Annotated in this window: 48 protein-coding genes; 22 read left to right on the top strand and 26 right to left on the bottom strand. The window is 33.1% G+C overall.

Annotated elements, in window-relative coordinates; translation table 11 throughout:
- From N4A31_06450 to lpxD, 3 genes are all read right to left on the bottom strand, one after another.
- On the bottom strand, positions 1-464 hold a 464-nt coding region (locus tag N4A31_06450), incomplete at its 3' end, for an acyl-[acyl-carrier-protein]--UDP-N-acetylglucosamine O-acyltransferase (protein ID MCT4635858.1).
- Between the two features lies 1 nt (position 465).
- The gene (fabZ, locus tag N4A31_06455; protein MCT4635859.1) at positions 466-918 is read right to left on the bottom strand and encodes a 3-hydroxyacyl-ACP dehydratase FabZ; all 453 of its coding nucleotides are present in this window, start codon (positions 916-918) and stop codon (positions 466-468) included.
- Positions 918-1,940, bottom strand: coding sequence for a UDP-3-O-(3-hydroxymyristoyl)glucosamine N-acyltransferase (gene lpxD / locus N4A31_06460; GenBank protein ID MCT4635860.1), 1,023 nt, complete (start codon positions 1,938-1,940; stop codon positions 918-920). The genes fabZ and lpxD overlap by 1 nt, the downstream gene beginning before the upstream one ends.
- A gap of 204 nt (positions 1,941-2,144) precedes the next feature.
- Between lpxD and N4A31_06465 the strand changes: the two genes are divergently transcribed.
- Positions 2,145-3,461 carry a hypothetical protein gene (locus tag N4A31_06465; GenBank protein ID MCT4635861.1) on the top strand — a complete coding sequence of 439 codons (1,317 nt, stop codon included), beginning with the start codon at positions 2,145-2,147 and terminating at the stop codon, positions 3,459-3,461.
- A gap of 4 nt (positions 3,462-3,465) precedes the next feature.
- Here the strand turns inward: N4A31_06465 and typA are convergent, their stop codons facing one another.
- Positions 3,466-5,286 (bottom strand): translational GTPase TypA, encoded by a 1,821-nt coding sequence (gene typA / locus N4A31_06470; protein MCT4635862.1) that lies wholly within the window; start codon positions 5,284-5,286, stop codon positions 3,466-3,468.
- Between the two features lie 78 nt (positions 5,287-5,364).
- Positions 5,365-7,884, bottom strand: coding sequence for a S8 family serine peptidase (locus N4A31_06475; protein MCT4635863.1), 2,520 nt, complete (start codon positions 7,882-7,884; stop codon positions 5,365-5,367).
- A 128-nt stretch (positions 7,885-8,012) separates the two neighbouring features.
- Between N4A31_06475 and N4A31_06480 the strand changes: the two genes are divergently transcribed.
- Positions 8,013-8,546 (top strand): NUDIX hydrolase, encoded by a 534-nt coding sequence (locus N4A31_06480; GenBank protein ID MCT4635864.1) that lies wholly within the window; start codon positions 8,013-8,015, stop codon positions 8,544-8,546.
- A gap of 138 nt (positions 8,547-8,684) precedes the next feature.
- Positions 8,685-9,107: a helix-turn-helix domain-containing protein gene (locus N4A31_06485; GenBank protein ID MCT4635865.1), complete on the top strand. Its 423-nt coding sequence runs from the start codon at positions 8,685-8,687 to the stop codon at positions 9,105-9,107.
- 31 nt (positions 9,108-9,138) lie between these two features.
- Here N4A31_06485 and gmk read toward each other — a convergent pair whose 3' ends face one another.
- Complete coding sequence (gene gmk, locus N4A31_06490; protein ID MCT4635866.1) at positions 9,139-9,750, bottom strand: guanylate kinase; 612 nt, start codon at positions 9,748-9,750, stop codon at positions 9,139-9,141.
- Between the two features lie 55 nt (positions 9,751-9,805).
- On the opposite strand from gmk, the gene mutM reads away from it, so the two are divergent.
- From mutM to N4A31_06505, 3 genes are all read left to right on the top strand, one after another.
- The gene (mutM, locus tag N4A31_06495) at positions 9,806-10,627 is read left to right on the top strand and encodes a bifunctional DNA-formamidopyrimidine glycosylase/DNA-(apurinic or apyrimidinic site) lyase (protein ID MCT4635867.1); all 822 of its coding nucleotides are present in this window, start codon (positions 9,806-9,808) and stop codon (positions 10,625-10,627) included.
- Positions 10,628-10,695: 68 nt separating this feature from the next.
- Positions 10,696-11,139, top strand: coding sequence for a hypothetical protein (locus N4A31_06500; protein MCT4635868.1), 444 nt, complete (start codon positions 10,696-10,698; stop codon positions 11,137-11,139).
- A 2-nt stretch (positions 11,140-11,141) separates the two neighbouring features.
- Positions 11,142-12,140, top strand: coding sequence for a hypothetical protein (locus N4A31_06505; GenBank protein MCT4635869.1), 999 nt, complete (start codon positions 11,142-11,144; stop codon positions 12,138-12,140).
- Here N4A31_06505 and N4A31_06510 read toward each other — a convergent pair whose 3' ends face one another.
- Positions 12,141-12,671 (bottom strand): GNAT family N-acetyltransferase, encoded by a 531-nt coding sequence (locus tag N4A31_06510; GenBank protein MCT4635870.1) that lies wholly within the window; start codon positions 12,669-12,671, stop codon positions 12,141-12,143. It abuts the gene before it with no gap.
- 171 nt (positions 12,672-12,842) lie between these two features.
- Between N4A31_06510 and mgtE the strand changes: the two genes are divergently transcribed.
- From mgtE to N4A31_06525, 3 genes are read left to right on the top strand one after another with little or no spacing between them, the layout of a single operon-like run.
- Positions 12,843-14,273, top strand: a complete 1,431-nt coding sequence (gene mgtE / locus N4A31_06515) for a magnesium transporter (GenBank protein MCT4635871.1) — start codon at positions 12,843-12,845, stop codon at positions 14,271-14,273.
- A gap of 12 nt (positions 14,274-14,285) precedes the next feature.
- Positions 14,286-14,708 (top strand): hypothetical protein, encoded by a 423-nt coding sequence (locus tag N4A31_06520; GenBank protein ID MCT4635872.1) that lies wholly within the window; start codon positions 14,286-14,288, stop codon positions 14,706-14,708.
- Between the two features lie 6 nt (positions 14,709-14,714).
- Positions 14,715-16,367: an aminopeptidase P family protein gene (locus N4A31_06525; GenBank protein ID MCT4635873.1), complete on the top strand. Its 1,653-nt coding sequence runs from the start codon at positions 14,715-14,717 to the stop codon at positions 16,365-16,367.
- Positions 16,368-16,418: 51 nt separating this feature from the next.
- Here the strand turns inward: N4A31_06525 and N4A31_06530 are convergent, their stop codons facing one another.
- Both N4A31_06530 and N4A31_06535 read right to left on the bottom strand, forming a co-directional pair.
- Positions 16,419-16,766, bottom strand: a complete 348-nt coding sequence (locus N4A31_06530; GenBank protein MCT4635874.1) for a zinc ribbon domain-containing protein YjdM — start codon at positions 16,764-16,766, stop codon at positions 16,419-16,421.
- Positions 16,767-16,858: 92 nt separating this feature from the next.
- Complete coding sequence (locus N4A31_06535) at positions 16,859-17,041, bottom strand: hypothetical protein (protein MCT4635875.1); 183 nt, start codon at positions 17,039-17,041, stop codon at positions 16,859-16,861.
- A 209-nt stretch (positions 17,042-17,250) separates the two neighbouring features.
- Between N4A31_06535 and N4A31_06540 the strand changes: the two genes are divergently transcribed.
- Positions 17,251-18,033, top strand: coding sequence for a hypothetical protein (locus N4A31_06540; GenBank protein ID MCT4635876.1), 783 nt, complete (start codon positions 17,251-17,253; stop codon positions 18,031-18,033).
- 96 nt (positions 18,034-18,129) lie between these two features.
- Here N4A31_06540 and parE read toward each other — a convergent pair whose 3' ends face one another.
- The 4 genes from parE to nagZ form a co-directional block, all read right to left on the bottom strand.
- Positions 18,130-20,097 (bottom strand): DNA topoisomerase IV subunit B, encoded by a 1,968-nt coding sequence (parE, locus tag N4A31_06545; GenBank protein ID MCT4635877.1) that lies wholly within the window; start codon positions 20,095-20,097, stop codon positions 18,130-18,132.
- Positions 20,098-20,170: 73 nt separating this feature from the next.
- On the bottom strand, positions 20,171-20,347 hold the full coding sequence (locus N4A31_06550) for a hypothetical protein (GenBank protein MCT4635878.1): 177 nt from the start codon (positions 20,345-20,347) through the stop codon (positions 20,171-20,173).
- A gap of 83 nt (positions 20,348-20,430) precedes the next feature.
- Complete coding sequence (locus N4A31_06555) at positions 20,431-21,348, bottom strand: hypothetical protein (GenBank protein ID MCT4635879.1); 918 nt, start codon at positions 21,346-21,348, stop codon at positions 20,431-20,433.
- Positions 21,349-21,433: 85 nt separating this feature from the next.
- Positions 21,434-22,288 carry a beta-N-acetylhexosaminidase gene (gene nagZ / locus N4A31_06560; GenBank protein ID MCT4635880.1) on the bottom strand — a complete coding sequence of 285 codons (855 nt, stop codon included), beginning with the start codon at positions 22,286-22,288 and terminating at the stop codon, positions 21,434-21,436.
- A gap of 364 nt (positions 22,289-22,652) precedes the next feature.
- Between nagZ and N4A31_06565 the strand changes: the two genes are divergently transcribed.
- Entirely contained in the window at positions 22,653-23,912 is a 1,260-nt protein-coding gene (locus N4A31_06565) for an MFS transporter (GenBank protein MCT4635881.1), read from the top strand.
- A gap of 11 nt (positions 23,913-23,923) precedes the next feature.
- On the opposite strand, the gene N4A31_06570 is transcribed toward N4A31_06565, so the two are convergent.
- Positions 23,924-25,381, bottom strand: a complete 1,458-nt coding sequence (locus N4A31_06570; protein MCT4635882.1) for an ankyrin repeat domain-containing protein — start codon at positions 25,379-25,381, stop codon at positions 23,924-23,926.
- A gap of 251 nt (positions 25,382-25,632) precedes the next feature.
- Here N4A31_06570 and N4A31_06575 point away from each other — a divergent pair, with 251 nt between their 5' ends.
- From N4A31_06575 to N4A31_06585, 3 genes are read left to right on the top strand one after another with little or no spacing between them, the layout of a single operon-like run.
- Positions 25,633-26,421: an ABC transporter permease gene (locus N4A31_06575; protein MCT4635883.1), complete on the top strand. Its 789-nt coding sequence runs from the start codon at positions 25,633-25,635 to the stop codon at positions 26,419-26,421.
- Positions 26,422-27,192 carry an ATP-binding cassette domain-containing protein gene (locus tag N4A31_06580; GenBank protein MCT4635884.1) on the top strand — a complete coding sequence of 257 codons (771 nt, stop codon included), beginning with the start codon at positions 26,422-26,424 and terminating at the stop codon, positions 27,190-27,192.
- A 14-nt stretch (positions 27,193-27,206) separates the two neighbouring features.
- On the top strand, positions 27,207-28,439 hold the full coding sequence (locus N4A31_06585; GenBank protein ID MCT4635885.1) for a CNNM domain-containing protein: 1,233 nt from the start codon (positions 27,207-27,209) through the stop codon (positions 28,437-28,439).
- 1,020 nt (positions 28,440-29,459) lie between these two features.
- Here the strand turns inward: N4A31_06585 and N4A31_06590 are convergent.
- The 4 genes from N4A31_06590 to lipB are packed head-to-tail and all read right to left on the bottom strand — an operon-like array spanning position 29,460 to position 31,664.
- A complete protein-coding gene (locus tag N4A31_06590) occupies positions 29,460-29,798 on the bottom strand; it encodes a tRNA-binding protein (protein ID MCT4635886.1) in 339 nt (112 codons plus the stop codon).
- 15 nt (positions 29,799-29,813) lie between these two features.
- Positions 29,814-30,464: a 1-acyl-sn-glycerol-3-phosphate acyltransferase gene (locus N4A31_06595; GenBank protein ID MCT4635887.1), complete on the bottom strand. Its 651-nt coding sequence runs from the start codon at positions 30,462-30,464 to the stop codon at positions 29,814-29,816.
- A 47-nt stretch (positions 30,465-30,511) separates the two neighbouring features.
- Positions 30,512-31,054: a YdcF family protein gene (locus N4A31_06600; protein MCT4635888.1), complete on the bottom strand. Its 543-nt coding sequence runs from the start codon at positions 31,052-31,054 to the stop codon at positions 30,512-30,514.
- A complete protein-coding gene (gene lipB / locus N4A31_06605) occupies positions 31,041-31,664 on the bottom strand; it encodes a lipoyl(octanoyl) transferase LipB (protein MCT4635889.1) in 624 nt (207 codons plus the stop codon). The genes N4A31_06600 and lipB overlap by 14 nt, the downstream gene beginning before the upstream one ends.
- Positions 31,665-31,802: 138 nt before the next feature.
- Here lipB and N4A31_06610 point away from each other — a divergent pair, with 138 nt between their 5' ends.
- The 3 genes from N4A31_06610 (at position 31,803) to N4A31_06620 (ending at position 33,931) form a co-directional block, all read left to right on the top strand.
- Entirely contained in the window at positions 31,803-32,411 is a 609-nt protein-coding gene (locus N4A31_06610) for an ankyrin repeat domain-containing protein (protein ID MCT4635890.1), read from the top strand.
- 43 nt (positions 32,412-32,454) lie between these two features.
- Positions 32,455-33,246, top strand: coding sequence for a glutamine synthetase (locus N4A31_06615; protein MCT4635891.1), 792 nt, complete (start codon positions 32,455-32,457; stop codon positions 33,244-33,246).
- Positions 33,247-33,328: 82 nt separating this feature from the next.
- Positions 33,329-33,931 (top strand): ankyrin repeat domain-containing protein, encoded by a 603-nt coding sequence (locus tag N4A31_06620; protein MCT4635892.1) that lies wholly within the window; start codon positions 33,329-33,331, stop codon positions 33,929-33,931.
- Here N4A31_06620 and N4A31_06625 read toward each other — a convergent pair.
- Positions 33,912-34,532 carry a COQ9 family protein gene (locus tag N4A31_06625; protein MCT4635893.1) on the bottom strand — a complete coding sequence of 207 codons (621 nt, stop codon included), beginning with the start codon at positions 34,530-34,532 and terminating at the stop codon, positions 33,912-33,914. The two genes, N4A31_06620 and N4A31_06625, sit on opposite strands and share 20 nt — an antisense overlap.
- A gap of 128 nt (positions 34,533-34,660) precedes the next feature.
- On the opposite strand from N4A31_06625, the gene rpsU reads away from it, so the two are divergent.
- The 3 genes from rpsU (at position 34,661) to cmk (ending at position 36,347) form a co-directional block, all read left to right on the top strand.
- Positions 34,661-34,849, top strand: coding sequence for a 30S ribosomal protein S21 (gene rpsU / locus N4A31_06630; GenBank protein ID MCT4635894.1), 189 nt, complete (start codon positions 34,661-34,663; stop codon positions 34,847-34,849).
- A gap of 66 nt (positions 34,850-34,915) precedes the next feature.
- Complete coding sequence (rsmA, locus tag N4A31_06635; protein MCT4635895.1) at positions 34,916-35,746, top strand: 16S rRNA (adenine(1518)-N(6)/adenine(1519)-N(6))-dimethyltransferase RsmA; 831 nt, start codon at positions 34,916-34,918, stop codon at positions 35,744-35,746.
- The gene (gene cmk / locus N4A31_06640) at positions 35,739-36,347 is read left to right on the top strand and encodes a (d)CMP kinase (protein ID MCT4635896.1); all 609 of its coding nucleotides are present in this window, start codon (positions 35,739-35,741) and stop codon (positions 36,345-36,347) included. Before rsmA ends, cmk begins: the two co-directional genes overlap by 8 nt.
- Here the strand turns inward: cmk and N4A31_06645 are convergent.
- The 4 genes from N4A31_06645 to N4A31_06660 form a co-directional block, all read right to left on the bottom strand.
- On the bottom strand, positions 36,334-37,326 hold the full coding sequence (locus N4A31_06645) for a hypothetical protein (GenBank protein MCT4635897.1): 993 nt from the start codon (positions 37,324-37,326) through the stop codon (positions 36,334-36,336). The genes cmk and N4A31_06645 overlap by 14 nt on opposite strands.
- 87 nt (positions 37,327-37,413) lie before the next feature.
- The gene (locus N4A31_06650) at positions 37,414-38,118 is read right to left on the bottom strand and encodes a ComF family protein (GenBank protein MCT4635898.1); all 705 of its coding nucleotides are present in this window, start codon (positions 38,116-38,118) and stop codon (positions 37,414-37,416) included.
- Complete coding sequence (locus tag N4A31_06655; GenBank protein ID MCT4635899.1) at positions 38,115-38,834, bottom strand: HAD family hydrolase; 720 nt, start codon at positions 38,832-38,834, stop codon at positions 38,115-38,117. Before N4A31_06655 ends, N4A31_06650 begins: the two co-directional genes overlap by 4 nt.
- 450 nt (positions 38,835-39,284) lie before the next feature.
- Positions 39,285-40,079: an exodeoxyribonuclease III gene (locus tag N4A31_06660; GenBank protein ID MCT4635900.1), complete on the bottom strand. Its 795-nt coding sequence runs from the start codon at positions 40,077-40,079 to the stop codon at positions 39,285-39,287.
- Positions 40,080-40,217: 138 nt separating this feature from the next.
- On the opposite strand from N4A31_06660, the gene N4A31_06665 reads away from it, so the two are divergent.
- Entirely contained in the window at positions 40,218-40,967 is a 750-nt protein-coding gene (locus N4A31_06665) for a YebC/PmpR family DNA-binding transcriptional regulator (GenBank protein MCT4635901.1), read from the top strand.
- 89 nt (positions 40,968-41,056) lie between these two features.
- A complete protein-coding gene (locus tag N4A31_06670; protein ID MCT4635902.1) occupies positions 41,057-41,848 on the top strand; it encodes a hypothetical protein in 792 nt (263 codons plus the stop codon).
- 24 nt (positions 41,849-41,872) lie between these two features.
- On the opposite strand, the gene N4A31_06675 is transcribed toward N4A31_06670, so the two are convergent.
- The 3 genes from N4A31_06675 to N4A31_06685 all read right to left on the bottom strand — a co-directional run.
- Entirely contained in the window at positions 41,873-42,115 is a 243-nt protein-coding gene (locus N4A31_06675; protein MCT4635903.1) for a hypothetical protein, read from the bottom strand.
- Positions 42,105-42,296, bottom strand: coding sequence for a hypothetical protein (locus N4A31_06680; protein MCT4635904.1), 192 nt, complete (start codon positions 42,294-42,296; stop codon positions 42,105-42,107). Before N4A31_06680 ends, N4A31_06675 begins: the two co-directional genes overlap by 11 nt.
- A gap of 2 nt (positions 42,297-42,298) precedes the next feature.
- On the bottom strand, positions 42,299-42,843 hold a 545-nt coding region (locus N4A31_06685; GenBank protein MCT4635905.1), incomplete at its 5' end, for a 1-deoxy-D-xylulose-5-phosphate synthase.

Raw genomic sequence — 42,843 nt, forward strand, 5'->3', positions numbered from 1 at the left:
GCGGATAATCCACCAATTATAGCAAAATCTCCCACATGGACATGTCCTGCAAGAGCAACGCAATTTGCAAGGATAACGTCATTTCCCACTTGGCAGTCATGTGCTATATGGCTAGAAGCCATGAATAGACAATGATCTCCAATTTTTGTAATAAGTCCACCAGCATCTGTACCTGGATTAGCCGTTGTATATTCACGGAAGATATTATTGTTACCTATAACTAATGTGACTTTTTCTTTAGGATATGCTTTTGCTTGTGGAAGAGAGCCAATAGATGAAAATGGAAAGAATTGATTGTCATTCCCTATAACAGTATTTCCATCTAAAACTACATGAGATTTTAAGATATTATTATTTCCTAAGGTTACTTCTGGATGAATAATACAATATGGACCAATATGGTTGTTATCACCAAGGGTGGCTCCATCCATAACAATAGCTGTCGGGTGAATTACATTTGCCATATTATTTCTCCGCAATCATCGCAGTAAATAAGCTTTCTGCCACTAATTTACCATTTACTTTAGCTTCTCCGCTGAATTTCCATACTTTTCCACGACCGCGTTCTTTTTTAACATGAAGATGCAAGGCATCCCCTGGAGAAACAATTTGACGAAACTTTGCATTGTCTATAGACATAAAATAGACAGTTTTGTCTTCACATGTTTCAATATTCATACTATTTAGAACATAAAGTGCAGCAGCTTGTGCCAATGCCTCAATGATTAAAACCCCAGGCATAACAGGCGTATCTGGAAAATGACCAGTAAAATGTGGTTCATTAAAAGTTACATTCTTAAGTGCCACCAAAGATTCTTCCTTTTCATCAACAGAAATTACTTTATCTACTAATAAAAAAGGGTAGCGATGTGGTAGCATTTTAATAATTCTTTCTATATTCATAACAGGTTTATCCATTAGCTTTTATCCTTATTAGCTAGTTTTTTTAGGCAGAAAGTTTGTTTATGCCATTGTCTAATAGGCACAGCGGGAGAACCTCCCATAATTTGTTTGTCTTCTATATTTTGAGCAATTCCTGACTGTGCAGCCACTTGCACTTGATTACCAATTTTTAAATGTCCTGCAACTCCTACTTGTCCTCCAAGTATAACGAAGTCACCAAGTTTGGTACTGCCGGCGATTCCAACCTGAGCTACAATTACGCAGGCTTTACCAAGTTGTACATTATGTCCTAATTGAACTAAATTATCAATTTGGCACATATCTCCAATTATAGTGTCTTGAGCAGACCCTCTGTCGATAGTAGTATTGGCCCCAATCTCTACAAAATCACCAATTTTAACTATTCCAAGTTGTGGAACTTTTAAATGGCCTGTATGATCAGAAGCGAAGCCAAATCCATCTTGTCCAATTCTCGTTCCTGGATGAATTATTACGTTATTGCCAATAACAGAATGTGAAATAGTAACATTACTTGCAATTTTTGTGTTATTTCCTATAACTACATTACGCTTTATAACGCTATTATGATCAATTGAACTATTGTTACCAATAACAACTCCATCTTCAATTACCACAAAGTTTCCTATGCTACAGTTATCTCCTAGCTGTGCTTTTTTCGAAATTACTGCAGTATCAGAAATTTTGCCTTTTATTTCTTTTTCTGCATAAAATTCATTTGCCACAATAGCATATGCTTTGTATGGATTGCTATGTTTTAAGGTAACCATAGATGAGGGGGCATGATTTACAAATTTTTCATAAACAAAACAGAAGCCAGCTTTAGATTCTTTAAATGAAGAAAGATATTTACTGTTAGTTAGAAAGCTTAATTGCTTGTGGTTTGCTGATTCAAGAGGTGCAACATCTTCAATTATTGTATCCTGATCAGTTTCAATTTGAAGAGAAGCTCCTGTTAGCTCAATAATTTTTCTTAAAGATATTGATCCATTATTATGAAAGAAACGTGAATCTGCCATATTGCTCTTATTTATCAATGTTGCTATATCATTGTCATGTTATTAAGGTTTGAATAGAGTGTCAAGATAATTACTGTGAATTCAAATCTCTTAAATAATATAAAAATTAGAGCTATATTATGGTGTTAAATAAAAATATCTTTTTAAACTGATTTATTATTGTAGACTAATAATTGAGCTACTTTATGTAAAGAGTTGAAATTTATGATAAAAAGGGCAGATGATCGTTTAGAGGATTTTATAGCTCGGCATCTAGAAAATATAAGAATGAATCTGAATAATCCAGCAGAGGAGCTTGGAATTTTAAAGAAGGTTACAAGCCAGGAAGAACTTTCTTTTCCTGAAGTGGTATCAATAGCAAATGCTGGGCAAGAGGCGTTGCTTCTTCGTTATGCCTCGAGCCCTACAGGAGTTGCTGAGTTACATGAATATTACCCTAAATCAGTTATAAATGCAGTGCAAGAAAGAGTTAAAATTTTAGAGGGAGAGGGGGTGTTTCCAGCCCCTGTAGAAGAGGTTACTTCTAAGAATATGGAAGGATTCCTTAATAGCACCTCCAATTATTTATATGGTTGCGTATCCAGTGCTTTTGATACATTATCTGATGTTACTGAAGGAGTATTAAAAGCAAGAAAAAATCCAGGAAAAGCAACAATGTTTGAAACATTTTGTAATGTTGTGATTGATCAATCATTTAAAGGAATTGTTGGAGGAGAGGGATTTTCCTCTATTGGATCTAGGTTGGGTTATGGAGCTGCTACTGTATATGGTGGAGCTGGAGTAAACGCCACAACTGGAACTCGTCCTAAAGATACTGCCCTTCCAATGAAAGAGGCTATTAAAACTTTTGCTAAATCTCATGACGAAGATATTTTGCTTACTTTGGCTAAGTCAAGTGGAGCTGCTATGAGTGCAGCCGTAGCAAATAAAGCTCTTGACTTTAAGAGTGACATACCAGATATAGTGGCTCATGGTGTTGTAGGTGCTTTAGGGAGCGGTTCATTGTCTGGAGGAGTCTATTCAGCTTCAAGGAGGGCAGCATATAAAAATTTATGGAAAATGACAGGTGGTAAAGCTCTTCTTAATAGAATGGAATTCACTAAGGCGGCAGATTATTATTTATTATCAAAAAAGCTTTCAGGTGAGGCTATGAGGTATATTTCCCATGCAGCCGGAGAAATTAGTGATACTCTGATTGAAGAATATACAGGAATTCCTGGTCCTTCAGTAAAATTAGCTGTAGGAGCAGCAAGTCTAGCAATTTTAATGACCATAAATAGTTATCTTCACCAAGATAAGGTTAAATCTCATAATCCTGAAGTGGTTTCTGTAGTAGAGGAAGAATTAGCTAGTAATATTAAAGAAATGCAAAAAGAACAACAGGAGGAAAAATTAAGAGCAGCACAATCATCTGCAAAGCTAGTAGTTAAAGAAGCTTTAGAGACCCCTCCTGTTGAGAAGAATTTTCATCAGAAAACCAAGAAATATCATGATAAATCTTCAAAGGCTAGATCCTTATAGTTGTTTATTGTTTTTCTTGCCTTGATAGTTTCTTTCTTTCATTTGGATCAAGATATTTCTTTCTAATTCTAATATTTTTGGGAGTTATTTCTACCAATTCGTCAGACTCAATGTAAGCAATAGCTTGTTCTAAGCTCATCTCTTTAGGAGGAGTTAGTTTTATTGCTTCATCTTTAGATGTGGTTCGAATATTGGATAATTGTTTTCCTTTGATAGGGTTAACTTCTAAATCATTATCTCGGCTATGTTGGCCAATAATCATTCCCACATATACTTTTTCTTGAGGATGAACAAATAATACTCCTCTTTCTTCAAGATTCCATAGAGAATAAGATGTTGTAATACCTTTTTCCATGGATATTAGAACGCCATTTCTTCTTCCTTCTAACTTTCCTTTATGAGGACCGTATCCATGGAACAATCTATTCATAATACCAGTACCTTTGGTGTCAGTTAAGAATTCTCCTTGGTAGCCAATTAAACCACGTGAAGGAATATGGAAAGTTAATCTAATCTTTCCACCACCCGAAGGGCGCATGTCTTGCAATTCGCCTTTACGTATGGTTAGTTTCTCTACTACAATACCGCTGAATTCTTCATCGACATCAATTAGGGCTTCTTCAATAGGCTCTAACAGATTTCCATTCTCATCTTTTTGGAATAATACTTGAGGTCTAGATACAGAAACTTCAAAACCTTCACGACGCATGGTTTCTAAAAGAACTCCTAATTGTAACTCTCCTCTTCCACCAACTTCAAATGCATCTTTAGTTTCTGTCTCTGTCACTTTAATCGCCACATTAACTTCTGCTTCTTTAAATAATCTATCACCAATTACCCTAGAAGTAACTTTAGTTCCTTCAGTTCCAGCAAAAGGAGAGTTATTTACAGTTAGAGTAACCGACATTGTTGGAGGATCAATAGGGGTTGAAGGAATTGAATCTACAACATCTGTAGAGCAAATAGTATCGGCTACTGATCCTTTAATAAGTCCAGCAATAGATACAATATCCCCAGCTTCAGCTTGATCAACCGCAACTTTCTCAACACCTCGGAATACAAATACTTTTGTTAATCTACCTAACTCAATTTGTTCACCGTTGATATTAAGAGCTTTTACTGGCATGTTAGTTTTTGCAATTCCACTATAGATTTTACCAGTTAGCATTCTACCTAAATAAGGATCGTAATCTAAAATAGTTGCAAGCATAGAAAATGGAGCTTCTTTCTCCACTTTAGGGGCAGGGACATATTCTTTTATTATGTTGAATAAAGGTTCTAAATTTTCTCCTACTTCATCTTGCTCAAGGCTAACCCATCCAGCTCTTCCTGATCCATATAAAACAGGGAAGCTTAATTGCTCATTATTTGCATCTAGTGCAACGAATAGATCAAAAATTTCATCTAATACTTCATTAACTCTAGCATCTGAACGATCAACTTTATTAATTACAACTATAGGGTTTAATCCTAGGCTTAGAGCTTTGGTTAAAACAAATTTTGTTTGTGGCATAGGACCTTCGGCAGCATCCACTAGCAGAAGAACTCCATCCACCATGGATAATACTCGTTCAACTTCTCCACCAAAATCAGCATGGCCTGGGGTATCAACAATGTTAAGGCGTACGTCTTCAAGTTCAATTGATGTGCATTTAGCTAGAATTGTAATCCCGCGTTCTTTTTCAAGATCATTAGAATCCATAGCTCTTTCTGAGCGTTTTTGATTATCACGAAATATACCTGACTGATTAAACATTGAGTCAATCATAGTTGTTTTACCGTGATCAACATGGGCAATAATTGCTAAATTTCTAATATTATGCATTCTAATTCACTATTTATTATTTAAGGATTTTTAAGACGTTTCTTTATAGCATAGATTATCCAATCTGGCTAGTGTAAACTAATATTGCTCATAATATTCGTTAACAGCTAAGCTATTATCTACAATTATTATATTACTTTCAAATCCATTGTTAAGTTGCCAGCAATGTCCTTCACCTAGTTTAGTTGTGTCTATAGTAAAATTTTGTTCAAAATGATTGATGGTGATTATTCCAGTCTGTTTTTGTAAGGTAATGATATTATCATAACCATAAAACTCAACTATATCATCTCCTTCATTTAGATTGATAGTAAGTTTTTGATTATCTGAGATGGTAATTTTATCATCATGATCGGTAGTAATAATTCCTTTAAGCTTGATGTCTTTATCTAGCTTTACTTCAACTTGATCTATAATTGCTATATTATTATCTAAATCTATATCAATTCCAGAGCTTAAAGCTGCTCCATTTATAATATCAATATTTTGATCCACAGAGATATTTTTTCTATCTTGTTGTGTATCTTCTATGGATGATTTAAATTCATCAGTATAAATCATTTGTTTTAATGTATTGTCTGATTTAGCATGAATTTTAATGTCTAGAGCGTTAATGTATACGGCCTCTGTTGTTTGTGGTGGTTGTGGGTTATTAGCAATGGCTGGGCTATTTCTAACTTCCACAGTAAATGTCCATGTCCCCTTCATTTCTTCTCCACGGAAGTTAGTACTGCCAAAGTTCCAATCTATTCCTGTTGGTAATGAATGAATTTTGAGCTTATCTAATATTTCAAAGCTGGATAACTTTTTATTTTCTACAGGATTATGTAAAAAATTATACATCAACTTACTTGTGGTATTTTGTGGAGATGTTAGATATAGGTTAATATCCTGAATATTCCCTCTAATACCCATATTAACGCTTTGTTCAATATGCTCAACTATTCCGTTTTGTGGTACATCAATTTTAAATGAATCTATAGAAGTAACTATTTGACGAGTTAATTGATAATAATTTTGTGTGGTTTTAAGGTTTTGTATTGTTTGTTGCAAGGGCCAAGACTCTGCAAGTTTCACAGCTGCTTGAGCATCAACTTTACCAAAACCGTATTGATGACTAAAATGCTGTCCTCCACCATTCCAATTATCAGCTTTATTATATTGCCAAGACCATTGTGGTAGAAGCCCGTTTGTTTCTATCTTAGCAGAAGAGGCTAATATTTCTTGAACATCTCTATAGCCTAAGTTTGGATTAGCTTCTAACATTAATGCTATAATTCCACTCACTATAGGGGCTGCAAAAGAGGTTCCCTGGATGTTAACGCTATTGGAATCTTGGGAGTTAAAATTATTAGATATCTCAAAGTTATCATTTGATAATAAACAAATATTTGAAGCTGGAGCTGAAACTAAAATATTAGCTCCGTGAGATGCAAAATATGGTATATGTTTTTCCATAAATAATTGATCGAGTGGTTTATTTATTCCCCCCACTATGATAATATGCGGCCCAGACATAAATCCATCATAATTCGAGTCAAGGCCAATTCCTCCAGAATTGCCGCTGGCAAAGGTTATTATGCTTCCAAGATTGTCTCTTCCTAGGCTTGCCGCTTTTTTAAAGTCTTGTCTATGTAGTTCGATTCGTTCTTTAGATGGATTAAAAGGAATATCTGATCCCCAGCTATTATTGATCACATCGTAATCTAAAAAGAAGCTTAAATCATTATGGTTAGGGTGACCTGATCTTAGTGCTTGATAACTTCCTATTTTTGCATTATGTGCAATTCCAACATAAAATTTATCATTTCTTTCGGAGGCAATAATACTTGCAACTTGCAGAGCATGTTGTTGAAGGCCTATTATGTGGCTGTTATAAACAGAGAAATCATCTCTATGTATAACATTATTGTCTATGTCTATGTGATTAGGAAAGAAGCCGCTGTCATAAACCGCCACTTTTATCCCTTTTCCAGTATATTTATCCCAAACTGGAAGAACATTTACATCTTCTAAATACCATAATTGCTGAATAAATTTTTCATCTTTTGGTAGGTCTGGGGTTCTTAAAAGAACGGGATTTTTTTCTGTGGATGATTGTCCAAATTCATTTTCAAACAAATATCTAAATGACATTATTCCTTTATAATTATCATCGGTTTTAAAAGTGATTTGTCCATCTTTTACTGTTGCAGTTCCACCCTTTGAATCATAGACGTTAGTAATTTCAAACTTATTAGTGTTTAAATCTATTTGATGCTTTAGGATGTCTTGTTCATTAATATAATATGTTCCATTTTTTTGCTCCACATCAATAGTAACCGCCACTGGTATTGGTTCTTCTCTGGTTACTGGGACCATATTTAAATCTTTGTAGTAATATAAGAATTTAGCGTTTTTGTGATGAGTAGTTTTATTTGTTGCTAAGTCAGTTACTTGAATAAGATCAATATTTCCTACTATGTTGTCTTCAACTATGATATTACCACTAGTTTTGCTAACTTGAAATTCTGAGTATTCTCCACGAATATGGATGATTTCCTCATCATCAGAAGAAAATACTCTGGTGTTAATAGGTTTCTTTCTTTTTAATATCATAATACTTTACTCATTTAAATTAATAATCGCTAAAGGTAAACACAAGTTAACTAGATGTCAATAAAGTTATAATTGAATTATATGGGGTTGTATGCTAACTATTCATACATAATATATGGAGATTAAATATGCATAGAAATAATTTACTTGAGTTACTAGAAAAATATATTCCTTCTTCAGAAGAAGAGAGTAAAGCAAAAGAAGATATTATTATATTTGTTAATGAGAATCATAATTGTTTTGAGAGAGAGTTAGAAAAAGGGCATATAACTGGGTCAAGTTGGTTGCTTAATAAAGAAGGTGATAAAGCGCTGTTAATGCATCATAGGAAGCTTAATAGATGGTTTCAGCCTGGTGGGCATGCAGATGGAGATTCAGATATTCTGGCTGTTGCTATAAAAGAGGCGCAAGAAGAGTCAGGAATTAATGCAATTGAAGCAGTAGATGGTAATATTTTTGATATAGATATCCATCTAATTCCAGAAAACAAAAAAGAGAATGCTCATTATCACTATGATATAAGGTTTTTACTCCAGGTAAAAAGTGATGAAGAGTTATCTAATAATGGAGAAGCTAAAGAGTTGAGGTGGGTTAATAGAAGTGATGTTATCTCTCTAACCAAGGAAGAGTCAGTGGTTAGGATGGTTCGTAAATGGATGTAAATGTATCCTTGAGTTGAAAAGATTAAAATTTATACATATAGTTGTTAAAAATGACTTGCGCATATAGTTAATTTATGTTAAGTTGTTGTAATCGCAAGTAACATAACAAGTGAATAATAATAATTATAAGGTAAGAAAATGGCTAGAAAAGTTGAACATATTGAACAAATTGATCGTTATATTGGTGCAAAAATTCAAGAATTAAGATTAGCACATGGGATGTCTCGTCAAGATTTAGGTGAAAAAATTGAAGTTACTCACCAACAGTTGCAAAAATATGAAATTGGTACAAACAGAGTTTCTGCAGGAAGACTTGCATTAATTGCTAAATATTTAAATACATCTGTTGCTAGTTTTTATGAAGGATTGGACTCAACATTAAATGTTGTAGATTCTGATATTAATCCGAATCCAAGTCAAAGAATGTGTATAGAAGTTTCACGTAACTTCATGAAAATTAAAAATCCAGAACATAAAGATGCTATTAACTCTTTAGTCAGAATTTTAGCAAAAAGTGGGCAAGATTTATCTGAAGAAGCTTTAGCAGAAGCTTTAGCTTAAGTTTAGTTCTTTTTCTAAGCTAGTTAATTACTTAAGAATTGACTAGCTTATTAATAAAATCTTTAAAATCACAACGTTTTAATCTTTCTGCTTCTATTATAGTAAATATCTTTTTTACTGTTTCTTCAAAGTCTTCATTAACTATTACATAATCATACAGAGAATATTTACTTACTTCAAAGGGTGCATTTTTTACTCTATTTATAATATCTTCTTCTGAATTAGAATTTCGTGAGCGTAGTCTTTGTTCTAGCTCTTTCATTGAAGGTGGTAATATAAATATGCTCACCACTAAATTACCAAGTTGGTTTTTAATAGAATCTGATCCATGCCAATCAACATCAAACATAATATCATGACCTTTAGACAATTGATCTTTGATATAAGACTTTGGTGATCCATAAAAATTTCCAAAAATCTTTGTATATTCAAGGAATTCATTGTTATTAAGCATTTCTTCGAATTTTTCGTTGCTCACAAAATAATAATCTTTGCCTTCAACATCTAATGGACGTTTGTCTCTAGTGGTAACAGAAATGGAATGTACGAATTTAGAATCTACAGATACTATTTTTTTAGCAATAGAAGTTTTACCAGCTCCTGATGGAGAAGAAATAGTTAAGATAAAATTTTCCTGTTTCATTCTAGATCCTTATGTTATGTTGTTGTATAAATTGTTATGAAGAGGTTTAAAAATAATGCCAGAATTGCCAGAAGTTGAAACAATTTGTCAAGGCTTAAGAAATAGTGTTTTAAACCAAACTATCACAGAAGTATATCATCTTACAAAGCATAAATTAAGGCAAGAAATTCCTGCGGATATTGTTCAAAAAATTAGTAACACTAATATAATTGATATTGTAAGAAGGGCCAAATATATACAAATATTTTTAAGTAATAATCAGGTGTTGTTAGTTCACCTTGGAATGTCAGGTAAGGTGTTAATCAAAAAAAAGGATTATATTTATCAGAAGCATGATCATTTTTCCTTTATTTTGGAAGGTGGCATCGTGGTTGTGTATAACGACCCTCGTCGCTTTGGTTTAATAACCTTAGTTAAGAGAGACGAATTAGAAAATCATATTTTAATTAGAAATCTAGGGATTGAGCCATTTGATACTAATTTTACTTCAGGCTATTTAGAGAAGGTTTTAAAGAGAAAGCAGCCAATAAAGTTAAGCTTAATGGATAATAAACATATTGTTGGGGTGGGCAATATATATGCTTCTGAATGTTTGTTTCTTAGTAAAATTTCTCCTTTTAGGGCTTCCAATACTTTAACTTCAAAAGAAGTGAAATTATTGTATAGTAAAATTATAGAAGTTTTAGATCTTTCCATAAAGAAAGGTGGTTCTAGCCTAAAAGACTATGCATCAGTAAGCGGAGAGAAGGGATATTTCCAAAATTCATTTAATGTTTATGGCAGGGAAGGGGAGGAATGTAGATCTTGTAATAGCTATATAATTAAATTAAAACAAGGAGGTAGAGCTAGCTTTTATTGTGATAAATGTCAGAAGTAGAGATTAATCATTCATTAACCATTGGTAAGTATAATTCTATTTTTAGTTAAAGAGACGAGAGGTCTTTGATGAAAGAAGGAATAAATGCTACGGCTGAATATATTAAAGAAATGGATGATCAGGTTTCCAAGTCAAAATATATTTCTAGAAGATTGATGTCAGAACATAGTGGTTATTTGTTGAATCAATTAATTCCAAAATTTGATAGTGGTATTTCTAGATTGAGGCAAACTTTAATAGGACTTGAAGGGTTTACAATATCAATGGATAATAGAGTTAAGGCAACAGTGGTGACTAAAACTATGGAGGCTCTGCAATCTAACTTATTGAACTTTAAACGATTTGTAAGTGTGTTTGATCATGATAGAGAGAATAGTTTTGCTAAGCATGTAAAAAAAATGGAAGAAAGTATGATAGGGATGGTGACATCGTTAAATAAAGCTGGATTATCTTTAGATATAGAGAGGTTTTCTCCTCAAAAAAATAATATTCCTAAAGAGATGAGGAGATAATCATGGAAGGTTTAGACATAGATAGTTATTTATATGATATAGAGAGTGGTGGTTTAGAGAAATTACAAGAAGTTGCCAACTATACTATGGGCTCTCCTTATGCAGCAAGGCAGGTTATTGGAGGTATTAATACCAGTATAAATCAGTTAAAAAAAATATTAGAAGACTCCTATGAGCTTCAGAGATTTTCTCCTGATAAAACTCAGACAGAGCTTGTTACTAAATTAGTAAATAAGATCAAAAATAACTTTTCAATTATACAAAGTTATACAAGGAATTCTAATCTTAGTAGTAATTCTGAGCGTGAATGTAACAAACGTATATCTAGATTTGAAGCTGCTATGTTTGGGGTAATTAAATCTTTAAATAAAAGAGGAATGTCTTTAGATGTGCATAAAGCAAAAACTGAAGCTTTGCCAAAGAAGGGGGAGCCATATTATGTAGAGAATTGGTCTCCAGATAGGCCAGATGAATTTAAAATGGTTGAATCTCGACAATCATATATAGAACATCCTTCCAGTATAAATGATCATATAGGTAATATTATTAATCGGGTGGAATCATTACAGAAAGATTCTATATTTCCTTCTAATTCGGTAGGAAGTCAATTATTAGAGGATGTTAAAGGTAATGCTAATAATATAAAAGAAAAAGTAGAAGTAGTTGAAAAAGAAAGTGCTAATAGAATTCAAGAGCAAATTATAAGTCAATTAATGGATAGAATGCAAAACAAATTCTTACTTGTTCAGAAACAACTATCTTACCAATCTTCAGAAGCTAGAGATGGATCTACCAAGGACAGTATATCAAAAATAGAAATGAATGTGATAGAATTAGCAAAAGTTTTAAATCAAAAAGGAATGTCTTTAGATCTAGATAAATTTACCCCTAGGTTTATACCACCTGCTAGTAAATTATCTTCGGAAGAATTAGGGAAGTGGTCTTCTAAGGCCAGAGAAGAAAGTTTTCAAAGTAACGATCTTCAGAGAGTTAGGCAATAGCTATAGAGCTGAAAAACTTAATATATACCGTTTAGGCTGATGTCTATCGTAGTCAATATTCTTGATATCCTCATTATAATTGCCTTGAGTTAATTTAGAAATAGTTCTTCTCCAAAAGGCCAGAGCAGGTTTGTTTTCTGGTATTACGGATATTTCCCATTTGCCGGGATGAAGTTGAAATATTTTAGATGTAACAAACTCTCCAATTTTTTTCCCTTGAAATTTTGCTAAAACAAAAAATTCTCCCATATTATGCTCTGTTTCTGGCAATATTCCTTCTTTGTTTAATAAAACAAAGCCAATTAATTCATTTTCTTCGGTTTTAATTATATATGCTTTTCTAGATGAATCTTCAAAGTAAATTTTAAAATCAAAAGACTCATACAAACCATCTGAAGGGATATTCCATTCTTTTGAAATAAAACCACAATAACGAGAAAGCTCGTACACATAAAAACGTCCTATATTCTGAATAACTGGATAGTCTAAGGTATTTGCTGGAAGAATTTGAATCTTATTTAAATTCACCATGTGACTTTCAAATTTGTTATCAATATTAGGATTATGTAAATGATAAGATAAGCTAATTGCTTAGTCAATTAATTGTTCATTAAGTGTAGAATGTTGCTAGTGATTATGACTCTATAGTTTTTTTAGTTGAGTTAAGAATAATTATTAAAAAAAATTCTTAAAAGGGTGACATTGTTAAGTATTAAAGCTATAATATCATTCAATATAGGCGTTATTGAATTGAATGAGATGAATTTAACAGAGCAATCCACAGAAGAATATATTGAGCGCTATCAAGATGAATTTGAAAATTCTCTTGCAGAAGCGGTGACTCGTGGGGCGTCTAGTGAAGTTAGAAAAATCATTAAGAGTTCACATGTTGCAGATTTAGCTGGTTTCTTTAATAGATCAAGTTCTTCCCAAAAAGAAAAAATTCTTAATTTACTAAGTGAACAACAAATTAGCCAATTAGTTGTGGAGTTGGATATTAGCGTTATTCCTGTTGTTATTGAGATGATAGGTGCTAAAAAAACTTCTAAAATTATGAACTTAATTGATGCAGATGATGCAGTTTATGTGCTTGATTCCTTAGAAGAAGAGTTAAGAGATGAAATACTAAAGCATTTAAATAAAACAAAGACAAAAGAAATTACGGAAGAGTTTTCCTATCCAGAGGATAGTGCTGGAAGATTAATGCAAAAGAAGTTTATCTCTATTTCTGAGCATTGGACCATAGCTCAGGCAATTGATTATATGAAAAGTAAGCAAAAATCATCTGAAGTGTTTCATGAAATTTTTGTTACTAATTCTAAGTTTACCCCCATTGGTAGCGTTAGATTAAGTGATCTTCTCTCAAAACCTGGTAATTTATTGATAAGTAAAATAATGAATGTGGCAATTAAAGCTGTACAAACAGATTTGGAAGATACAGAAGTTTCTTTCTTGTTTAAGAAATATGGTTTTGTTACTATTCCTGTCGTTAATAAGCATAGTAGACTTGTGGGGGTGATTACCCTAACAGATGTTTTTGAGGTTACTGATAAAAACGCTGAGGAAAGCATTATGCATATGGGTGGTGTTCGTGAGGATGATGTTTATTTGAATGTGATTGAAGTTGTTAAAAGCAGGTTTCCTTGGTTGTTAATTAGTCTTTTGGCTACTAGTATTTGTGCGTTAGTAGTGAATCACTATCATGATACCATTCAGCAAGCTGTTATTTTATCAGCAATTATGCCAATTATTGCAGGGATTAGTGGCAATGCAGGAACTCAAACAATGACTGTTACAGTGCTTTCAATAGCAGGTAAGGAGATTACTTCTTTAAATATATTTAGAGTGATAAGGAATCAAATTATTTCATGCACCTGTAATGGTTTAGTCTTAGCATGTTTGGGAGGAGGTGTTTTAGCTCTTCTTCATCAAAATACAACATTAAGTTTGGTTTTTGGTTTAGCGGTTACTATAAATTTTGCCTTGGCTGGGTTCTTAGGGTCAATCATACCTATAGTGTTAGATAAATTAAATTTTGATCCAGCAATTGCATCGTCAGTGTTTGTGACTACTGCAACGGATGTGTTAAGCTTTGGTATATTCTTAAGTTTGGCTACTCAATTACTTATTTAGAAAGGAGAAGAAATGAATAAGATTTGTATTTTAGTATTAATATTATTAACTGCTAATTTTGCGAGTGCTAGGTCAGCAACATTGCAGGATAATTTAAAAGAAGAATATGGTAGTTGCTATACAGATATAGTTAAGAATCTAAATTCATGTAATCCTTCTAGCTGTACTTTTCCAGACTTAAGAGACGCTAAAGCTTGGAAAGCTATCACTATAATAGGTATGGTTAATAAAAAGTGTTATGTTACTTATTATTCATATGTTGGTGATCAAATCACTACTGATCCAGATCATTGTTTTTATAGTAGACAGCAGAATCTTGACTTAGTAGTTGCTTATAGAAGGTTATTTAGTTCAAATTCTTCAGTTGTTATTGCAGATACAAAAGATTTAATTCAACGTTTAACTTATGTAAATTGTAAAAAACATGATAAGTAAAACTAAATGAATATGAATGTTAGTGCTAAAATTATCAAGTTAAGAGATATCTTTGATGATTATGGGATAGATTGTTTTTTAATTCCTTCTAATGATGAATTTCAGAGTGAATATGTACCAGAACATTTAAATCGCTTAAAATTTATTACCGGTTTTACTGGTTCTAATGGTCTTGCTGTTATTACTAAGAATTCAGCTCTATTTTTTACTGATGGTAGATATATCCTTCAGGCTCATCAAGAGTTATCTGATAATTTAAAGGTTTATAATTTATCTGACTTATCTAAGCATATTCCTAAAAATAAAATAGGTTATGATCCAAAAATATATAGCTTAAAAGCTATTGAATATTATAAGGATTATAATTTAGTTCCATGTGATAATTTAGTTGATTTAATTTGGGATGATAAGCCTGCTCTGAAGCAAAGTGAAGTTTTTGAATATCCTTTAGAATATGCAGGGAAGTCTTCTGATAATAAGCGTAAAGAGATTCAAGATTATTTAGTAAATAATAAGATTGATGCATTGATTATAACTGATTCAAGTAGTATTTGCTGGCTGCTTAATATTCGTGCTCATGATGTTGCATATAATCCTATGCTTCTTTCCTATTTAATATTCCATCAAAATGGTTCAATAGAGTTATTTTCTAACGCTAAAGATTCATATTCTTTAGAAGATTTTTCCGAGAGGGTTAAATTAATTAAAAAAAAACAGGTGCAGATTGATCCAAATTCTGCATCAACTTGGCTTGCCAATCAACTTGATAACCCAATATTAGCAGATGATCCATGTCTTTTAAGAAAATCTTGTAAGAATGATATTGAAATAGATTGCGCTAAAGAGATTCATCTTATTGATGGAGTTGCTGTAACAAAACTTTTACATTGGTTGGACAACAATGCTGAAGAAAAAAACGAATTAAGTGTTTCTTGTAAGTTGCTTGAATATAGAGAGAAAAATGATAGATTTATTTATCCAAGTTTCACAACTATTTCAGCTTTTGCTGCAAATGGAGCGATTATTCATTATGCGCCAAATGAAAAGACTAACAAGACATTATCAGGAAGTGGATTGTTTCTTTTAGATTCTGGTGGGCAATATTATGGAGGAACAACTGATGTAACCAGAGTTGTTTCAATAGGAAATCCAACTCAGCAACAGAAGAAAAATTTTACTTTAGTTTTGAAAGGGCATATTGCTTTAGCAAGAGCAATATTTCCCAAAGGAACTTCAGGTGCTGAACTGGACATTTTAGCGCGTCAATTTTTATGGCAAAAGGGTAAAGATTATGCCCATGGAACAGGCCATGGGGTAGGGAATTGTCTTTCAGTTCATGAAGGTCCACAAAGAATTAGTAAGCATAGTAAAGTTTCTTTAAAGCCTGGAATGATTCTTTCTAATGAGCCAGGATATTATAAAGATGGTGAATATGGAATAAGAATAGAAAATCTAATGCTGGTGAAAGAGTTAAATAACGGTTATTTAGCCTTTGAAACCTTAACTCTTGTTCCTATAGATAAAAGACTTATTCTACCAGAAATGCTTAATCTTGATGAACAACAATGGCTTGATGAATATCATAAAAAAGTCTATCAAAAACTATCCCCATTTCTATCTGAACAAGAAAAATCTTGGCTGCTTAAAGATAAAACTTAAAATCAAATCCTAACGTTATATCTTAATAGTAGTATTGAAGGGGCGTTTGTATTATTTATTCTTGGCTTTTTTTACAAATTCTGATTTAAGAAGCATAGATCCAATCCCATCAATTTTACAATCAATATTATGATCTCCATCAATTAAACGAATTATTTTTGCTTTAGTACCTATTTTTAAAACAGTTGATGAGCCTTTCACCTTTAAATCTTTTGCAATTGTGATATGGTCTCCGTCGTTTAATGGATTACCATTAGCGTCATTCACATTAAGAATATCATCATTATTATGGGTGTCATTTTCTGTCCATTCATGAGCGCATTCCGGACAAATATACATTCCTCTATCTTCATATCCGTATTGAGAACTGCATTTTGGGCAAATTATTGAATCTATCATTATTAATCCTGGGGTTTATAAATATAAAATTTTCTCTCACAAAATATATTCATATGATTAATGATGCAAGAATAATATAAAGGGAGGAAAGTCTAGTAGTCTTCATTAGAATTTAGAATAACGTCTGCTCCATCTTCATCTATTTGAGGGATGATTTGTTCAGGTTCATATAGTCCTAATTTTTCTAAGATATCCAATATCTCTCCTTGTGCTAGATTATAGGCTAGCATAAAAGTATATATGAAAGTCATTATTCTTAAAATTTTTTTATTCATGGCAAACTTCTAGTTATTTTATATAAATAAATGTTATATCCATAAAATCTTATATACAAGAAAATATAATATTATAATCATTATAAAAAAACTTGACTTTTTAATATTTTTACAGCACTGTACTTGATATATAAATAATTATTAACTAAATAAAGGTCGCTAAAGTTAGAAATATTTAGCAAGTAAAGATTTAAGGGAAGTTATACAAAATGGCAAGAATTATAGTTGGATCTAAGGAAGATCAAGATGAAATATCAAATCTTAAAGAGCGGATTGCAGAGGCAGACTCTTGGGCTTTAAAGATTAGTATTATTTCTGGGGCCATAAGTGGTGTCGTAGCCTATTGCATAGCTCGGTTGACAATGGCTCCTAAAGCACCTCTCAAAAAAGATGATGATGATAACTTTGGAGACGATGATAACGATGATGGAGGTGATGATAACGATGATGAAGGGAATGAGGATATAAATAGAATAGTAAAATATTGTTCAGGTGAAGATACACCTATAAATAGTGATCCAGAAAATCAAAAAGTTGATGAGCAGGAAAGTGATGATGACGAAGGTGAAGGTACTTGGAAGAATTCTGGTGATGGCAGCGACGATGATGATGATAGTCAAGATAAGAAGGTTCCTACTGGAGATTTTGCAACAAAATTGAAAAAACATGAAGATGACGATCCAGATGATAGTTCATCTGGCGGAGGAAAACCATACGGAAATGTACCTTTCAAAGATAATGTTTCTGAAGGAGAGGGCTTGGGTTCATCTGAAAGCTGTGATGATGGGGCTGGATCTAATTCCTCAGGTGGTGGTCAACAGAGAAGTCAGGCCAATTTCTCTTCTCAAGAAAACCCTGGTGATTTATCAGTTGAATATAATAATTTATTGCTTGATGCAGGTTTAAGCGTAAAATTAGAGAGTGTTTCGTTAAATTTTGTAGGAGAATTTGATATTACTAATAATATGCTTGATGGATTGCTTTGCTCATAATTAAAAATATATTAAACAAATGTTGAAGATGCACATTAGCTGAAGAGCAAAAGGTACTAAAAATTTAGATAAATATGGAGATTTAAATCAAGGATTTTATAAGTCTAGATTCTCTAAGACTTCATCTCCATGGGAAATCATCTGTTCTTGGATAAATTTAAAGCGATGCTCTGGTCTTTTGCCCATCAGCCTTTCGGTAGTGTCTTCAGCAGATTCAGTATCATCCACTAAAGTTATTTTGAATAATTCACGAGTTTTAGGGTCCATAGTGGTTTCTTTTAATTGCTTGGCTGTCATTTCGCCAAGGCCTTTAAAGCGGCCTATTTCCACCTTAGACCTTCCAGCTTTGCTAACAATTTTATCCTTTTCTGCATCGCTGGCAGCGTAGTGAACTTTATCGCCAATGTTAATTCTAAACAATGGAGGCTTAGCTAGATATAAATGCCCATCTAATACTAAATCTGACATTTTTCTTAAGAAGAATGTGAGTAGAAGAGAAGCAATATGAGCTCCGTCCACGTCAGCATCTGTCATGATAATGATTCTTTCATAGCGTAGTTTATCCTTTTTATAATGAGCTCCAGTTCCACATCCTAAAGCAACTTGAAGATCAGATAGTTCTTGATTGGCTTTTATTTTATCTTCACTGCTACTTGCCACGTTAAGGATTTTTCCTCTTAAGGGTAAAACCGCTTGATTTTCACGGTTGCGCGCTTGTTTGGCAGATCCACCAGCTGAATCACCTTCCACAATAAATAATTCAGTGTCTGAACGATCTTTTTTGCTGCAATCAGTTAGCTTACCTGGAAGACGTAGTTTTTGAATAGCTGTCTTACGATTAACATCACGATTATTTTTTGCTCTTAGTCTTTCTTCTGCGTTATTGATAAAAAACTCAGCTAAAGCGTTAGATCTATCTATATTACTATATAACCAATGATCAATGTGATCACGAATTCCGTGCTCAACTAATTTAACAATTTCAGAGTTGACTAGTTTTTCTTTTGTTTGTCCTTGGAATTGAGGGTTAGCAATAAAAATAGATAGAATGCCACAAATTCCACTTAATATATCTTCTTGAGTGATTAGATTACTTTTCTTATTATTTCCGCTTTTTTCACAATATTCTTTAATTGCTTTTAGTATAACATTGCGCATTCCTTGTTCATGAGTGCCACCCAATGGAGTTGGCACTGTGTTGCAGTAAGATGAGATGAATCCATCATCTGCATTAACAATCCAAGAAACAGCCCATTCAATTTTACTACCCTTTACTTCTATTTTGCCAGAGAAAATCTCTGGAACAATCATGTCGTGATCTGCTAAACGATAATTTAAGAAATCAGTAAGACCAGCAGGGAAACAAATCGTTTCTTCTTCTGGAATATTTTCTGTATGAATCTCGCAGTGCCAGTGTATTTTCACTCCTCCAAATAAATAAGCTTTAGAGCGTATTAGTTTATATAATCTGGCTGGATCAAATTCAACATGATCAAAAATTTCATCATCAGGGGTGAAATGAATAATGGTACCATGAGCAATTTTATCAGGATTTTTTCCTGAAGCTATAGGCCCTAATGGTATCCCTTGTTTATATTCTTGCTGGAATAGCTTCTTGTTTCTAACCACTTGTACCAATAATTTAGAAGACAATGCATTTACCACAGATAAACCAACGCCATGTAAACCTGCGGAGGTTTGATAAGTTTTATTATTGAATTTACCGCCTGAATGAAGGGTGGTTAAGATAATTTCTAAAGCAGATTTTTCTGGGAATTTTGGATGTGGGTCTATTGGAATTCCACGGCCATTATCACCAATAGTGATGCTACCATCTTTATTGACGCTAATTTTTATCTCACTAGCATGTCCAGCAATAACTTCATCCATGGAATTATCAAAGATCTCATTAACTAAGTGATGTAGGGCAGTTTTATCAACCCCACCAATATACATTCCTGGTCTTAAGCGAACAGGTTCTAGTCCTTCTAAAACCTCAATATCATGGGCTGTATAGTTTTTTGCATTGGCCATAGTGGCTTTAGCGTTGAATAAATCTGTCATAGTTCGCAGTTGGTTATTTAAATATTTTCTAAAAACACTATAGCATTAAATCTATAGATACTCAAAACAATCTTTATTCTGTGTATTCTAAATATTGATTGGAAGATTTCCCAAGAATTCCTTGAGGGAAGGGAGTTTCGAAACTTAATAAATATGTTACTCCTACAGAGAAAGCAAGAGCGCCTAATATTCTACAATAATAATTCTGGTTGTTTTCTTCGTCTTTATTAGTTTCATTTTTATTGGACATATGGCTAACATGTGTAATTTATTTTATTATTATTCTATAATCTTTCATGAAACTATAGACATGGGAAAAACTTTAAAGCATCCCTAATGTTGTCTTATTTGTTTGCTATTTTTCTTGTTTTGTTCTCTCTCAGCAAAAGATTCTTTTTCTTTTAAGCTATGATTCTGCCTTAATTCTTGGCATTTACCAATATTTTCTAGTAGCTTAATGCTAAGCTCTGACATTTCTTCTAACTTATCTTGTGGTAAGTGTTGCATTGTTTTTTTATAAACTTCTTGTAGTTTTAAAACAGTTTCTAAATTAATTTCTTTCTTTTCGTAATATTCTTTTAGCAATTTATTATTAGCTTGATTAAGTTCTTTATTCATGGATGAATTTGTTGATAATGAATTTTGGAGTGCTCTAAAATTATCATCCAGAATATGTTCTTGTTCTTTTAAAGAAGGAGCTAAAATTTTTGAGCTATATTTTGCTTCCTGAGCGTAGTTATTATATAGGCCATAAGCCATTCCTCCGGTTATTAAAGCTGTGGAAGCAACTGCAAGTGCTGCCGGATGAGATGTTATGCCGGAATAAGTTGTACCAATTGCTTGTTTTGCAAATGACTGTGTTGGTTCGGCTAGATAAGATGAGGCTTCAATAATAGCTTTAAATGGTGTTGCAAGCAAATTTATAGATCTTTCCCCTCCAAGCGCTCCTCCAATTAGAGCTCCTGGAGCTGCGGCTATTGCGGCCCCCATGGCAGCTCCCATGGGAACCAAACTTGGTACAAATACCACAACTTTAAATGCTTTTGCTAATGCTTCCGAAGGGGTTTTAGGTTCTCTTTTAAGGTCTAGATCATCTATCATTCTTTTTGCGCCATATATAGCGCCTGGGATGGAGAATAAGAACCCACCCAATGCAGCTCCGCTGACATGATTTGCAGCAATTTCTGCTGACTTTGTTAAAATTTGTCCAAGATCTAAATTAGAGGTGGTTAATTCAAGTAGGTTCGTCATTAATATTGCTTAAATAATACAATCTGTTGACTATTAAAGATAGTACAATTGATAGATTTATACAACCTTTAATAATAAATTGTGGTTACCCTACAGATTCTAATACTTCTTTCATTTCATTTAATTCACCTGTGCAATGGAGCACTAGATCACATCCTGCCTCTAATACTTGAGTGCTAAGGGAGGCAAAATTTCCTTCTAAAGCTTTCATTTCAATAGCATCACTAATTAGAGCTCCTTCAAAACCTATTTCTTTGCGAATATAATCAACGGATTTTTTAGAAATAGTTACGGGTAGCTTAGTGTCTAGGGCATTAAATATAACATGAGCAGTCATAGCCATTGGTAAGTTGTTTAAAGCTTTAAATACAGCAAAATCTGTTTCTGCTAGGGTTTTTAGATCACTATCCACTACCGGTAATTTTAGGTGGCTGTCAACTAAGGCTCTTCCATGTCCTGGTATATGTTTGATGATGGGAATAATTCCGCCATCTATTAATCCTTGTGCGGCAGCTCTAGCAAACTTAACTACTTGCTCAACATTTTCTCCAAAGCTGCGGTCGCCAATAACTTTATGAGCAAAGGAATAATGGATATCAGCAACTGGAGCACAATTAACATCTATTCCTAAAGAATGCAAATATTTTCCCATGATAAAATAATTGTTGTAAACCTCTTCTTCTGAAGAAAAACTATCGGCTGCTGGGAATTCTTTAAAGTTAGGTTCTTTAAGGCGAGCAACTCTTCCACCTTCTTGATCTATAAATATTTTTGACTTAGGTAGAATTACCTTAATTGAGGAGGTTAGAGCTTTAAGCTGATCTTCGTTCTTGCAGTTGCGTTTAAATAAAATTACTCCAAATGGTTGATGTTCTTTAAATAAATCAATTTCTTTAGGAGTCAACTCTAAACCTGAAATTCCTAATACTGCTCTTTTCATAAATAGATCCTTATTTGTTGTATATTTTGAGCAAATATTACGTTTTTTATTGTGATAATTCAAGTGATAAGTTCTATGATGATAATTGATGCCGTTTTGTCATTTCAAGGAAATTAGTATCCTCCATTATTGCAGGACGCTTTAGTATCTTCCGTCATTGCGAGAGGAAGCGTAGCGTACGAAGCAATCTCTTAAGATAGGTTATGGATTGCCACGTGCTTTTAAAAAAGCACTCGCAATGACGATAGGTGGGAAAAGCGCTCTAAGGTGACGGTTGCTTTTTAAATTAACACTTGCTTTTTGCTATAATTCGTGTATATTGAGTGGCTCATTTCTTCCTATGTACAAATCAAAGGCATTATACATGATTAAAACTAAATTAACGCGTAAGGATATATATATTTCCTGGCTTATTCTAGTAACTTTTTATTTATATCAATATGTTTTAAGAGTCTCTCCCGGAGTTTTGATTGAAGAAATTCGTCAGGATTTTACTATGAATGCCGATCAATTTTCTTTGATAGGCTCTCTCTATTATTATGGCTATTCTTTGATGCAGATTCCTCTTGGAATACTAATAGATAGATTAGGTGTTAGGATCACAGTGCTTTATTCATTGCTGTTGTGCATTATGGGCACCTTGATGTTAGTTATAGCTGATGCACCATTTATTGCTTATATAGGTAGGTTTATTAGTGGAGTAGGGGCTGCAGTTGCTCTTATGAGTGCTCTTAAAATAGCTAGTGACTATTTACCTGCATCGAAACAGGCGGTTTTAATTGGTGCTTGTTTAACTTTTGGAGCTATAGGAGCTTTAATTACTGGTGAGCCTCTTAATTACCTGTTAGATCAATTTTCAACTTGGCAGATGTCCTTTATGGTATTTGCTTGTGTAGGATTAATAATATTAGCTCTAGCCTTTATATATTTACCAAAGGTAAAAAAAGAAGTTGATATTCATGAATTTGAATCAAGTAATATAAAGAATGACTTCTTAAAGATTATTACTAATAAAAAAATCATTATTTATACCATAGTAACAATAGGTTTATATTCTCCATTAATGGTGATGGCTGACCTTTGGGGAACTGGATTCTTAATGAGTAAATTTAATATGAGTCGAGCTGTGGCAGGTCCTATTTTAATGAATATATATATTGGTATGGCCATTGGTAGTATAGTTCTTCCTTATTTGGCACAGAAATATAATCTTTTGGATAAAGTTATTGTATATTCTATATTAACTTTACTAGTATTATTTTCTGTGGTGGTTTATGGTGGTAATTTAAGCCATGGTGATGTTGTTATTTTATTGATATTGATTGGGTTTTTCTGTGGTGCAGAAATGCTTTGTTTTACTGGAGCGCTTCGTCATACTGATGCCCACACTTCTGGTTTAACTATTGGGGTGATGAACACCTTTAACATGTTGAGCGGAGCTGTATTGCAGCAATCTATTGGTTCTTATTTAGATTATACTTGGCAGGGGCAGTTAGACGCCAAGGGCTTAAGACTCTATTCAATGGATAAATTCATTGAGGCATTTTCAATATTAGTTGCTATAGTAGCTTTTGCTACGGTGGTTGCAGTTCTTACTATTCGTAAAAAGAGTGCAAAAATATAAATACTATTGATTTACAAAACTACCTCTAATAAAACAGGAACGCTAGCAACGGCAAGTCCTAGCATTGTAGGATAATGATGATAAATATACATATCTTGAATGTTAATGCCATGAATAGACCTCAGTGAAAGAGCAGAAGCGATATAGTTTCCAACGTAAGAAGCAGCTGTGGAAAATAAATTATCAATAGATAAAACATCTTTATAATATTCGCTGCAGCTTCTGTTTAATGCCTGCTCATCCATATAATTATCTACGCATCTAAGGCCAGGATTAATAGCAAAACTTCCCGCAGTATATCCTATTGTAAACCAAGCCCATGGTGATAATAATTCTGTATTTAAGTCAATTGTTCCTATATCTATAATATCTTGAGGCAAGAGTCCTATTTCTAAAGGGGGTAACCTTTGTTCAATCTTTCCTAAATCTTTAGCTATTGAATAAGAAAGTAGAGAAATTTTTTCAGTGTCCCCTGTTTTTAAAAAACTAGCTATAACATTTGTTGCGTCTTTTGGAATATCGAATCCTTTTAGGCTTTGAGGTTCAATTTGTAAAACTTCACCCTCTAGTATTCTTTCTTCTGAGTTCCATTTATATTCTCCTTCTGTTTTTGCCACCTTAAGATGTTCTCCAAGAGCTTTTACTGCCTTACTAATTTGCTGATGTCTTTCTGAAAATTTTAGATTATAGCTTTCAGAGTTTAAAAAATCATCTTCTTCTACAGACGTTTCCACCATAAGAAATTTCTTTTCTGCTATAGATTTACTTTTAAGATTATTAAAGTATGTTGGGGTATAATCATCGGAAGCTATAAAGACTTGTTCTTCTTTTGTGAGCTCTGATTGAGCAAAAAGTTTTTGTCCAATATCAGCGCTTTTAAGAAGGTTGTAGGATTTAAGTCTACCCGAGTAATTTAGGATATCTCTATTTTCAAGCTTTTCTAGTACTGTTTCTCCATTTTTGTCAAGAGCATTAATATATATTCCAACTTCTTCTATTAAATATCTCACTACCGCATGGTTACCTCCTATGGAGGCATAATATAAACTTGTTGAATCGTTTAGAATTTGATCATAAGCAGTAGTTTTGGCTTCTTCAACTAAATATATTACAACTTCAATAGCTCCTTCTTCACAAGCATAATGCAGAGGTGTTAAACCGGTGTTGCTTTTGGCGTTAATATCAGCTTTGGCTTTTTCTACTAAATATCTCACAACTTTAATTTGTCCTTTTTCACAAGCATAATGCAGAGGTGTTAAACCGAGGTTATTTTTAGTGTTAATATCAGCTTTGGCTTTTTCTACTAAATATCTCACAACTTTAATTTGTCCTTTTGCGGAAGCATAATACAAAGCTGTTGAACCGTAATAATTTCTAAAGTTTACATCTATTTTATCTTCTTCTACTAAAGCTATTACAGTTTTAAGGTCTCCACTTTTGACAGCTGAATATAATTTTTGATAATACATTAAAAAATATCCCTAAATCTCTAAATAATTATAATATCTAAAATTTTAGATAAAATTATTGTATCTTCTATTTTGATTCTGTTATTATCATTGTTAATAACTGTTTTAAGTTATGAGTTAACTAATAGTGATAAGAATATACTCAATAGAGAAAATTATTGAAGCTTTTTCAATATTAGTTGATATAATAGTTTTTCTGCGGCGGTCGCAGTTTATACAATAATTATAAAAAGATACAAAGAATTAGATAAATGAGTAGTATTGTAGTAACAAGTTTTTTAGCGAATATTGGTAGAGCGGTTCTTAACTTCTTTGCAGAGACAGGAAGAGTTAGTATATTCTGTTTTTCTACTATTGTTGGAGCGTTCCGTAGACCGTTTTATATTAAGCCTATTTTAGAGCAGATGGTTGAAATAGGTTATTATTCGCTGCCGGTGGTTGGATTAACTGCAATTTTTACTGGTGCTGTATTGGCTTTGCAAAGCTATACTGGTTTTTCAAGGTTTTCGGCGGAAAGTGCTATAGCCACAGTGGTGGTATTATCTATCACTCGTGAATTAGGTCCTGTGCTTGCAGGCCTAATGGTTGCAGGAAGAGTCGGAGCTTCCATGGCTGCTGAAATTGGAACTATGCGAATCACTGAGCAATTAGATGCTTTGGTTACTTTATCAACCAATCCTATAAAATATTTAGTAACTCCAAGAGTTATAGCTGCAGTTATTATGATGCCATGTTTAGTAGTAGTTGCTGATATAATTGGAGTGATGGGGGGGTATCTTATTTCAGTCTATAGCTTAGGTTTTAGCTCTGAAATTTATTTACAAAACACATTTCAATATTTAGAAGTAGAGGATATTACTTCTGGATTAATTAAATCTGGAGTATTTGGGTTTATTATCTCTATAATAGGTTGCTATAGTGGATATCATTCTCAAAAAGGCGCTCAAGGTGTTGGTAATTCCACTACCACTGCTGTAGTGCTTGCTTCTATTTTAATATTATTATCCAATTACTTATTAACCAAAGTATTTTTTAGTTAGATGACAGATAAAATTATTGTAAAAAACTTGCATAAATCCTTCGGAGCTAAACATGTTCTCAAAGGAATTGACCTTGAAATTAAGAAGGGTGAATCTTTAGTTGTTATTGGTGGATCTGGAACGGGGAAGTCAGTATTAATTAAAAGTATTATTGGTCTTTTAAATCCTGATAATGGATCAGTTTTAATAGATGGTGAAGAGATAACCAATCTTAGTGGAAAAAAACATGCTAAAGTGATGCAGAAATTTGGATATTTATTTCAGGGTGGCGCTTTATTTGATAGTTTGCCAATTTGGAAAAATATTGCTTTTGTTCCTATTCAGAATAGTATGATGTCTTTAAAAGCAGCAAGAAAATTAGCTATTCACAAGCTTGAGTCTGTAGGATTAGATGGTACCGTTGCTGATCTTTATCCCGCTGAGTTATCAGGTGGTATGCAAAAAAGAGCAGCTTTAGCTAGGGCGATTGCTTTAGACCCAGAAATTATTTTTTTTGATGAGCCTACTACTGGTTTAGATCCTATTATGTCAGCAATAATTAATGACTTAATTAAGAAAAATTCTAAACAACTTGGTGCAACAACCATCACTATCACCCATGACTTAATTAGTGCAGCTCATATTGCTGATAGAATTGCTATGCTATATGAAGGAAAGCTTGTGTGGCAGGGGCCTATGAATAAGCTTCATTCTTCTGGTAATCCTTATGTTGAGCAATTTGTTTCTGGTTCTGTTGAAGGGCCAATTAAAATTAAGATACAGGATCATTAATTGATAATTTGAATATGCTTGAATTATTTATTATATCTATTTCCATTATCGTTCCTCTTTCTTTGTCTTGTATACTTTCGGCTTCTGAAACAGCTGTGACCGCTATGTCTGGTGCTAAAATTCATAAATTAAAAAAAGATGGTAACAAAAGAGCAAGAATTATTAGTAAATTAAAGGAAGATAGAGAAGGTTTAATTAGTACTATTTTACTTGCTAATAATACTTGTAACATTCTTGCTTCCACTATGTCTGCGGCTTTTTTAATTAAAATTTTTGGTGGAGAAGGAATTATATATTCTACAGTAATTATGACGGCATTAATTATTGTTTTTGCTGAAGTGTTACCTAAAACCTATGCTATCGCGCATCCTGAGAAGCTTGCATTAAAGTTTGCTTATTTTTTAAAAATTACAGTTACTATTTGTAAACCCATTACTGGAATGATTAATAAATTTGTCTCTATATTTAAAATTTCTCCAAATTATGATGATAATCTCGTTTCTCCAACAGATGAGATTAAGGGAGCCATTGATTTGCATCATAGACAAGGTAGGTTTGATCAAGATAATAAATATATGCTAGATGGAGTCTTTTTTTTAGAAGAGACAAATGTTAGCGAGGTTATGACGCATCGTAAGAATATAGAAAGTATTAATATAGATTTAGGTATTAAAGAAATTTTAGCTCAAGTTAAGGAGTCTGGTTATACTCGCATCCCAATGTGGAAAGACAATCCCGATAATATAGTGGGAGTTTTAAACACCCGTGAATTGCTTGATACTTTATTAGATGGTCAGAAGCTTAATAAGATAAATATAAATGATTTAATTGTTGAGCCAATATTTGTTCATGAAAATACCACCTTAGGAGAGCAATTATCTAACTTCAAAGAACGAAAAATTCGTTTTGCAATGGTTATTGATGAATATGGAGATATTCAAGGCTTGATAACTTTAGCTGATATTTTAGAAGAAGTTATAGGCAGTGTTCAAGAAGAGGGAGATGATGAAGTGATTCTTAAAGATGGTGCTTGTGTTGTTAAAGGGGAAGTAACTATCCGTGATCTTAACAGGGCATTAGATTGGCATTTGCCTGATGAAGATGCCAGTACCATTGCAGGTTTAGTTATTCATGAGGCTGAGAGAATTCCTGAGGTTGGAGAAGAATTCAAATTCTATAAATTCTATTTTACTATTCTATCTAAGAATGGTAATCAACTAACCAGTATTAAAGTCAAGAAGGTTTAAGTTAGGTATATATTAAGTTTTAGGCATGAGGAATGGTTATGGGCAGGAAAGCCCATTATAGGTAAGGGATGAATTAGATCTGAAGATCTAATGAGTTTTTGATTTGGATTCTTACGCTAAACTTGCAGTTTAGCTCTTAAATGGCGAGCGTTGACAGATGCTCTAATCTTATTCTCTTTTAGGAGTTTTTAAAGTAAAATTTGTTATTGATGTAATTTCAATAATTTAATTTTAATATTTGCCAAATATTATTTATTTTCGTAGTAAAAAAAATTTGGCACGCTTCTAAATCTAATTAGAAACTAAAAAAGACGTTACTGAGTTAAACGCTCTATCTCTTCCACTTGCGTAATTTAGATATTTCTAAAAGAGGATTTAATAAAGTATTATGCCAGCAATATTGGGGCTGGATATAGCATTTACACTACTAATCTAGCAAAATGTTTTTTGTCAAATTAATTAAAACTATGATTTGCGCGGTCATAGGTTGGAAGAATTTTAAACTAATCAATTTACGCGTTTTAATTGAGTTAATTTAAGGTTTCTCTGTAATTAAAGTTATTTGACTGATGAAATACATCAATAACAATTCTTACAATATCACAACATGGGGGTAAATGTCATACCCCCTAGATAATTTTTTTATCTATTTATAAATCTGGATCCTCGCGCCCTAAAGGGGCGCTAGGATGACGAAGGAGGGAGGATGGACCAAGGATAACGAAGGAAGGAGGATGGGCCAAGGATAACGATATTGTTAAAACATTCCGTCATTGCGAGGAAACGTTATATTTTCTCCGTCATTGCGAGGAGCCTTGGCGACGAAGCAATCCATATGGAGTGGTTATGGATTGCCACGCGCTTTAAAATAAAGCGCTCGCAATGACGAGTGAGAGGGACAGGGTGCAATGACGAGTGAGCGGGACAGGGCGCTAGGATGACGAGTGGGAGTGATAGGGGGCACTGGGAGGATGACAAGTGGGGATAAGGCAGATTGGACTTTAAATGATGAAATTATTATCAACAGAGTTTTTGTCCATTTGGTGCTTTTGGATCACTTGATGCTAAGCAGATTGCGCCGTTGTCATCAGTAAATCCCAGTAGTAGGAATTGAGATAAAAATCCAGCAATGTTTTTTTCGCCTAAGTTTACGCAAGCAATAATAGATTTTCCTATTAGCGAGTCCAAACTATAATTAATAGTTACTTGTGCTGAGGTTTGTAATATGCCTATTTGGGGGCCAAAATCTGCCCATATTTTAAATGCTGGTTTTTTTGCTCTAGGAAACTTTTCGGTTTTCACTATAGTTCCAGAGCGTAAATCTACACGCTCAAATTCTTCATAACTTATTATGCTCATTATAACCTTCAGTTTTTAAATAATTAGTTCTTTTGACTTGGTTTCTATTTGTTCTTCCAATTGACTCATGAATTCTTTTTTATTCAGATCATTAGATATGGCGGGAAGAAATTCTATTGTGAATTTACCTGGTTTTTTAAGGAAAGAATCTTTAGGCCAGAAACACCCAGTGTTTAAAGCTATGGGGATTATACTGGCCGCTTTGAGATTATAAATAGCAGCAATCCCAGCATTATATTCTACTTGATTTCCAGGTTTGGTTCTGGTTCCTTCAGGGAAGATAATTATGGAATAGCCATCATCTAACTTATCTTGTACTTCTTTTAAAAGAATTTTTAGGCTTTTAATTCCTCCTGATCTATCTATGGCAATCATCCCCATTTTTTTTAAATAATATCCAAATACTGGAATATTAAGTAATTCTTTCTTTAAAACAAATACAGGTTTATGTACAAGAATATGATACATGAATGTCTCTAAGGCTGATTGATGCTTAGAGGCATAAATAGCAGGGACTTTAGGACGGTTTTCTACCCCTTTTAGATCAAGCTTTAAATTACATAATATTTTAAGAAAGAAATAAAGACCTTGGGCCCAGATTTTGCCTACCACTAATATAATAATATGAGTTGGCATAAACACCACTGGAAAAAATAGTATTCCCACAGCTAAAGTCCAGAAAACATAAAAGCAATTAAAAATGAAAGAACGAATTATTTGATTAAACATACTAAAAATTTATTATACTCCAGAAAGGCTTGTTGATAATTAATGTTATTTACTACCGGATATGGAATAATTTCTATATTCGGCATAGAGTTTTTAAACAGTCGTAAGCTGCGTGGCATATGGTAATTTGAGGTGACTAAAATTATTTTCTTATAACCATTATTTTTAATCCATTCCAGGCTTTCAATGGCATTGCCTTCAGTGGAATCAGCAAAATGATCTAAAGTAATAGAAGATTTTAAAGTTTCCACATAATCACTAGAAAAAGATGATAGAAATTTACTTAGGTCTTTTAAGGGAACGTTTTGCCCAACGCCTGAGATGAATAGGTGTTTTCCATAATCGAAAGATAATAGCTGTAGCCCTGCATCTATTCTACCCTTTGCTCCAGTTAAAACAATGATTGCATCGGCTCTTTCATTTAATTCTATTTTTTCATGAGAGATCTTGCTTAAGAATAAAGCAAAACCAAGCATCCATATAAAAATTATAAAGAATATAACGTATAGAATTTTAGAAGAACTCACTAAATTTACTCTTTAATATGCTATCTAATTTTTGATAAGATATATTATATCCCAGTTCATTTAAAGAGGTTACGCCAAATTCCTTGATACCGCAAGGAATTATTCCGCTATAATGTTCAAGATTGGGGTTAACGTTAATTGCGATACCATGATAAGTGATCCATTTTCTGACCCTAATTCCAATGGCTGCTATTTTAGCTTCTTTGTTTTGTTTATCAATGGTCCAGATTCCTATGCGACCCTCTCTTTTTTCAGAGGATAAACCAATTTCAGCAAGACTAGCTATTATCCAGTCTTCTAGATTTGCAACATATTTTCTTAAATCTTCTTCTCTTTTTCTTAAGTCTAACATTAAATAGACTACTCTCTGGCCTGGGCCATGATAGGTGTATTGTCCACCTCTGCCTGTTTGATAGACTGGAAGATTTAGAGAATTAAATAAATCTTTAGATTCAGCGCTGCTTCCTCCAGTGTAAATGGGAGGATGTTCTAAAAACCAAACCAGCTCAGATGCTTTTTCTTGATGGATTTGGTAAATGCGCTGTTCCATGAAGTTTATAGCTTCTTGATATTCAATTGGCTTTGTGGATATTTTCCATTCTATTGTCATAAAGCTATTATGCATTTATTTTTTATGACTAAATATAATGACTCTTTGAGATTAGGGCAAGAATTTAAAAATGGACAATTTTATTATTTTAAATAAACTTAAATAGTTTTAGTTATTAGTGATATTATAGAGTGTTACATGTTAAAAGAGTTCTTCAAAGCCGCAAGAGAAGGAAAATTAGAGGATATGAAGGTCATGGTGGAGAATGGATTTGATCCCCATCAAGCATCTCATGATCAAAGGGATGCGTTGTATTATGCTATTACAGGTGGACATATTGATGTTATAGAATGGCTGGTAATAGAGCAAGAACTTGATATTAATCATGCTAACATCTATGGAGAGATAGGTCTTCATGTGGCTGCTATTGAAAGAAATTACGATGTTATGAGATGGATGTTAGAGCATGGGGCTATGGCTGAGGTAGGAGATAATTTTGGTATATCTCCTTTACAGAGAGCAGCCAGAGTTAATGTGGAAATGGTTGATTTATTATTGTCGTTTGGCGCTGACATTAATCATGTGGATAATGATGGACTAACAGCATTGCATTATTCAATGCTAAGAGGAGTTGATGAAGATATGATGAATCATTTAGTAATTCGTGGTGCGGATATCTATGATCTTCATGGTGAGGTTATATTTAGTCAGGAGTATTTAGAAGGTTCAAGGGAGTATAATGTATTACATAATATTTATATCTTAAATCAATTACCAAATTATGTAGAGTCTTATATTAACTTTTAAAAATATGTTGTGAATATATATTTTATGTTATTATTAAATCATTATGATTATATCTAAAGATGACTCCACACAGCTATTGAATAAACTGCTTGAGCAATTTAAGCAGCTAGATATGGTGCCAGTTATTGGTGCAGAGATAGAGTTTTATCTATCTCCTCCTAATATTGATAAACTAGATTTAGCTATTCCAATTGAAAAAGAAAAAGGAGAGAATCAGTTTGAGGTTAAGACAGATTATAGCTCTGATATATTTGGGCAGGTTCAAAAAATATTGGATTTAAGAGAGAAAATAACAGAGCAAGCTTTAAAGCATGGGATGGAAGTTGATTTCTCAGCTAAGCCATTTCTAGACCAACCGGGCAGCGCATTGCATATTCATTTGCATTTAGAGAATTCTATGGGGGATAACCTTTTTATTAAAAATAATAACAAAGAAACAAAACTTATGCTTCATTCTATAGCAGGGCTATGCTCATCTATGGCAGAGCATATGCTAATATTTGCACCTTATGAGAATGCATATTTACGCTATAAAGGTGATTCTGTGGAGAGTCCAAGCAAAATATGCTGGGGAGGAAACAACCGTAGTGCTGCAATTCGTATTCCTTTATCAGAAAAGAACAACCGCAGGATAGAGCATAGAGTGGCCTGTGGAGACGCTTCACCACTGGATGTTGTTTGCGCTATATTCTATGGAGTTCTAAAAGGAATAAGAGAGGAGTCTATCCCTTCAGAAAAACTCCATGGAAATGCTTTTCTTGAACAATATGATTATCCTGTTTTTCCTCAAGATTATGCTGTAGCAAAAAAGAACTTTAAAAGAATTATTTTATAAAGATATTGATAATCTTCCTTGACAAAATTAATAAACTATTTATAAGTTTATTTTTCTTAAATCAATAAAAGTATTAAGAGATATGTCTTGGACAAGTTTACATAAAGCAGTAATGCTTGGCAATATAGAAGAAATAGCTAAATATTTACAAGATAATAAAGAAATTATTCATCAGATTGATGAATATTCAAGGACTCCTTTGCATTTAGCATCTGAATACAATAAATCTGAAGTAATTTCTATTTTATTAAATAATGGAGCTGATATAGAAAGGGAAGTTCCTGGAGGTTTAACCTCTCTTCACATTGCAGCGTTATCCGATGCTGCTCAAGCGGTTAGTAAGTTAATAGATTTAAAGGCTAAGGTTAATAAGCAAGATGATCATGGTTACTCTGCTCTTCATATGGCTGCAGAAAATGGAAACTTAAGCATTGTGCAGTTGTTATTAGGCCATAATGCTGATGTTACTTTGTTAAATCAAGATGAAATGACACCACTATGCGTGGCTGTTTATCATAAAAATGCAGAGGTGGCATCACTACTTTATGATGTTGATGATAGTGAAGTTAGTGATCAATGCTTGGATAAGATGCCTAAAGATGATGAAGGCGTAATAAATGAGATTATAATTTCTTTAATGGGGGATAATAGCACAGAGTTAGGAATCACTCTCCAAGTTTTCTAAAGAATCGTAACGCGGACTCCTTCCACTTTCCAATACCTAAAACTTGTTTTATTTTTTTAGCAATAAATTCTTTGGTGTCTATGTAATTAGGTGATTCATCTGATAGCCAAAACATTAGGCTAGTACTATAGACATATTCAAGAATAGCTCGTTTGGTATAATGATTGTAATCTGTAGAATTATCTCCGGCAAGATACCACATTCTGCTACAGCTTTGCCATATGAACTTCTGAGACTGACAAATATTTATGGGTATAAGGTTATATTGCATAAGTGAAGGAATGGCTAAACGATATGAACTATAAGCCTTTAGTTTTAACTCAATTAACCATGCTATTTTATCGCTAATTTTACTAGGGATGGGGCCTTTAAGATATTCCTCTTCCATTTGCTTATTCATTAATTGATGGAAATACTCAGTTAAACTTTTGATACCTTTAGGAAATAAAAGCTCAGTATAACCTTCAGAGAACCCGCAATCTTCAGCAGATTTCTTAAGATTGCTATAACTCCATCGATCGAAGGGGGCATTTTTAAGAAAATCTGTTAGAATTAACATTTTTTCCTGATCTATAGAATCATTTAGTTTACTTTCGCTCATAAGTTATGTATACTCCTCTTCGTTATAAACTAAATATACTATCTATTGGTTTAACTATCAATGATATATATATGTTCAGGTAATCCTAATTTAATATGTGAAAGGGGGGAATTAAACTGACACAGATCATAGTTCATAATAACAATGTTGATGATGCATTAAAAAAATTGAAGAGAGAACTGCAAAAAGAAGGAGTTTTCAAAGCAATTAAAGCTAAGCGTCATTATGAGAAGCCTTCTGTTCGTAAACTAAGAGAAAAGAATGAATCTCAAAGACGAAGAAGAAAATTGGAGCGCAAGCGTAATTTTGAGTCTTAGAAAAGATTAAAGCCGAGATATATTTTGTTTATGTCTCGGTTTTTTTGTGCCATATCGTGAGAAAATATGAAAGAATTACCCTCATTAAAATCCGTTATAAAAGAATTTGATTTAGCACCAAAAAAGAATTTAGGACAGAATTTTCTGCTTGACCAAAATATCACTGATAAAATAGTAAGATCTGCAAGAATATTGCCAGATCAACATGTATTAGAAATTGGTCCTGGTCCCGGTGGATTAACCAGGTCTATATTAGCTGTTAATTCTGGTGAATTAACCGTTATTGAGCAAGATTCAAGATGTATATCAGCATTAGAGGAGTTAAAAGAAACATATCCTAAGCTCAACATAATTAATACTGATGCTATGAAGGTTAAAGAAAGAGAATTAGTTCCTCAAAATACAAAGATTATAGCTAATTTGCCTTATAACATAGGAACTGCTTTGCTGGTGAAATGGCTTGAGAATGTTAAATATTGGCAGGGTTTTACTTTGATGTTTCAAAAAGAAGTGGCAGAAAGAATTATGGCTAAGCCATCAACCAAGGACTATGGGCGTTTGAGCGTTATTTCTCAATTGCTTTGTGATGTGGAGCATCATTTTAATTTAGCTCCTGAAGCTTTTTACCCTCCGCCTAAAGTTACTTCATCGGTTATATCTCTTTATCCTAAAGCTATTCAGGTTGCAGATGATATATCTTATGCAGTGCAGTTTATTTCTAAGGTACTGTTTAATAAGCGTCGTAAAATGCTTAGGGGAACTTTGAAGCAAGTTCATCCTGATTTAAATGGCTTAATAGATAAAACCAATATATCATTAACTCAGCGCCCTGAAGAATTGTCGGTGGAGCAATTTGTTCAATTAGCAAAAAATTATAATGAGTTAAAAAATGGATAAGAGATTACTAATTGCTATTGATGGGCCTGCAGCTTCAGGTAAAGGAACTATAGCTAGAATGCTGGGTAAAAAATTAAACCTTCCTGTTTTATATACTGGTAATATTTATCGTGCTATTGCTTATAAAATATGGAGCGCTTCTTTAGATCCGCATGATACGGAAACTGCAGTAGCATCAGCAAAAAACTTGAAATTATCTGATTTAGATGACCCTAATTTAACAAAGGAAGAGATTGGAGAATATGCCTCTATCATTGGAAGTTATCCTGAGCTTAGGGATGTAACTTACGGTTTTCAGCGTGATTTTATTAAGAAAGAAGGCGCTGCAGTGATTGAGGGAAGAGATATAGGAACTGTTATCTGCCCTGAGGCTGATTATAAATTTTATATCACAGCTGACGTGGAAGTTAGAGCAAAAAGAAGAGTTAATCAGCAGCCTAATTCTGATTATAAAACTATTTTGGCTGATTTAAAACTTCGTGATGAGAGAGACCAAAACAGGGCGGTTGCTCCATTAAAACCAGCAGATGATGCAATTATAATTGACAGTAGTAATCTGACTCCAGAGGAAACATTAGAGAAGATAATTAGTGAGATCTAACATTACCTTCTTTTGTCTTAGAAGAAGTATTTATAGATTGATATTGTTCTTTTGCTGTGCAGCCTTTAAGTTTATTAACTTGTCTTTTTATAGATTGTGATAATCCAATCATAGCTGTGTTTAGTTTTTCAACTAACTTACGATATCCACTAAGGCTTGGGTCAATATGTTTTGGGGCAAGTTTCTTGTCTGCAATTTTACGATAAGTATTGGTGCTATGAAGAGTGGCCGCTCCCACAAGAGATATTTCTTTTCCAACATGCTCGTATTTTCCATTCCGTGGAAAATTTACTACAGGGTCTAGATATTGTGCTACTCTAGTAATTTTGTTCTCTAAGCCTTTTTCTTTACATAATTCTTTAGCGCCACTTGAGAAAAATTTTGGTGCCCCAAAAGAATTTACTGAAACTCTATTTACATCAATATTAGAATTAGAGCATACAAAATCTAAAGCTGCAATAGTGGCAACCGCACCTCCAAGGCTATGACCATTGAATTCTATGGGTTTTTGATCATTTGGGTGCTCTAGAGCTCCATTAAGGATCTTAAGCATGTTGTTTTTAGATTGTTCGTATTCATTTTTATATCCTTTATGGACATCTACTTCTTTATCTCCAAAATTCATTTTTGCTGGAGAAGTTAAAAGATTGTTATCCATTTCCCGTCTGGCTCTTTTTTTATCATCTGCATCTGAGGAGAAATAGTCTTCAAATTTTGTTCCATGATAACAAACCATGATTTTTTTTTCAGTTACAATAATGCAGCCGTTTTTATCATCAAAAGGGGTTGCATGTAAGAAACTATCTCCATCTTCTGCTAAATATCCATCTAGCTTATCTATATATTTCTCAAGCTTTTTAGATCTTTCTTTACCGAAATCTTTATTGGATATAGATACTCCATATATAGCTTGTTTAAGAGTTCTTGCTTTTTTATCTAAATCAGATTCTTTTTCTTGATTAACTTCTTGCTCTTTCATAATTATATAGTTTTTATATTATAAGTTTTTATTGTAGCAATAATTGGGTATAATTACCAATAATTAACTATAAATTATCATTTTTATTTATACTCTCTTAGCCAAGCTTAAAACAAAAATCTTTTTGGGGCTAGCTTTTCGAAGAGTTTTGCAGCATTCAGAGATTGTTGCACCTGTGGTTACCACATCATCTATTAAAAGAATATTCTTCCCCTTTAAGGATTCTTGGAATTTTGAGTTCAGTTTAAAGCTGTTTTTAACATTTTTTATTCTATCATCTTTCTTTAAGTCTGCTTGAGGAGTGGTATTCTTTGCTTTAACAAGGGCGTGAGGTAAATATTTAATCTTAGATTTAGATGAGAGTTTCATAGCAAGCAAAGCGGACTGGTTATATCCTCTTTTTAGTAATTTATATTTATGCATAGGAACAGGAATTATAACATCAGATTGTTGGATAACTTCTTTGCCCATATTAAGCATTAAACCAATAAAATAATCCAAGATGTGAAGATGGTCGTTATATTTAAATTTATGGATTATTTCCTTGCTGTATTTATCATACTTAAAGACAGAAATTGCTTTATCATATTTGGGGTTATTGGCAATGCAATGTCCACAAATTGAGGTTTCATCATTATCATATTCAAAAGGATGGGAACATAAGGCGCAATATGGTTTAGTAATGAAACTACAATTTCCCCAGCATTCTCCACATATTTTATTTTGGCTTGCATAACTATTGCAAATTATGCATTTATTAGGAAATAATAGATTGAGTAAAGATTTAATCACCCTAATTTACTGCTAATTATGTTAAATAAATTATAATGGCTATTGATAAAAAGATCAGCTTTTAGATCTTCAGGCTCTTCATGGGTGTAATAACGAATGGCAGTGCAGTTATTAGCTTGTTTAGCGCATTCTACATCACTTGGCATATCGCCTATAAACCATATATGAGGTCCTGGGGTTAAATTCATAGCTTTTAATGCCATTAGAAGCATTTGAGGATTGGGTTTCTTAAAAGATTCATCTTCTTTTATACCAATAACATAATCAAATAAATTATTGATTTTTAAATCATTTAGAACTTTTTTTGCCATATGCTCTTCTGAATTAGTAACTGCTATAATAGGGAGTTTAAACCTCTCTTTTACTAGTTGTAATAATTCTTTAGCTCCAGGAAGGATGGCTTCTGCTGGCACTTCATTGCTTAAAAAATGATCATAATAATATTCTAGAGCTTCTTCTACTAAGTTTTCAGGGATAATTTCTGCAAATAAATTTCTAGAGCTGGTGAAACTGCTTCTTCCTAATTCTATTAGTTTATCATTAGAAAGCTCTTTAAAACCAAAATGAAGTAGGGTTTGATTAACTGCAGTATCATAATGAGACATTACGTCATGAATGGTTAAATCTAGATCAAAGACTAAAGCTTTTGGAATAGCAAGATGATCTATATTAATATGCTCAAGCTGCAATATTGAAGAAGATCTATTATTGGGCATAAATTACAGTTCCTGTGTTTGTTATAACTATTTATAATCTAATATGCTTTAAATCTCTAGAAAAAAATTAATGAATTAGATTTTCTCAATCTTTGTTAGGAATAACACTTCTATCTTTTTTATAAAATTTGTTAACGAACTAGGTGGTCTTTAGATTGACGATTGAAAAGCTATCAAGACTCTTTACAAGCTAGAAGTTTTGGTATCTGCCGTCATTGCAAGGAGTTTTTGTATCTCCCGTCATTGCGAGGAGTTTTTGTATCTCCCGTCATTGCGAGGAGCGTTATATCCTCCGTCATTGCGAGGAGCATGGGCGACGAAGCAATCTATCAAAGAAGGAGGGAGATTGCCACGCGCTTTAAAAAAGCGCTCGCAATGACGAAGAGGGGAAGCAGAGTTCGCAATGACGAAATCTCTGGGTAGACGAAATCTCTGGGTAACTGAAAGATGTCAGCTTATATCAAAAACGGAAGTAACCGGAATATGATCAGATGGTTTTTCTTTGGCTCTACATTCTTTTGAGGTGTAACAGTCTGTATTAATTTGAGTAGCCTCTGGAGAAGTAAAAATATAATCAATTCTCATGCCATTATTTAGGTTGAATGAATTAGCTCTATAATCCCACCAAGTATAGCAATTAGATTTTTCCTCTGTATGGTGCATTCTATATGAGTCAGTCAATCCGCTTGACATAAATTGACGCAAAGCTCTTTTCTCTTCATCGCTAAATAGAATGTTTCCATCTAATTCCTCAGGATCATAGATATCTTTATCTGTTAGAGCTATATTAAAATCTCCACCGACTATAAGAGTTTCAGGGTTGTTTAATATTCTTTTATAATGTTCGCCAAGTTGTTTTAAAAACTCTAGCTTTATTGGATATTTATCTGAATGAAGGTCTTGACCATTTGGAACATAAACAGATGCCACAGTAATAGCGCAGGTTTTAAAGTTAACTATGGCCTCAATATATCTAGCTTCATCGCTTACTGGATTATTTTCAAAGTTGGTCATAACATCACTTAGTGGATATTTAGATAGAATAGCCACTCCGTTGTAAGTTTTTTGTCCATGAACAGCTATGTTATAGCCTAAATCTTCAATCTCTTGACTAGGGAATTTATCATTTGTGCATTTTAGTTCTTGTAGTAAAACTATGTCTGGTTTATCTTCTTTAAGCCAATTTAATACATTATCAAGTCTTGCGTTAATTGAATTGACGTTCCAAGTGGATATTTTGATCATTGCTTTATTATTTTTTTACTTAAGTTTATTAGCTAAATAATAGCATATATAGATAAAGAACTACAATAAAAATGCTGACATCGTAAGCTTATTATGGCATTATGTTTGCCATAAAATTACTGAAGGAGAAATATCATAATGGCAGGACATTCGCAATTTGCTAATATTAAGCATAGAAAAGGTGCTCAAGATAAAAAGCGGGCTAAGATTTTTACCAAACTAACTAGAGAAATTATTACTGCAGCTAAATCTGGTTTGCCAGATCCGGCTATGAATGCCAGGCTTCGTAATGCTATCATTGCAGCAAGAGCTGAAAATTTACCTAAAGATAAAATTGATTCGGCTATTAAAAGAGCCTCTAATCCTCATGAAGGGGATAATTATGAAGAAATGCGCTATGAAGGATATTTAGGTGGTGGTATTGCATTCATTATTGAGGCTTTAACTGATAATCGCAATCGTACTGCATCAGATGTAAGATCTTGCTTTAGCAAACATGGCGGAGCTCTAGGGGAAGCAGGAAGCGTGAGCTTCATGTTTGATAGAATAGGGCTTATAGAGTTTAATGCCGAGGTGAGTGATTTTGATAAATTCTTTGAAGAAGTTCTGGAGGCTGGCGCTGAAGATTGTATAAATGAAGAAGAAGTGTATGTTGTTACAACTAATCCTGATGATTTAAACGAAGTGCGCGAATATTTAGTTAATAAATTTGGTGATCCAAAAACCGTGAAGCTTTCATGGAAACCACAAAATACCATTGAAGTATCTTCTAGTGAGCAAGCTGAAACTTTGTATAAGTTTATTGAAGCGCTAGAAGATAGCGATGATGTACAAAATATTATCGGCAATTTCACTCTTTCAAAAGAAGTGATAGAAAAATTAAATTAATATCCATTTAAATTTAACTCTTTTAATCGTTAGCTGTTAATATGGTATTTGTTGTGAAGGAGTTGTGTTAAACATAGAGAGGTTTTATTATGCCAGAATTTGATGAGGTTTCCAGAAATAGATTTTTTCAAGCTATAGAAAATAATGATTTAAATGAATTAAATGCCTTGGTAGGTGAAGAGTATCCAGTTTCCACTGCAACATTTGATGATAATGGTTCTACTGCTTTACATATAGCTCTTAGTAGCAGTGATATTAGATTAGCCACAGTTAAAAAACTTGTTGAGTTAGGTTGTGACCTTCATTCAAAAAACTCTCAAGATCAGATTCCTCTTGAGATAGCAATAACTAATAGAACTCCTCAGAGGGATATTTTAAAATTTATATATGAGCAATGTGGAGATACATTGTCTAATGAGCAAACATGCCATTTATTGGCTTGTGCGTGTTTGAATGAAAATCTTTTTGGAGATGGTTCAGAACAAGTATCTTTTGCTCAAATACCAACTGAACATTTTCGGGCAATTGGAGATATAGAATCAAGCAAAATGAAAAAACTAGAATTGCCAGTGGATGAGGAGATAACTGATATTATAAGTGAGTTATTATCGAGTAGTAAAAAATTAGATATCTTTGCCAAAGAAAGCATAATTGAGTCTATTTATGATTTATTAGGAGAGGTTTTTCAGTTAAGCTCTCTATTTAATCTTGCTTATGGTAGTGGTTTCTTGCCGTTTTACCATCAACCAGGTGGTGATCCCGATGACGAATTTGGTGGTGGTAATTCAGCCATTATATTCGATGGTGAAGAAGACATACAAAATTCTCATAGCATAATATTACTAGAGAATGGTACTTTTGTTTTCCTTGAAGAAATTTAGCGAATTGAAGTTACTAAAGTTTTTTTAACTAGATGCATCATACTCCCAATTTAACCAGAGATTACCATCTTCGGTATTAGTTGTTGGTAGTTCTTCTGCATTGCTTTCTTCTTCCGTAGAGTTGTTACTGGTAGGTGAATTGTTTAAAAAAGCTGCAATATCTTCTTCTGTATCAAAACTAACTGCATGAGATCTTGCTCTTCCTCTAGGGAGTGAATGATCTTCTATAATAGTAATTATGAGATATGGTTCTAAATTAATACTCATGCGTTGAATCTTCAATCAGTATAATATCACCCATGTATAAAGTATCAGCAGAAGGGGAAGAATCTCCCACTTCTTCTAAAGTAATTTGATCAGAATCAGATTGATTACAGGGCTGTTTTTTTGCAGTTGGTAATGGCTTGGGTGTTTTTGGTCTGTGTTTGAGAGTTTCTTTGTATTTCATTCTTATTTATATTTCATATATTTTGATAGTTCTTTGAAGATATGTTCTGAATTTAGTTTTGCTTTCTCATGCATTGAATCTTGAGTGCCTTGGTCCATAAATATATCTGGATAAAATAGATTTTTTATTTCAATATCTTTATTGATAAGTAAATCATTCACATGAGAAGCAAATCCGCCTATCGAACCTTCTTCGATGGTTATTAAAAACTTATGTTTTTTTGCCAGCTCAAGAATCATTTCCTTATCCAGAGGTTTTGCAAATCTTGCATCGGCAATTGTGATATCAAAGTTATATTTATCTTTAAAAGATTGTCCAGCTTTTTTAGCTTCTTGGAGTCTAGTTCCTAAGGATAATATGGCAATATTATTTCCTTTTTGAATTATTTTTCCCTTCCCTATAGGGAGAGCGTCTAATTCTTTTGGTATTTTAACACCCACAGCTTCACCTCTTGGGAATCGTACAGCTGATGGAGCATTTTCTATAGATAAAGAAGTTTTTAGCATTAGAGCCAGCTCTGCTTCATCACTTGGACACATAACTATAA

It is taken from the genome of Rickettsiales bacterium (genome assembly GCA_025210695.1).
Classification (GTDB): Bacteria; Pseudomonadota; Alphaproteobacteria; order Rickettsiales; family CANDYO01; genus CANDYO01.

Coding starts and splice junctions, on each gene's coding strand:
- fabZ (MCT4635859.1), bottom strand. CDS start 918: ATGGATAAACCTGTTATGAATATAGAAAGAATTATTAAAATGCTACCA.
- lpxD (MCT4635860.1), bottom strand. CDS start 1,940: ATGGCAGATTCACGTTTCTTTCATAATAATGGATCAATATCTTTAAGA.
- N4A31_06465 (MCT4635861.1), top strand. CDS start 2,145: ATGATAAAAAGGGCAGATGATCGTTTAGAGGATTTTATAGCTCGGCAT.
- typA (MCT4635862.1), bottom strand. CDS start 5,286: ATGCATAATATTAGAAATTTAGCAATTATTGCCCATGTTGATCACGGT.
- N4A31_06475 (MCT4635863.1), bottom strand. CDS start 7,884: ATGATATTAAAAAGAAAGAAACCTATTAACACCAGAGTATTTTCTTCT.
- N4A31_06480 (MCT4635864.1), top strand. CDS start 8,013: ATGCATAGAAATAATTTACTTGAGTTACTAGAAAAATATATTCCTTCT.
- N4A31_06485 (MCT4635865.1), top strand. CDS start 8,685: ATGGCTAGAAAAGTTGAACATATTGAACAAATTGATCGTTATATTGGT.
- gmk (MCT4635866.1), bottom strand. CDS start 9,750: ATGAAACAGGAAAATTTTATCTTAACTATTTCTTCTCCATCAGGAGCT.
- mutM (MCT4635867.1), top strand. CDS start 9,806: ATGCCAGAATTGCCAGAAGTTGAAACAATTTGTCAAGGCTTAAGAAAT.
- N4A31_06500 (MCT4635868.1), top strand. CDS start 10,696: ATGAAAGAAGGAATAAATGCTACGGCTGAATATATTAAAGAAATGGAT.
- N4A31_06505 (MCT4635869.1), top strand. CDS start 11,142: ATGGAAGGTTTAGACATAGATAGTTATTTATATGATATAGAGAGTGGT.
- N4A31_06510 (MCT4635870.1), bottom strand. CDS start 12,671: ATGGTGAATTTAAATAAGATTCAAATTCTTCCAGCAAATACCTTAGAC.
- N4A31_06520 (MCT4635872.1), top strand. CDS start 14,286: ATGAATAAGATTTGTATTTTAGTATTAATATTATTAACTGCTAATTTT.
- N4A31_06525 (MCT4635873.1), top strand. CDS start 14,715: ATGAATATGAATGTTAGTGCTAAAATTATCAAGTTAAGAGATATCTTT.
- N4A31_06530 (MCT4635874.1), bottom strand. CDS start 16,766: ATGATAGATTCAATAATTTGCCCAAAATGCAGTTCTCAATACGGATAT.
- N4A31_06535 (MCT4635875.1), bottom strand. CDS start 17,041: ATGAATAAAAAAATTTTAAGAATAATGACTTTCATATATACTTTTATG.
- N4A31_06540 (MCT4635876.1), top strand. CDS start 17,251: ATGGCAAGAATTATAGTTGGATCTAAGGAAGATCAAGATGAAATATCA.
- parE (MCT4635877.1), bottom strand. CDS start 20,097: ATGACAGATTTATTCAACGCTAAAGCCACTATGGCCAATGCAAAAAAC.
- N4A31_06550 (MCT4635878.1), bottom strand. CDS start 20,347: ATGTCCAATAAAAATGAAACTAATAAAGACGAAGAAAACAACCAGAAT.
- N4A31_06555 (MCT4635879.1), bottom strand. CDS start 21,348: ATGACGAACCTACTTGAATTAACCACCTCTAATTTAGATCTTGGACAA.
- nagZ (MCT4635880.1), bottom strand. CDS start 22,288: ATGAAAAGAGCAGTATTAGGAATTTCAGGTTTAGAGTTGACTCCTAAA.
- N4A31_06565 (MCT4635881.1), top strand. CDS start 22,653: ATGATTAAAACTAAATTAACGCGTAAGGATATATATATTTCCTGGCTT.
- N4A31_06570 (MCT4635882.1), bottom strand. CDS start 25,381: ATGTATTATCAAAAATTATATTCAGCTGTCAAAAGTGGAGACCTTAAA.
- N4A31_06575 (MCT4635883.1), top strand. CDS start 25,633: ATGAGTAGTATTGTAGTAACAAGTTTTTTAGCGAATATTGGTAGAGCG.
- N4A31_06580 (MCT4635884.1), top strand. CDS start 26,422: ATGACAGATAAAATTATTGTAAAAAACTTGCATAAATCCTTCGGAGCT.
- N4A31_06585 (MCT4635885.1), top strand. CDS start 27,207: ATGCTTGAATTATTTATTATATCTATTTCCATTATCGTTCCTCTTTCT.
- N4A31_06590 (MCT4635886.1), bottom strand. CDS start 29,798: ATGAGCATAATAAGTTATGAAGAATTTGAGCGTGTAGATTTACGCTCT.
- lipB (MCT4635889.1), bottom strand. CDS start 31,664: ATGACAATAGAATGGAAAATATCCACAAAGCCAATTGAATATCAAGAA.
- N4A31_06610 (MCT4635890.1), top strand. CDS start 31,803: ATGTTAAAAGAGTTCTTCAAAGCCGCAAGAGAAGGAAAATTAGAGGAT.
- N4A31_06615 (MCT4635891.1), top strand. CDS start 32,455: ATGATTATATCTAAAGATGACTCCACACAGCTATTGAATAAACTGCTT.
- N4A31_06620 (MCT4635892.1), top strand. CDS start 33,329: ATGTCTTGGACAAGTTTACATAAAGCAGTAATGCTTGGCAATATAGAA.
- N4A31_06625 (MCT4635893.1), bottom strand. CDS start 34,532: ATGAGCGAAAGTAAACTAAATGATTCTATAGATCAGGAAAAAATGTTA.
- rsmA (MCT4635895.1), top strand. CDS start 34,916: ATGAAAGAATTACCCTCATTAAAATCCGTTATAAAAGAATTTGATTTA.
- cmk (MCT4635896.1), top strand. CDS start 35,739: ATGGATAAGAGATTACTAATTGCTATTGATGGGCCTGCAGCTTCAGGT.
- N4A31_06645 (MCT4635897.1), bottom strand. CDS start 37,326: ATGAAAGAGCAAGAAGTTAATCAAGAAAAAGAATCTGATTTAGATAAA.
- N4A31_06655 (MCT4635899.1), bottom strand. CDS start 38,834: ATGCCCAATAATAGATCTTCTTCAATATTGCAGCTTGAGCATATTAAT.
- N4A31_06660 (MCT4635900.1), bottom strand. CDS start 40,079: ATGATCAAAATATCCACTTGGAACGTCAATTCAATTAACGCAAGACTT.
- N4A31_06665 (MCT4635901.1), top strand. CDS start 40,218: ATGGCAGGACATTCGCAATTTGCTAATATTAAGCATAGAAAAGGTGCT.
- N4A31_06670 (MCT4635902.1), top strand. CDS start 41,057: ATGCCAGAATTTGATGAGGTTTCCAGAAATAGATTTTTTCAAGCTATA.
- N4A31_06675 (MCT4635903.1), bottom strand. CDS start 42,115: ATGAGTATTAATTTAGAACCATATCTCATAATTACTATTATAGAAGAT.
- N4A31_06680 (MCT4635904.1), bottom strand. CDS start 42,296: ATGAAATACAAAGAAACTCTCAAACACAGACCAAAAACACCCAAGCCA.